Source organism: Actinomadura macra NBRC 14102, from assembly GCF_001552215.1.
In the GTDB taxonomy this organism is placed as follows: domain Bacteria; phylum Actinomycetota; class Actinomycetes; order Streptosporangiales; family Streptosporangiaceae; genus Spirillospora; species Spirillospora macra.
The window spans coordinates 455,031-511,723 of the sequence record NZ_BCQT01000006.1; the positions used below are offsets into that span (position 1 = coordinate 455,031).

General features: G+C 70.6%; 49 protein-coding genes and 1 tRNA gene. 22 read left to right on the forward strand and 28 right to left on the reverse strand.

The window, feature by feature from the left end:
- Positions 1-344: 344 nt before the first annotated feature.
- The 3 genes from phoH2 to abmR form a co-directional block, all read right to left on the reverse strand.
- Positions 345-1,661, reverse strand: a complete 1,317-nt coding sequence (phoH2, locus tag AMA02S_RS11280) for an RNA 5'-3' helicase PhoH2 (protein ID WP_067457040.1) — start codon at positions 1,659-1,661, stop codon at positions 345-347.
- Positions 1,662-1,805: 144 nt separating this feature from the next.
- On the reverse strand, positions 1,806-2,681 hold the full coding sequence (locus AMA02S_RS11285; protein WP_084264989.1) for an isoprenyl transferase: 876 nt from the start codon (positions 2,679-2,681) through the stop codon (positions 1,806-1,808).
- Between the two features lie 124 nt (positions 2,682-2,805).
- Positions 2,806-3,327: an ATP-binding transcription factor AbmR gene (gene abmR / locus AMA02S_RS11290; RefSeq protein WP_067455794.1), complete on the reverse strand. Its 522-nt coding sequence runs from the start codon at positions 3,325-3,327 to the stop codon at positions 2,806-2,808.
- Between the two features lie 115 nt (positions 3,328-3,442).
- Between abmR and AMA02S_RS11295 the strand changes: the two genes are divergently transcribed.
- Entirely contained in the window at positions 3,443-4,981 is a 1,539-nt protein-coding gene (locus AMA02S_RS11295) for a DHA2 family efflux MFS transporter permease subunit (protein ID WP_067455795.1), read from the forward strand.
- Complete coding sequence (locus tag AMA02S_RS11300) at positions 4,962-5,600, forward strand: acyl-CoA-like ligand-binding transcription factor (protein ID WP_084264990.1); 639 nt, start codon at positions 4,962-4,964, stop codon at positions 5,598-5,600. Before AMA02S_RS11295 ends, AMA02S_RS11300 begins: the two co-directional genes overlap by 20 nt.
- Before the next feature lie 9 nt (positions 5,601-5,609).
- On the opposite strand, the gene AMA02S_RS11305 is transcribed toward AMA02S_RS11300, so the two are convergent.
- The 4 genes from AMA02S_RS11305 to AMA02S_RS11320 form a co-directional block, all read right to left on the reverse strand.
- Positions 5,610-6,785: a C40 family peptidase gene (locus tag AMA02S_RS11305; protein WP_067455796.1), complete on the reverse strand. Its 1,176-nt coding sequence runs from the start codon at positions 6,783-6,785 to the stop codon at positions 5,610-5,612.
- Positions 6,786-6,985: 200 nt separating this feature from the next.
- Positions 6,986-8,968, reverse strand: a complete 1,983-nt coding sequence (locus AMA02S_RS11310; RefSeq protein WP_067455799.1) for a thioredoxin domain-containing protein — start codon at positions 8,966-8,968, stop codon at positions 6,986-6,988.
- A gap of 30 nt (positions 8,969-8,998) precedes the next feature.
- Positions 8,999-10,357, reverse strand: coding sequence for a dihydrolipoyl dehydrogenase family protein (locus AMA02S_RS11315; protein WP_067455801.1), 1,359 nt, complete (start codon positions 10,355-10,357; stop codon positions 8,999-9,001).
- A 32-nt stretch (positions 10,358-10,389) separates the two neighbouring features.
- Positions 10,390-11,322, reverse strand: a complete 933-nt coding sequence (locus tag AMA02S_RS11320; RefSeq protein WP_067455803.1) for a ribonuclease Z — start codon at positions 11,320-11,322, stop codon at positions 10,390-10,392.
- A gap of 97 nt (positions 11,323-11,419) precedes the next feature.
- Between AMA02S_RS11320 and AMA02S_RS11325 the strand changes: the two genes are divergently transcribed.
- Positions 11,420-11,896, forward strand: a complete 477-nt coding sequence (locus tag AMA02S_RS11325) for a pyridoxamine 5'-phosphate oxidase family protein (RefSeq protein WP_245667453.1) — start codon at positions 11,420-11,422, stop codon at positions 11,894-11,896.
- An 8-nt stretch (positions 11,897-11,904) separates the two neighbouring features.
- On the opposite strand, the gene AMA02S_RS11330 is transcribed toward AMA02S_RS11325, so the two are convergent.
- From AMA02S_RS11330 to mca, 4 genes are read right to left on the reverse strand one after another with little or no spacing between them, the layout of a single operon-like run.
- On the reverse strand, positions 11,905-12,816 hold the full coding sequence (locus tag AMA02S_RS11330; RefSeq protein ID WP_067455805.1) for a tetratricopeptide repeat protein: 912 nt from the start codon (positions 12,814-12,816) through the stop codon (positions 11,905-11,907).
- Positions 12,813-14,174 carry a low temperature requirement protein A gene (locus AMA02S_RS11335; RefSeq protein ID WP_084265089.1) on the reverse strand — a complete coding sequence of 454 codons (1,362 nt, stop codon included), beginning with the start codon at positions 14,172-14,174 and terminating at the stop codon, positions 12,813-12,815. The genes AMA02S_RS11330 and AMA02S_RS11335 overlap by 4 nt, the downstream gene beginning before the upstream one ends.
- Complete coding sequence (locus tag AMA02S_RS11340; RefSeq protein ID WP_067455812.1) at positions 14,149-14,430, reverse strand: hypothetical protein; 282 nt, start codon at positions 14,428-14,430, stop codon at positions 14,149-14,151. Before AMA02S_RS11340 ends, AMA02S_RS11335 begins: the two co-directional genes overlap by 26 nt.
- Positions 14,430-15,290, reverse strand: coding sequence for a mycothiol conjugate amidase Mca (gene mca / locus AMA02S_RS11345; protein ID WP_067457051.1), 861 nt, complete (start codon positions 15,288-15,290; stop codon positions 14,430-14,432). The genes AMA02S_RS11340 and mca overlap by 1 nt, the downstream gene beginning before the upstream one ends.
- Positions 15,291-15,479: 189 nt before the next feature.
- Here mca and AMA02S_RS11350 point away from each other — a divergent pair, with 189 nt between their 5' ends.
- On the forward strand, positions 15,480-15,866 hold the full coding sequence (locus AMA02S_RS11350) for a DUF4307 domain-containing protein (protein WP_067455814.1): 387 nt from the start codon (positions 15,480-15,482) through the stop codon (positions 15,864-15,866).
- 197 nt (positions 15,867-16,063) lie between these two features.
- Entirely contained in the window at positions 16,064-16,564 is a 501-nt protein-coding gene (gene greA / locus AMA02S_RS11355; protein WP_067455818.1) for a transcription elongation factor GreA, read from the forward strand.
- Positions 16,565-16,850: 286 nt separating this feature from the next.
- Here the strand turns inward: greA and AMA02S_RS11360 are convergent, their stop codons facing one another.
- Positions 16,851-17,354, reverse strand: a complete 504-nt coding sequence (locus AMA02S_RS11360; RefSeq protein WP_067455821.1) for an Lrp/AsnC family transcriptional regulator — start codon at positions 17,352-17,354, stop codon at positions 16,851-16,853.
- 103 nt (positions 17,355-17,457) lie between these two features.
- Between AMA02S_RS11360 and hppD the strand changes: the two genes are divergently transcribed.
- The 6 genes from hppD to AMA02S_RS11390 all read left to right on the forward strand — a co-directional run bounded on the left by hppD (position 17,458) and on the right by AMA02S_RS11390 (position 25,237).
- Complete coding sequence (gene hppD, locus AMA02S_RS11365) at positions 17,458-18,549, forward strand: 4-hydroxyphenylpyruvate dioxygenase (protein WP_067455823.1); 1,092 nt, start codon at positions 17,458-17,460, stop codon at positions 18,547-18,549.
- Positions 18,550-18,709: 160 nt separating this feature from the next.
- Positions 18,710-19,501 carry an RDD family protein gene (locus AMA02S_RS11370; protein WP_067455825.1) on the forward strand — a complete coding sequence of 264 codons (792 nt, stop codon included), beginning with the start codon at positions 18,710-18,712 and terminating at the stop codon, positions 19,499-19,501.
- Between the two features lie 76 nt (positions 19,502-19,577).
- Positions 19,578-20,516 (forward strand): RDD family protein, encoded by a 939-nt coding sequence (locus tag AMA02S_RS42805; RefSeq protein ID WP_084265090.1) that lies wholly within the window; start codon positions 19,578-19,580, stop codon positions 20,514-20,516.
- Between the two features lie 61 nt (positions 20,517-20,577).
- A complete protein-coding gene (locus AMA02S_RS11380; protein WP_067455830.1) occupies positions 20,578-22,167 on the forward strand; it encodes a M1 family metallopeptidase in 1,590 nt (529 codons plus the stop codon).
- A 118-nt stretch (positions 22,168-22,285) separates the two neighbouring features.
- Positions 22,286-23,683 (forward strand): M1 family metallopeptidase, encoded by a 1,398-nt coding sequence (locus AMA02S_RS11385; protein ID WP_245667454.1) that lies wholly within the window; start codon positions 22,286-22,288, stop codon positions 23,681-23,683.
- 117 nt (positions 23,684-23,800) lie between these two features.
- A complete protein-coding gene (locus AMA02S_RS11390) occupies positions 23,801-25,237 on the forward strand; it encodes a M1 family metallopeptidase (RefSeq protein WP_067455848.1) in 1,437 nt (478 codons plus the stop codon).
- A gap of 24 nt (positions 25,238-25,261) precedes the next feature.
- Here AMA02S_RS11390 and ilvA read toward each other — a convergent pair whose 3' ends face one another.
- The 3 genes from ilvA to AMA02S_RS11405 are packed head-to-tail and all read right to left on the reverse strand — an operon-like array spanning position 25,262 to position 28,653.
- Positions 25,262-26,485, reverse strand: coding sequence for a threonine ammonia-lyase (ilvA, locus tag AMA02S_RS11395; RefSeq protein ID WP_067455850.1), 1,224 nt, complete (start codon positions 26,483-26,485; stop codon positions 25,262-25,264).
- Positions 26,486-26,509: 24 nt separating this feature from the next.
- Positions 26,510-27,493 (reverse strand): ROK family protein, encoded by a 984-nt coding sequence (locus AMA02S_RS11400; protein WP_281181862.1) that lies wholly within the window; start codon positions 27,491-27,493, stop codon positions 26,510-26,512.
- Positions 27,490-28,653 carry an FIST signal transduction protein gene (locus tag AMA02S_RS11405; RefSeq protein ID WP_067457056.1) on the reverse strand — a complete coding sequence of 388 codons (1,164 nt, stop codon included), beginning with the start codon at positions 28,651-28,653 and terminating at the stop codon, positions 27,490-27,492. Before AMA02S_RS11405 ends, AMA02S_RS11400 begins: the two co-directional genes overlap by 4 nt.
- Positions 28,654-28,802: 149 nt before the next feature.
- Here AMA02S_RS11405 and AMA02S_RS11410 point away from each other — a divergent pair, with 149 nt between their 5' ends.
- Genes AMA02S_RS11410 through AMA02S_RS11420 form a run of 3 tightly spaced genes read left to right on the forward strand, consistent with a single transcriptional unit; the run spans position 28,803 to position 32,927 of the window.
- Positions 28,803-30,224 carry a sigma 54-interacting transcriptional regulator gene (locus tag AMA02S_RS11410; RefSeq protein WP_067455853.1) on the forward strand — a complete coding sequence of 474 codons (1,422 nt, stop codon included), beginning with the start codon at positions 28,803-28,805 and terminating at the stop codon, positions 30,222-30,224.
- A gap of 24 nt (positions 30,225-30,248) precedes the next feature.
- Complete coding sequence (locus AMA02S_RS11415) at positions 30,249-32,345, forward strand: vWA domain-containing protein (protein ID WP_067455854.1); 2,097 nt, start codon at positions 30,249-30,251, stop codon at positions 32,343-32,345.
- Positions 32,346-32,381: 36 nt separating this feature from the next.
- Positions 32,382-32,927 carry a hypothetical protein gene (locus AMA02S_RS11420; protein ID WP_067455857.1) on the forward strand — a complete coding sequence of 182 codons (546 nt, stop codon included), beginning with the start codon at positions 32,382-32,384 and terminating at the stop codon, positions 32,925-32,927.
- Positions 32,928-32,987: 60 nt separating this feature from the next.
- Here AMA02S_RS11420 and AMA02S_RS11425 read toward each other — a convergent pair whose 3' ends face one another.
- Positions 32,988-34,049: an alpha/beta hydrolase gene (locus tag AMA02S_RS11425; RefSeq protein WP_245667455.1), complete on the reverse strand. Its 1,062-nt coding sequence runs from the start codon at positions 34,047-34,049 to the stop codon at positions 32,988-32,990.
- Between the two features lie 159 nt (positions 34,050-34,208).
- Positions 34,209-35,354, reverse strand: a complete 1,146-nt coding sequence (locus AMA02S_RS11430) for a cystathionine gamma-synthase (protein WP_067455859.1) — start codon at positions 35,352-35,354, stop codon at positions 34,209-34,211.
- A gap of 157 nt (positions 35,355-35,511) precedes the next feature.
- On the opposite strand from AMA02S_RS11430, the gene AMA02S_RS11435 reads away from it, so the two are divergent.
- Entirely contained in the window at positions 35,512-37,677 is a 2,166-nt protein-coding gene (locus AMA02S_RS11435) for an MMPL family transporter (protein ID WP_067455862.1), read from the forward strand.
- A gap of 476 nt (positions 37,678-38,153) precedes the next feature.
- Here the strand turns inward: AMA02S_RS11435 and AMA02S_RS11440 are convergent, their stop codons facing one another.
- Positions 38,154-38,366 (reverse strand): hypothetical protein, encoded by a 213-nt coding sequence (locus AMA02S_RS11440; RefSeq protein WP_157430512.1) that lies wholly within the window; start codon positions 38,364-38,366, stop codon positions 38,154-38,156.
- Positions 38,367-38,543: 177 nt separating this feature from the next.
- The gene (locus AMA02S_RS40115) at positions 38,544-39,662 is read right to left on the reverse strand and encodes an RHS repeat protein (RefSeq protein ID WP_169806809.1); all 1,119 of its coding nucleotides are present in this window, start codon (positions 39,660-39,662) and stop codon (positions 38,544-38,546) included.
- A 69-nt stretch (positions 39,663-39,731) separates the two neighbouring features.
- Here AMA02S_RS40115 and AMA02S_RS42810 point away from each other — a divergent pair, with 69 nt between their 5' ends.
- Positions 39,732-40,121 (forward strand): hypothetical protein, encoded by a 390-nt coding sequence (locus tag AMA02S_RS42810; protein ID WP_067455875.1) that lies wholly within the window; start codon positions 39,732-39,734, stop codon positions 40,119-40,121.
- Between the two features lie 53 nt (positions 40,122-40,174).
- Here AMA02S_RS42810 and AMA02S_RS11455 read toward each other — a convergent pair whose 3' ends face one another.
- Positions 40,175-41,971: a glycoside hydrolase family 9 protein gene (locus AMA02S_RS11455; RefSeq protein WP_067455878.1), complete on the reverse strand. Its 1,797-nt coding sequence runs from the start codon at positions 41,969-41,971 to the stop codon at positions 40,175-40,177.
- Positions 41,972-42,088: 117 nt separating this feature from the next.
- Between AMA02S_RS11455 and AMA02S_RS11460 the strand changes: the two genes are divergently transcribed.
- Positions 42,089-43,261, forward strand: coding sequence for an ROK family transcriptional regulator (locus tag AMA02S_RS11460; protein ID WP_067455883.1), 1,173 nt, complete (start codon positions 42,089-42,091; stop codon positions 43,259-43,261).
- Positions 43,262-43,537: 276 nt separating this feature from the next.
- On the opposite strand, the gene AMA02S_RS11465 is transcribed toward AMA02S_RS11460, so the two are convergent.
- A complete protein-coding gene (locus tag AMA02S_RS11465) occupies positions 43,538-44,911 on the reverse strand; it encodes a cystathionine beta-synthase (protein WP_067455886.1) in 1,374 nt (457 codons plus the stop codon).
- A gap of 176 nt (positions 44,912-45,087) precedes the next feature.
- On the opposite strand from AMA02S_RS11465, the gene AMA02S_RS11470 reads away from it, so the two are divergent.
- The 3 genes from AMA02S_RS11470 (at position 45,088) to AMA02S_RS11480 (ending at position 48,262) form a co-directional block, all read left to right on the forward strand.
- On the forward strand, positions 45,088-46,080 hold the full coding sequence (locus AMA02S_RS11470) for an SGNH/GDSL hydrolase family protein (protein ID WP_067455889.1): 993 nt from the start codon (positions 45,088-45,090) through the stop codon (positions 46,078-46,080).
- 535 nt (positions 46,081-46,615) lie between these two features.
- Positions 46,616-47,836 carry an acetyl-CoA C-acetyltransferase gene (locus AMA02S_RS11475; RefSeq protein ID WP_067455892.1) on the forward strand — a complete coding sequence of 407 codons (1,221 nt, stop codon included), beginning with the start codon at positions 46,616-46,618 and terminating at the stop codon, positions 47,834-47,836.
- A 198-nt stretch (positions 47,837-48,034) separates the two neighbouring features.
- Positions 48,035-48,262 (forward strand): DUF4287 domain-containing protein, encoded by a 228-nt coding sequence (locus AMA02S_RS11480; protein WP_067455898.1) that lies wholly within the window; start codon positions 48,035-48,037, stop codon positions 48,260-48,262.
- A 217-nt stretch (positions 48,263-48,479) separates the two neighbouring features.
- Here AMA02S_RS11480 and AMA02S_RS11485 read toward each other — a convergent pair whose 3' ends face one another.
- From AMA02S_RS11485 to AMA02S_RS11500, 4 genes are all read right to left on the reverse strand, one after another.
- Positions 48,480-49,322 (reverse strand): Bax inhibitor-1/YccA family protein, encoded by an 843-nt coding sequence (locus tag AMA02S_RS11485; RefSeq protein ID WP_067455901.1) that lies wholly within the window; start codon positions 49,320-49,322, stop codon positions 48,480-48,482.
- Positions 49,323-49,443: 121 nt separating this feature from the next.
- Positions 49,444-49,516: transfer RNA gene (locus AMA02S_RS11490), tRNA-Leu, on the reverse strand.
- A 179-nt stretch (positions 49,517-49,695) separates the two neighbouring features.
- Positions 49,696-50,937 carry a class I SAM-dependent methyltransferase gene (locus AMA02S_RS11495; RefSeq protein ID WP_067455908.1) on the reverse strand — a complete coding sequence of 414 codons (1,242 nt, stop codon included), beginning with the start codon at positions 50,935-50,937 and terminating at the stop codon, positions 49,696-49,698.
- 26 nt (positions 50,938-50,963) lie between these two features.
- The gene (locus tag AMA02S_RS11500; RefSeq protein ID WP_067455911.1) at positions 50,964-52,325 is read right to left on the reverse strand and encodes an NAD(P)/FAD-dependent oxidoreductase; all 1,362 of its coding nucleotides are present in this window, start codon (positions 52,323-52,325) and stop codon (positions 50,964-50,966) included.
- Between the two features lie 296 nt (positions 52,326-52,621).
- Here AMA02S_RS11500 and AMA02S_RS11505 point away from each other — a divergent pair, with 296 nt between their 5' ends.
- Positions 52,622-53,314, forward strand: coding sequence for a DUF4232 domain-containing protein (locus AMA02S_RS11505; RefSeq protein ID WP_067455913.1), 693 nt, complete (start codon positions 52,622-52,624; stop codon positions 53,312-53,314).
- Between the two features lie 13 nt (positions 53,315-53,327).
- Here the strand turns inward: AMA02S_RS11505 and AMA02S_RS11510 are convergent, their stop codons facing one another.
- Complete coding sequence (locus AMA02S_RS11510) at positions 53,328-54,143, reverse strand: uracil-DNA glycosylase (protein WP_067455914.1); 816 nt, start codon at positions 54,141-54,143, stop codon at positions 53,328-53,330.
- Between the two features lie 150 nt (positions 54,144-54,293).
- Here AMA02S_RS11510 and AMA02S_RS41600 point away from each other — a divergent pair, with 150 nt between their 5' ends.
- Positions 54,294-55,079, forward strand: coding sequence for a DUF2510 domain-containing protein (locus AMA02S_RS41600; RefSeq protein ID WP_067455918.1), 786 nt, complete (start codon positions 54,294-54,296; stop codon positions 55,077-55,079).
- 12 nt (positions 55,080-55,091) lie between these two features.
- On the opposite strand, the gene AMA02S_RS11520 is transcribed toward AMA02S_RS41600, so the two are convergent.
- Positions 55,092-56,042: a Ppx/GppA phosphatase family protein gene (locus tag AMA02S_RS11520; RefSeq protein ID WP_067455921.1), complete on the reverse strand. Its 951-nt coding sequence runs from the start codon at positions 56,040-56,042 to the stop codon at positions 55,092-55,094.
- A gap of 8 nt (positions 56,043-56,050) precedes the next feature.
- The gene (locus AMA02S_RS11525; protein WP_245667500.1) at positions 56,051-56,503 is read right to left on the reverse strand and encodes a DUF501 domain-containing protein; all 453 of its coding nucleotides are present in this window, start codon (positions 56,501-56,503) and stop codon (positions 56,051-56,053) included.
- Positions 56,504-56,693: the final 190 nt, after the last annotated feature.

Here is a 56,693-nt window from a genome sequence, read left to right on the forward strand (position 1 = left end):
CCGCAACCAGAACGAGACAAGTGCCGCCGCCCACCCCGTTGTCAACCTGGCCTGAACAGCGCCGAAACGGCGAGGAGACCTGGGGTTCTCCGCCCTCGTCCCGGCCTGTGTGATGTTCATCACATATCAACACAATGGAGCGAAATCATCACCCTCTGCATACATACCCGCAGGAACGACGCGCGGGTAACACGGGGTGCGTGACACGAGTACGCAACACGGGCAGGTGAGCCGCCTGAGAAGCCCCGGCGGCCCCTCCTCCAACGTGGCCGCCGAGACCTCCGTCAAGCACGTGCGGCGCGCCTCCCGCGTCGCCGCCGCGCCCCCGCCGCGTCGCCGCCGCGTCAGACGCCGACGTCGCCGAGCATGTCCGTCACCAGCGCGGCGATCGGCGACCGCTCCGACCGGGTCAGCGTCACGTGCGCGAACAGCGGATGGCCCTTGAGCCGCTCCACCACCGCCGCGACGCCGTCATGCCGCCCGACCCGCAGGTTGTCGCGCTGCGCCACGTCATGGGTCAGCACGACCCGCGAGCCCGCCCCGATCCGGGACAGGACGGTCAGCAGCACGCCGCGCTCCAGCGACTGCGCCTCGTCCACGATCACGAACGCGTCGTGCAGCGAGCGGCCACGGATGTGGGTGAGCGGCAGGACCTCCAACATGCCACGGTCCAAAACCTCGTCGATGACGTCCGGCGTGGTCACCGCCGACAGAGTGTCGTAGACGGCCTGCGCCCACGGCGACATCTTCTCGTTCTCCGAGCCCGGCAGGTAGCCGAGTTCCTGCCCGCCGACCGCGTACAGGGGCCGGAACACCACGACCTTGCGGTGCCGGTGCCGCTCCATGACGGCCTCAAGACCGGCGCAGAGCGCGAGTGCGGACTTGCCGGTGCCGGCGCGCCCGCCGAGCGAGACGATCCCGACGTCCTCGTCCATCAGCAGGTCCAGCGCGATCCGCTGCTCCGCCGACCGGCCGCGCAGCCCGAACACCTCGCGGTCGCCCCGGACGAGCTTCACCGACTTGTCCGGAAGGGTGCGCCCGAGGGCCGAGCCGCGCTCGGACAGCAGCCGCAGCCCCGTGTGACACGGCAGTTCGAGGGCCTCCTCCACGTCCGCCCGGCCCGCCTCGTACAGTTCCTCGACCAGGCCGCCGCCGACCTCCAGTTCCCGCATCCCGGTCCAGCCGGACTCGACCACGGCCAGCTCGGCGCGGTACTCCTCGGCCGCGAGCCCGACCGCCGACGCCTTCACCCGCATCGGCAGGTCCTTGGAGACCAGGACGACGTCGCGGCCCCCGTGGGCGAGCCAGCCCGCCACCGACAGGATCCGGGTGTCGTTGTCACCGAGCCGGAAGCCGTCCGGCAGGACGCTCGGGTCGGAGTGGTTGAGCTCGACGCGGAGCGTTCCGCCCTGGTCGCCGAGAGGCAGCGCCTCGTCCAGCCGACCGTGCTCCAGCCGGAGGTCGTCCAGCGTGCGCAGGGCCTGGCGGGCGAAGTAGCCGAGTTCTGGATGGTGGCGCTTGGCCTCAAGCTCGGAGATGACGACGATGGGGAGTACGACCTCGTGCTCGGCGAACCGGGTCATCGCCCCCGGGTCGGCGAGCAGGACGCTGGTGTCGAGGACGTACGTGCGCCGGTCCGGAACGACCGTTCCGGAGGGGATCCCGGAACCGGGACGGCGCGGGGCGGTTGTGGCCACTCGATCTCCCTGACTGTGGGGAACCAACCGGTGGCGCGACAGTCCGCCCCCGTACGGCCCGCGACCCCGCTGGGGGACGGGCCTGGGGCGGTGATCAGGGCATGACCGTCAGGAACCGTAGCGCCGGTGCCGCGCGGCGTACGAGCGCATGGCCCGGAGGAAGTCGACCTTGCGGAAGTCCGGCCAATGGACTTCGCAGAAGTAGAACTCCGAGTGGGCGCTCTGCCAGAGCATGAAGCCGGAGAGACGCTGCTCCCCCGAGGTGCGGATGACCAGGTCCGGATCCGGCTGGCCGCGCGTGTAGAGATGCTCCGCGATGTGCTCCACGTCGAGGATCTCGGCGAGTTCCTCGATGCTGGTGCCCCGACTCGCCTGCTCGACGAGCAGAGAGCGCACCGCATCAGCGATCTCACGTCTACCTCCATACCCAACGGCGACGTTCACAATCAGGCCGGGAGCCCCGGATGTGGCCTCACCCGCGTCTTTCAGGACGCGAGCAGTCTTATCGGGCAGCAGATCGAGGGCACCGACAGGCTTGACATGCCAGCCGTCGGCGGCCAGCCGGGTGACGGTGTTCTCAATGATCTCCAGCAGCGGGTCCAGTTCGGCGGCGGGGCGGCCCAGGTTGTCGGTCGACAGCAGCCACAGCGTGACGTGCTCGACTCCCGCCTCGGTGCTCCACTGCAGCAGCTCGGAGATCTTCTGCGCGCCGCGCTGGTGCCCGGTGTTGACGTCGGCCAGCCCCATCGACCTGGCCCAGCGCCGGTTGCCGTCCAGGATGACGCCCACGTGCCGGGGGGTGATGTCGGTGGGCAGCGACGCCTCGACCCGGCGCTCGTACATCCGGTAGACGGCGTCGCGGATCGTCGCGTACGGGCCGCTACGACGGATCGCGGACGTCAGCGCGGCCCCGTCCAAGGGGTTGCGGCGAACCCCGTCCCGGCGCGCCCCGCCGCGCGACATCCCGCTTCGCCGAACCCCCATGCAGGCATCCCTTCGAGCGACGGTCCCTAGCGACGGTCTCTGATGCGGTCGAGACCGGATAGTCGCTGTGATCGACGCTCAATTATGGCCCGAGGGGGACACTTCTCCCACCGTTCCGGTGATATCAGGCTTGCGGACCTGCGGCGCGGGCCCGCTCGACGTACTCCAGGGCAGTCCTGAGTTCGGACAGCCATTCGTCGGTGTTCTTGCCGACGAGGCGCACGCACCAGGCGAGCGCGTCGCTGCGGCTGCGGGCCACCCCGGCGTCCACCAGCGTGTCCAGGACGCGCCGCTCCGACTGCCGCAGCCGGGTCATGACCGGTACCGACAGGGTCGTGAACATCTCGCGGCGGTCGCCGCAGTCGGCGCCCCAGGAGACCTTGTGGCCGAACCGGTGCTCGGCCTCGCGAGCGATGGCGATGCGCTGGTCACGAGTGTCCTCGCGGAAGCGCTGGATGTGCCCGTCGAACAGGGCGGACCGCTCGGCCTGGGACGCGTCCTGAGCGGACTCCGGCTCGGGCAGGCGGCCGACGACGCTGACCTCTTCGCGGTCGACCACGACCTCCAGGGGCCCTTCGAACCAGCCCTCGGGAAGTCGTCCGGAGAACCAGCCCCGCAGCTGCTCCGCCGATTCACTCGTTGTCATGTAATCAAAATTACAACTCCCTCTCAACCAGCGCCACCCCCGAACCCAATTGACAGTGGGCATCTTTTGAGAGTTACTTTCATTTCAGACATACACTCACTTGGAGGTAACTGTCATGAGAGTCCCGTACGCCCGGCGCTGGCTCGGCCTGGGCGCCCTGGCGCTGGCGATGCTCGCGCTCGGCTTCGACATGACGATCCTCAACGTGGCGCTGACCACGCTCTCGGCGGAACTGGACGCGAGCACCAGCGCCCTCCAGTGGATCGTCGACTCCTACCTGCTGGTCTTCGCCGCGCTCCTGCTCCCGGCGGGCCTGCTCGGCGACCGGTTCGGCCGCAAGTGGCTGCTGCTCACCGGCCTCGGGATCTTCGGCGCGGCCTCGCTCGCCGGGGCGTTCGCGGACGGCTCGGGCGGCGTCATCGTCGCCCGCCTGTTCATGGGACTCGGCGCGGCGATCGTCACACCGCTGTCCATGTCGATGCTGCCCGCGATCTTCCCGCCCGCCGAGCGGACGCGGGCCGTCGCGATCTGGTCGGCGGCGACGGCGCTCGGGCTCCCGCTCGGCCCGCTGCTCGGCGGCTGGCTGCTGGAGCACTTCTGGTGGGGCTCGATCTTCCTGATCAATGTGCCCGTGGTCGTCATCGCCGGCCTCGCCATCGCGCTGCTGCTGCCCGAGACCAAGGACCCCGCGGCGCCCCGCGTGGACGGGATAGGCGCGCTGCTGTCCATGGGCGGGCTGGTCGCGCTCGTGTACGGGGTCATCGAGGCCCCCGTGCGAGGTTGGGGAGATCCGGTCGTGCTCACCTCGTTCGCCGGCGCGGTGCTGCTGCTGACCGGCTTCGTGCTGTGGGAGCGGCGCGCTCCGGAGCCCATGATGGACCTCCGGCTGTTCTGCGAACCCGCGTTCGTCTGGCCGATGCTCGCCGCCGTCGCGGGGACCCTGGTGATGGCGGGTGTCCTGTTCGTCCTGCCGCAGTACCTCCAGGCCGTCCAGGGCAACGGCGTGTTCGGCACCGGCCTGCGGCTGATCCCGATGCTGCTCGGCCTGCTGGCCGGCGGGATCGTCACCGACCGCGTTGCGCCACGCGCGGGGCACAAGCCGATCATCGTGACCGGGCTGCTGGTGATGGCGGCCGGCCTCGGCCGAGGCGCGTTCACCGAGGTCGGCGACTCCTACACGATGATCTGCCTGTGGCTGGTCGTGCTCGGCCTCGGCTGCGGCCTGACACTGATCCCTTCGATGGACGCGCTGATCGCGGCACTCCCCGCCGACCAGGCGGGACGAGGCTCCGGTCTCGTCCAGACACTGCGCCAGACGGCCGGCGCGCTCGGCGTCGCGGGCCTCGGCAGCCTGCTCTCGGCCGTCTACCGCGACCACGTCCGCACCGCCGGGCTCCCCGGCGAGGCGGCCGACACGGCCCGCGACTCGATCGGCGGCGCGGCCGCCGCCGCGGACCGGCTCCACGACGGCGGCCTCCTCGCCTCCGCCCAGGACGCCTACGTCCAGGGGATGGACGCGGTGCTCGGCGCCTGCGCCGTCGGAGCGCTGGCCGTGGGCGCGCTGCTGTGGGCCTTCCAGCCACGCCGCGCACCACAGGATGCGGGTCCCGCCTCCGATGACAGAGAATCGGACCATGAGCACGCCGCTTCCTGAGCATGCGATCGACCGACTCCAGGACCGCCTTGAGCGGCTGCCGCTGAGGGAGCGCAAAAAGCTGAGGACCCGGAGGGCCATCCAAGACCAGGCCCTCCGGCTCTTCGAGGAGCAGGGCTACGACGAGACCACGGTGGAGCAGATCGCGGCGGCCGCGGAGATCTCGCCCAGCACGTTCTTCCGCTACTTCCCGACCAAGGAAGACGTCGTCGTGACCGACGAGTACGACCCGATCATGGCGGAGCTGTTCCGGGAGCAGCCCGCCGACCTGTCCCCCATCGAGGCGCTGCGCGCCACGATGCGCGAGATCCTCCCGCAGATGTACGAGACCGACCTGGACGCGATGACCGCCAGGATGCGGCTCACCGCCTGCGTCCCGGCACTGCGAGCCCGCACGTTCGAGTCGCTGCGCGAGGGCACCCACGCCGTGCTCAAGGAGCTCGTCGCCGAACGGGTCGGTCGCTCCCAAGACGATGCGGACGTGAAGACGTTCACCTGGGCGGTCCTGGGCGTGCTCCAAGCGGCGATGTACGAGTGGCTGGACGGCGCCCCGATCGAGAACCTACCGGCCGTGGTGGACCGCAACCTGGAGTTCCTGTCGCGCGGCTGCCCCCTGTGATGCGGCGCTCTAACCCGCGAGGCGGGCTGCCATCTTTGGACTGACACGAACGGCACCCCGCATGTTGCGGGTGTAGACGTTCTGAATCTGGACGACGGTGCCCGTCCTGGGCGCGGCCAGCATCTTGCCCTTGCCGAGATAGAGGGCGATGTGCGAGATGTAGCCGGGCGCAGTCGGGTCATTGGCCCAGATGAGCATGTCGCCTGGCTCGGCCTTGCTGTAGGGGATGATCCAGCCCGCGCGCGCCTGGTCTGCGGCCACCCGCGGAAGCTTGATCCCAGCGCGGCCGAAGGCGTACAGCATCAGGCCCGAGCAGTCGTAACCGCCCTCGGCCTCGGACTCGCCACCCCACACGTACGACCAACCAAGGCGCGTGTAGGCGGCCTGGATCACGGTGCGGACCTGGCTCGCGGTCATCACCTGCCCACGCGAGGTCGGCGCGTTCCCCCCGGCCTTCGGGTAGTCGATCTCCGGGTTGACCTCGACCGCCTTGGTGCCCTTGGGCAGCGTCTTCTTCAGCTTCTTGATGAAGGAGGCGGGCTTGCTCTTCGGCACGCTGATCAGCATCGCGTTCGCGGTCGGCATGCCGAGGACCTGCGCGGTCGCGTGCGAGACGACCGCGTCCACGTCACCGATCCCCATCGTGGCGTACGCGCCGACGCGCAGGGGCGTCTGGTTCTGCTTGCCGCCCACCGGAACCTGACTGCCAAGTTGTACGCCGCCGTCACTGCCCATCGTGAAGGAGATCGCGACATCGCCGGCTGCCACATTGCGCCACAGCGCGTCCGACTGGGCGGTCGGCTTCGGCGTGTAGTTGCGGAACGTGGACGGCTCGACGCCCATCAGCCCGACCCGCTTGCCCGCGACCATGCCCTGCACCGCGTCCACGACCTCGACGCCCTGGACGCCCTTGGTGGTACGGACCTTCTCCACCACGTCGGCCGGGAGGGTGGACGGCGCGGCCACGAGGACGTGCGGGGTGAGCCGCTTGCCGAGCGGCGCCACGGCCGTCGGCGACAGGCTGGTCGTGCCGGACGCGGCCACGAACCGGGCGTTCTGGTCAGGGCGCGGGGACGGCTCCCGGTCACCGTGGCGCGCGGCGAGGACGGCGCCGTTGACGGCGAGGGTCGTCAGCGTGGTGACACCGATGATCGTCGGTAGGACCCGGCGGTTCGGCTTTCGCACTGCGACGCTCCCTCGTTGGTCGGCGACCCCGGGCTCCACTATGACCCAGCACGACTATGGCTCAGAGGGGCGACCACCGTCCAGGTACCCGGCAGTCCGCCGGCCACCCGCGCGACTCCCGCCCCATCGGGTCAGCCGCACCTCAGCTACCCATAAGTAACATCTCGGAACGATGAGATCAAGGTCACGTTCCCATAAACTCAACCATTATCGCGAAGCTCGCGGATCAGCTCCGCCGGCGCAGTCACGGGCAGCCGGCAGGTGAACCCGCGGCACACATACGCCGCCGGAACGCCGTCCACAAGCCCGCGCCCCTCCAGCAGCGGCACGCCACCCGCATCCGGCGGCCCCACACTCACCACCGCGCCCGGCGCAACCGCCATCAGCGCCGTCCTGTGCAGAGCCCGGGTGCGCTCGTCGTCCCGCTCCCCGACCACGGCGATCTCGACGGGCCCCGCCACGTTCGCCTCGGCCACCGCCAGTCCCCAGCCCGCGAACCGCGCGTGCTTCTCCGCGAGCGGCCCCGCCGGAGCCAGCGCGGCCGCCGCCGACTCCCGGTGCCAGTCCGAACCCGTCAACGCCGCGAACGACAGCAGCGCTCCGGCCACCGCGAACTGCCCCGACGGTGTGGCGTTGTCCGTCGGGTCCTGCGGCCGCCGGAACAGCCGCTCCGCGTCGTCGGCGGTGTCGTAGAACCCGCCGGACCCATCGGCGAACCGCTCCAGGACCGTGTTCAGCAACTCACCCGCGAGCCGCACGTGCGCGGGCTCGCCGGTGACCGCGTGCAGGGCCAGCAGCCCCTCTGCCACATCGGCGTAATCCTCCAGGACACCGGCATTCGCCCCCGCCGTCCCGTCCCGCGACGTCCGCACCAGACGCCCGTCATGCACATGCACGTCGATGAGCAGCCGCGCCACGTCCTCTGCAGCCTGCACGAGGTCCGGCCGATCGAACAAGGCGCCGCACTCGGCCAGCGCCGCCATCGCCAGCCCGTTCCACGCGGCGACCACCTTGTCGTCCCTCGCAGGAGGCACCCGGTGCGCGCGCGCCGACAGCAGGGTCGTCCGAACGCGCTCATACCGGTCGAGATCCCCCGGGTCACCAGGAAGCTGTAGGACGGACGTCCCGTGCTCGAACGTCCCGGTCACCTCGAACAGGGCCTCCGCGAACGCGCCGTCCTCCTCACCGAGGACCTCCCGCAACTGCGCCGGAGTCCAGACGTAGTACCGGCCCTCCTCGCCCTCGCTGTCGGCGTCCAGCGCCGAGGACAGCCCGCCCTCGTCGGTCCGGAGGTCGCGCAGCATCCAGTCACACGTCTCCAGCGCCACCCGACGCGCGAACGGCGTCCCCGTCAGCCGCCACCAGTGCGCGTACACCCGCGCCAACAGCGCGTTGTCGTACAGCATCTTCTCGAAATGCGGGACGACCCACTCCGCGTCCACCGAGTACCGCGAGAACCCCCCGCCGAGCTGGTCGTAGATCCCACCCCTGGCCATCGCCTCCAGGGTGTGACCGGCCATCGCGAGCGCCTCGGGGTCCCCGGTCCGCGCGTGGTGCCGCAGCAGGAACTCCAGCGCCATCGACGGCGGGAACTTCGGCGCCCCGCCGAACCCGCCGCGCGCCACGTCGTACGAGCCCGCGAGCACCCGCACCGCGTGCGCGAGCTGGTCCTCATCGGGCGCGCCGTCCCCGGCCAGCCCCGACCCCCGCGAGGTGAGCGCCGCGACGACCTGCTGTCCCTGCCCCACCACGTCGTCGCGCTGCTCCGTCCACGCCTTGTCGACGGCCTGGAGCAGCGCACGGAACTGGGGCCGCGGGAAATACGTCCCGCAATAGAACGGATGCCCCTCCGGAGTCATGAACACCGTCATCGGCCAGCCGCCCTGCCCGGTCATGGCCTGGGTGGCCTCCATGTACACGGCGTCGATGTCGGGCCGTTCCTCCCGGTCCACCTTGATGTTCACGAACAGTTCGTTCATGACCCGCGCTGTCTCACCGTCCTCAAAGGACTGATGAGCCATGACGTGACACCAGTGGCAAGCGGCGTAACCGACCGACAGGAGGACCGGCACCTCCCGCCGTCGAGCCTCGGTGAACGCCTCGTCGCTCCATTCCCACCAGTCCACCGGGTTGTCGGCGTGCTGGATCAGGTAGGGGCTGGTGGCGTCCTTGAGCCGGTTCATGCATCGATCCTGCCCGATCCAGCCGCCGCCTCACGTCGCGAGGTTGGTGAGGGCGGTTTCTATGGTGCGGTGGAAGGTGGGGTAGGCGTAGATCATTTCGCGGAGGGCGGCGGTGGTGGCCTCGGTGTGGACGGCGACGGCCAGGGCGCCGAGGATCTCGCCACCGGACGGGCCCGCGGCGGTGGCGCCGACCAGGGTGCCCCACTCGGGGTTCTCGACGAGCTTGATGAAGCCGTCGTTGCCCACCTTGTGGATCCAGCCGCGGGTCGATTCGGGGATCTGGGCGATGCCCGTGCGGACGGGCAGGTTCTGCTCGCGGGCCTGCGCCTCGGTGAGGCCGACGGAGCCGATCTCCGGGTCGGTGAAGGTGACGCGGGGGACGGCGCGGTAGGCGGCGGGTGGGCCCTCCTCGCCGAGGATGTCGCGGACGGCGATGGACGCCTGGTACATCGAGACGTGGGTGAAGGCGCCCTTGCCGGTGATGTCGCCGATCGCCCAGACGCCGTCGGCGGCGCGCATGTGACCGTCCACCGTGATCTGGCGGGCGCGCTCGTCGAGGCCGACCGCGTCCAGGCCGAGGCCCTTGAGGTTGGGGCGGCGACCGGTGGCGACCAGGAGGCGGTCGGCGGCCAGCCGCTCGTCACCGAGATGGAGGCCGAACTCGCCGTTGTCGTGGGAGGCGCCGGTGACCTTCACGCCGGTGCGGACGCCGATGCCCTCGCGCTCGAAGACCATCTTCAGCAGGGCGCTGGACTCGGGTTCCTCGTTGAGCAGGAGCCGGTCGGCGGCCTCGACGACCGTGACGCGGGTGTCGAAGCGGGAGAAGACCTGCGCCATCTCGGCGCCGACGACGCCGCCGCCGAGGACGAGAAGCGAGCCAGGGGCCTCGGTGGCCTGGACGGCCTCGCGGTTCGTCCAGTAGGGGATGTCGGCGAGCCCGTCGATGGGCGGGGCGGTGGGAGAGGTGCCGGTGTTGAGCAGGATGCCGCGGCGAGCCCGCAGCACCCGGTCGTCCACGGTGACCTCGCGGGGTGCGGTGATGCGGCCGTGGCCACGGACGAGGGTGACGCCCTTGGCGGTGAGCCGGTCGGCGGCGGCGGTGTCGTCCCAGTCGTCGGTGGCCTCCTCGCGGATCCGCTTGGCGACCGGTGTCCACCTAGAGGTCACGGCGGCGTCCCCGGCCATGCCCGGGATGCGGCCGCCCTCGGTGAGGAGCCCGGCGGCGCGCACCATCATCTTGGTCGGAACGCAGGCGTAGTACGGGCATTCACCGCCGACCAGGCGGGACTCCACGGCGGCCACCGACAGCCCGGCCTCGGCGAGCCTGCCCGCAGCGTCCTCTCCCCCGGGTCCGAGTCCGATCACGACGACATCGACATCTTCAGCCATGCCCGGACTCCTGCCCAGGAACGGCCCCGCTGTCACGCGCGCATCGTCCTGCGCTGTGGCATCGGGACGCGCTCCAGATCGTGGACGAGGGTGACCTCACCGTCGAAGACGGCGGCGGCCTCGTCCTGGAAGCGGTGCTCGTCGTCGGACTTGTAGCGCTCGGAGAAATGGGTCAGGACGAGATGCCGCACGCCGGCGTCGGCCGCGACCTGGGCCGCCTGCGCGGAGGTGAGGTGGCCGTACTCGGCGGCGAGGGCGGTGTCCTCGTTGAGGAAGGTGGATTCGATGACGAGCATGTCGACGCCCGCTGCCAGTTCCTGGACGCCGTCGCAGAGCCGGGTGTCCATGACGAACGCGACCTTCTGGCCCGGACGGCGGGTGCTGCACTCCTCCAGGGTGACCGTCCGACCGTCCACGGCGACCTGGCCGTCGCGCTGGAGCCGGCGGACGAGGGGGCCGTGGACGCCGCGTGCGGCCAGTTCGGCTGGCAGCATCGTCACGCCGTCCGGCTCCTCGAGCCGGTACCCGTACGCCTCGACCGGGTGGGACAGGCGGCGGGCGCGCAAGGTGAACGGCTCCTCGGTCAGCAGTGCCCGGTCGCCGGACACCGGCCGCTCGCGGATCACCTCGGTGTCGTGGAAGGCCGACGCGCGCCGCAGCCGCTCCCAGTAGTGCGCTCCGCTCGCCGGGAAGGCGGCGTGGACCGGATGCTCGACTCCGTCTCGGGCGATCCGCTGGACGATGCCGGGCACGCCGAGGCAGTGGTCGCCGTGGAAGTGCGTCACGCAGATCCAGGTGATGTCGCTCGCGGAGACCCCGGCGAGCGACATCTGCCGCTGCGTGCCCTCGCCCGGGTCGAACAGCAGGCCCTGGCCGTCCCAGCGCAGCAGGTAGCCGTTGTGGTTGCGGGACTTGGTGGGCACCGCGCTGGCGGAACCGAGGACGATCAGATCGCGAGCCGACATCCCCCCATGGTGCCGGGTGGGGACCCGAGCAAGCGCCCGGTTATCCTGACGTCCCGGCGCTGCGCCGTCGGGCCGATGCGAGTGCGAGGGAGGCTCCGTGGCGGGTGGCGGGCGCGAGAAGATCAGGATGACGCCGGACGAGGCGCGGGCCTATCTGGCCGCGCACTTCAAGGTCCAGGTCGCCACGGTCGGCAAGGACGGTGAGCCGCATCTGGTGACGATGTTCTACGCGCTGCTGGACGGCAAGATCGCCTTCACCACGTACACGGCGTCGCAGAAGGTGCTGAACCTACGCCGGAACCCCACGATGACGTGCCTGGTCGAGGACGGGGTGGAGTACGCCGAGCTACGCGGGGTCGCCCTGTACGGGCGCGGCGTCGTCGTCGAGGAGCCGGGGCCGAGGATGAAGGTCGGCGCGGTCGTCGGCTCGCGGATGGCGGGGCTGCCCGTCCCGGAGATGGGGGCGCCGATCGACCCGGCGATCGCCGCGGGGTTGGAGCAGGCGCTGGCCAAGCGCATGCTGATCGTCATGGAACCCGACCGGATCGTGAGCTGGGACCACGGCAAGGCGTGAGCGGCCGTTCAGGGGGAGAGCGCCGCGCGGCGCCCGGCCGCGGCGTCGGCCTTCGGGCTCGGGACGGAGGCGTACAGTTCCACCGCCCGGTCGAGCGCCGCGCCCTCGGCGGCGGAGTCGCCGCGCAGCCGGGCGGCATCGGCGATGTGCACGAACGCGTCGCCCTGCTGCTCGACGGCCTCCTCCGCCCGCATGATCTCCAGCGACTGGCCGAAGAAGTTGATCGCGGTGACGGGGCGCCGTAGCTGGAGGTAGGCCTGTCCGAGGCTGGTCAGCGCCCTGCCCCGGTTGTAGCGGTCGGGTTCGGGCAGCGCCGCGAACCCGTCCGGCAGGGGGCTGAGCAGTTCCAGGGCCCGGTCGAGCGCACCCGTCTCGATCAGCGCCCGGCCGAGGTGGTGACGGGCCAGCAGGACGTCGCGGGGATCGCCGTCCCGCTCGGCGAGGCGCAGCCCGTCCTCCAGGGCGTCGGCGGCCTCCGTCCAGCGCTCGCGTTCCAGCAGTGCGAGGCCCTCCGCCTCGACGCCCTCCGCTGCGGCGGCGCCGGCGAGGTAGTGGTCGAGGACGCGGCGGAGCGCGACCTCCCGGACGTCCTCGGGATCCTCGCGCTCGGTGCGCTCGCGGGCGTAGTCGCGTAGCGGGCCTGGCAGCGCGAACCGCCCGCCGTCCGTCTCGGTCAGGAGGCCGCGCCGGGCGAGCGTCTCCAGCAGCCTTTCGGCCTCGTCCTCGGGCAGGTCCGCCAGCACGGCGGCCGCCCGGGGGCCGACGTTCTCCCCCGGGTGCAGGCCGAGCAGCCGCCACAGCCGGGCGGCCTCCGGCCGCAGGTCCCGGTAGGCGTCCTCGAAGTTCGCGCGCACGTCGAGGGTCCTCCCCGGCGGGACGCGCATCCAACCCGGCCGGACGGGACCGGCGGCGGACGTCACCGGTCCGTCGTGGGCTCCCGCCCGAACGGGTCGGTGAACATCTCCGCGGGCGGCGACTCGAACGGCCCGGCCTGCGCCGGGACCGGCGACGGGGCCTGGCCGGAGACCTGGCCCGGCAGGGGGATCTGGGCGCTCTCGCGGCGGGACAGCCGGTAGGCGCGGACGTCCCACAACGCCAGCGCCACCACAACCGTCGCCGCGCTGATGTGCAGGGCCAGCGGGGTGAGCGCGGGTGCGACGGCGGCGAGGGCCGCCAGGACGACCAGCGCCGTGAGCCGGGCCCCGGTGAAGGCGCCGAACACCGCCCGCTTGAACAGCGCGTGCCCGGCGATGAACAGCGCCGGGCCGCCGAGCGCGACGGCGGTGAAGCCGTGGGACACGTGCCCGCCGGGGTGCGCCATCACCATCTCGTCCGCGACCGCGCCGACGATGATCCCCGCGACCATGACGATGTGGATGAAGGTGTAGGCGGAGCGGCCGAGCCGGCCGGGGTCGGCGGACGAGGCGATCTTCTCCGCCGCCGCCTCCGCGGTGTGGTCGAAGTAGATCCACCAGAGCGCGACGGTGCCGACGAACGCCGCGATGAAACCGGCCGCGACCTGCCCGGACGGGGCGTGCGCGGCAAGCGTGCCGCCGGTGATCAGCACGGACTCGCCCAGCGCGATGATGATGAACAGCTGGCACCGCTCGGCCATGTGGCCGCCGTCGATCGTCCATTCGGCGGTGCTGGATCGGCCGAGCAGCGGCGTCGCGAACCCGTGCCACGGCGCCAGGTACTCCAGCGCGACGGCCAGCAGCCACAGCCCGGCGCGGGCCTCGTGGTCGTCGACGAGCGCGCCGCCGATCCACAGTGCGGCCGAGACCGCCTGCCAGAACAGGATGCGCTGGAAGTTGCGCCCGAGCTCATGGGTCCAGGTGCAGATCACGACGAACGCGGTCCGGCCGACCTGGATCGCGGTGTAGGCGGCGGCGAACCACAGGGCCTTGTCGTCCAGCGCGCCGGGGAGCATCGCCGCCATGAACAATCCGGCGATCATCACTCCGACGAGCATCAGCCGGATGACGGGATGGTTCGGGTCGAACCAGTTGGTCGTCCAGCACGTGTACATCCACGCCCACCAGACGGCGAGCAGGAGCAGCAGCGTCTCGGCGGCCCCGCGGACCGTCAGGTGCTCCAGCAGCCGGTGCGAGAGCTGGGTGATCGCGAAGACGAAGACCAGGTCGAAGAACAGCTCGAAGAACGTGACGCGGGCGCCATCCTGCCCGCGCGGGCGCAACAGCGCGGACGGCCGGCCCGGTACGCCGGAGCCCGCCGCGCCGGAGGCCGGCGGGTCAGGCGTCGCCGGCGGGCCGGTCACCACGGGCCTCGGGCTCCGCCTTGGCCGTCGCGGCCTTGGTCTTGGTGACCGTCCGGCCCTCGGCCCGGGCGGCCTGGGCGCGTTCCCATTCCTGCTGCTTGAGGTCGGCCTCCCGCGGCGCCTGGATCTTCTTCATCTGCTTGTTCATGGAGCGGATGAGGAACACCGTGGCGACCACGAGCGCCAGGAAGACCCCGAAGCCGAGGAGGCCGGGGCTGACCGTGTCGTCGTTGAGAGGAGCGGCTAGTGGAAGCACTACAGAGACACCTTCTCCCGGATACCGGTGAACAGGTCGTCCTCCGGCAGCTCGGTGTCGACCAGGGACCTGGCCAAATGGTAGTCCTCCGTGGGCCATGCCTCCCGCTGGACGTCCATCGGGACGACGAACCAGAAACCGTTGGGGTCGATCTGGGTGGCGTGGGCGAGCAGCGCCTGGTCGCGGGTCTCGAAATGGTCGGCGCACGGCACCTTGGTCGTCACGGTCCAGCGCGGTGGCCCTTCCTCCTCCTCGAACCGTTCCAGCCAGTCGGCGTAGGGCGACTCCAGGCCCGCCTTCAGCATGGCCGCGTGCAGCGCGAGGATCCGCTCCTTGCTGAACGTCATGTGGTAGTAGAGCTTCAGCGGCTGCCAGGGCTCGCCCGCGTCCGGGTAGCGCTCCGGGTCACCCGCGGCCTCGAACGCCTCCACCGACACCTCGTGGCACTTCACGTGGTCGGGGTGGGGGTAGCCGCCCTTCTCGTCATAGGTCAGGATCACGTGCGGGCGGAAGTCACGGACGGCGCGCACCAGCGGCGCCGACGCGGTCTCCAGCGGCTCCAGCGCGAAACACCCCTCCGGCAGCGGCGGTAGCGGATCGCCCTCGGGGAAGCCGGAGTCGACGAAACCGAGCCAGCGCTGCTGGACGCCGAGGATCTCCCGGGCCCGCGCCATCTCCGCCTCGCGGACCTTGCCGATGTCGGCCTTGACCTCGGGACGGTCCATCGCCGGGTTCAGGATGTCGCCGCGCTCGCCGCCGGTGCACGTCACCACGAGCACCTCCACGCCGTCCGCGACGTACCTGGCCATCGTGGCCGCGCCCTTGCTCGACTCGTCATCCGGGTGGGCGTGCACCGCCATGAGGCGCAGGGGCTCCGCGCCCCCGCCCGGCCGTTCGAGCGTCGTACCGTCGATGACCTCGGACACCTGGGGATCTCCCTCTCCGCGAACTGGACAGACCGCGCCGGGCGGACCCCGGTTCTGGGCACGCGCCACGACAGACGAGAATTGTCCCTGACAACGTCCGCATCCCGCACGGAGATTCCCGCCATGACGATCAGTGTGTCCGGAGCAGAGGCGCCCGCCGAGCCGAAGCGCGGCAGGCTCGGTCTGGTGGTCATCGGGATCGTGACGGCGGTGGCGGCGGGCGGTTTCGGCATCCTCGCCGGTCATGCCGGGCAGACCCCGGGCATCGTCCCGCAGACGATCACCTATGACGTGCGGAGCGATTCCACCGTGGAGATCAACTATTCGGTGGCCAAGTCGAAGGGGGACGAGGTGCGCTGCAAGGTCGACGCCTACGACGAGAACTTCGCGGTCCTCGTGGAGAAAGAGGTCGTCGTGCCGTCCGGAACGTCCAGTGTGACGAGGGCGGAGACGCTCCAGACGCCGCGGCGGGCCACCGGTGCGCGTGTGAAGGACTGCCGCAAGGTCTGAAACGGTCCATCGCGGCGGGTGCGGACACCCCAAAACGCCCAAGTGTGTTTGGCCGGTTGCAGACGCCGAGTTCAGGGAACCTTTACCCGCACACACCGGATAGGCTAGAGGTTTCACCCGGCCGCACTTCATGTCGATGTGGCGCTCTCCCCCGTCCGGGGTGGGCGAGGATCGCAACATGTGGATGAGGAGTACCCGTGACCGAGACCCGCGCTGACAACGTCACCTGGCTGACCCAGGAGGCGTACGACCGGCTCAAGGCTGAGCTGGACCACCTGTCGGGCCCGGGCCGCATCGAGATCGCTCAGAAGATCGAGGCGGCGCGGGAGGAGGGCGACCTGCGCGAGAACGGCGGCTACCACGCGGCCAAGGAGGAGCAGGGCAAGATCGAGGGCCGCATCCTCCAGCTCCAGGGCATCCTGGAGAACGCCCGCGTCGGGGAGGCGCCCCGCACCGAGGGCGTCGTCGGGCCGGGAATGACCGTCACCATCGCCTTCCAGGGAGACGACGAGGAGGTCACCTTCCTGCTCGCCTCCCGTGAGGAGAGCGGCGCCCCGATCGACGTCTACTCGCCGAAATCCCCGCTGGGTGCGGCGATCAACGGCAAGAAGGTCGGCGACAAGGCCACCTACGCCCTCCCCAACGGCCGCAGCATGAGCGTCGAGATCCTGGACGCGACCCCCTACGCCGGTTCTTGATGCGTTGTATTTCTGCCGCGCCCTCGGCGTCGGGCCTGGAGGCCCTCCTTCCACGGACACCGCGGTGATCGCTGTGTTGATCGCAGCGCCCTCGGCGTCGGGCCTGGAGGCCCTCCTTCCACGGACACCGCGGTGATCGCTGCATCGCTCCGGCTCGCCTAGGGGCTCGCTGCGCGATCAGGTTCTTGCTTCGCTCGAACCTGGCTTCGCACGCGATCACGGCGGTGTTCCCCTTCTTCTCCTCCGGCCTTGGCCAGGCCGGTACGGCCCGCGGTCGGTCCAGCGGTTATCCGCTGGGCTGGCCGCGGGCCACTGCTCTGACCAGGGGGAGGGTGCGGTACGGGACCTGTTCCGCCAGGGAGATCACCGAGGACGCGCGTTCCACGCCCGCCACGTCCACTATCACGTCGATGACGCGTTGCAGGTCGGTGTTGCTGCGGGCGACGATGCGGCAGAGCATGTCCCCCGGGCCGGTGATCGTGTGCAGTTCGATCACCTCGGGCACCTGCGCCAGCCGGGAGGCGACCGGGTCGTGCCCGCCCCCCTGCCGCAGCTGCAGGGTCACGAACGCCGTCACGCCGTAGCCGAGCGCCGCCGGGTCGATGTCCGGGCCGAAGCCGCGGGTGACACCGTCGCGGGCCAGCCGGTCCAGCCGTGCCTGGACGGTCCCGCGGGCCACCTTGAGCCTGCGGGACGCTTCCAGCACCCCGACCCGGGGCTCCGCGGCGAAGAGCTCGATCAGCCGTCCGTCCAGTTCGTCGATCGACACCGCGCCTCCAACTGTGGTCATCCTGTACAGAGCCGCCGGTCAGCGCCCATGCCTACTGCACAGGTTGTGCAGCGTTTCGATCCACTGTTGCGCACCTTGTAGGCGCTTGTCGAGATTGGGTGGCATGGATGAGTTCCCGGTCAAGGGTATGGACGCCGTCGTCTTCGCTGTCGGCAACGCCTATCAAGCAGCGCACTACTACTCGACTGCCTTCGGCATGCGCAGGGTCGCCTACAGCGGGCCGGAGACCGGCCTCCGCGAGGAGGCCGTGCACGTACTCGAGTCCGGCGGGGCACGGTTCGTCTTCCGCGGGCCCACTCAGGCGGGTACCGAGATCGGCCGGCACGTCGCTTCGCACGGCGACGGCGTGGTGGACCTCGCGATCGAGGTTCCCGATGTCGAGGCCGCCTACCGGCACGCCCTCGCCAACGGCGCGACGGGCCTGGAGGAGCCGAACGTTCTGGAGGACGAGCACGGCAAGGTGACGATCGCCGCGATCGCCACCTATGGCGAGACGCGGCACTCGCTGGTCGACCGCTCGCTGTACTCGGGCCCCTACCTGCCCGGGTTCGAGGCCGCCGACCCGATCGTGGAGCCGCCGGAGAAGCGGTTCTTCCAGGCGATCGACCACTGCGTCGGCAACGTCGAGCGCATGGACGAGTGGGCCGACTACTACCACCGGGTCATGAATTTCACGGACATGGCCGAGTTCGTCGGGGCGGACATCGCCACCGAGTACTCCGCGCTGATGTCCAAGGTCGTCGCGGACGGCACCCGCAAGGTGAAGTTCCCGTTGAACGAGCCGGCCGAGGGCAAGCGCAAGTCGCAGATCGACGAGTATCTGGAGTTCTACGGCGGTCCCGGCGTGCAGCACATCGCGCTCGCGACCAACGACATCCTGACGTCGGTCGACCGGATGCGCGCCGCGGGCGTGGAGTTCCTCCAGTGTCCCGACTCCTACTACGAGGACCCGGCGCTGCGCGCGCGCATCGGCGAGGTGCGGGTGCCGATCGAGGAGTTGCAGAAGCGTCGCATCCAGGTCGACCGTGACGAGGACGGTTACCTGCTGCAGATTTTCACCAAGCCCGTCCAGGACAGGCCGACGGTGTTCTTCGAGCTGATCGAGCGGCACGGGTCGCTCGGTTTCGGCAAGGGCAACTTCAAGGCGCTGTTCGAGGCGATCGAGCGGGAGCAGGAGCGTCGCGGGAACCTGTGACAGTCCGGCCCCTGATCGGGGGCTCGGCTCCGGACGCGCCGCGCCGCGTCCGGAGCCGGGACCGGATGGTTCTCCGGCGACCGCTTCATCCCCGTACCTCTCCCTTCATGCCGACTTCCGGGTGACATTGCACCCCCCGGAGCAGGCACACTGTGTGGCCATGACCGAACCGCCCGAGAAGCCGCAAGACTGGCAACCCCCTGACACAACGCCGCAACGGGACGAGCCCTCCGATCGGCCGCCGCCCTACCAGGGCTCGTACGGCAGCGGACCCGGCGCGGCCCAGCCGCTGCCCGCCTACCCTCAGCAGGCCGGCCCGCAGCAGTACCCCCAAGGCCAGCCGCCCTACGGGCAGCCCGCGTACGGTCCGCCGGGGCACGGCGGCCCGGCCGATCACCTGGCGGGACGCTGGGCCCGGCTCGGCGCCGGGCTGCTGGACGGTCTGATCATCGGAGCCGTGTCGCTGCCCTTTCTCCTCCAGGCGATCCGCTGGGACCGGCTGGAGGAGATCTCCGAGTCCGGCGAGACCGCCAGCGCGTCCGATATGTACGACATCCCGCGGCTTCTCGTCGGCTATGCCATCGCGTTCGTCCTGGGATTCACCTACTACACGGTCCTGCACGCCAGGTGGGGGCAGACGGTCGGCAAGCGGGCCGCGGGGATCCGGCTGGTCCGTGCGTCCGACCAGGCGGCGGTGAGCTGGGGCCAGTCCGCGGCGCGGCAGGGGTTCGTGTACCTGATCACGATCGGCACGGCCTTCCTCAACCTGCTCGGGCCGGCGGGGGGCCTGGTGGGCATCGTCGGGCTGCTCGACAACGCCTGGATCCTGTGGGACCCGCGGCGCCAGGCCCTGCACGACAAGGTGGCCGGGACGATCGTGGTGAAGGCCCCGGCGTGGGCGCCCAATCCCTACGCCAAGCGCCCGGTTCAGGGTGATCCCGGCAATCTTTAATCATCCACGGGTAAACATTCCGGTGATCCGGGCGCGGCGACGTTTGCGCGGGGTCGGCTCGGCCCACCTTGACGGCATGACGCAACCGCCGAACGACCCCGCGCCCGGAGAAGAGCCGGAGCACCGTCCCCACGCTCAGCAGCCGCCCCACGGCGGCGGCCAGGAGGAGCCCGGCCCGTACGAGGGTCCTCCCTATGGTGGCCAGCAGCAGCCGGGGTGGGGGCAGCAGCAGCCTGGCCAGGGCGGACAGCCGGGGGGTGGGCAGCAGCCCGGATACCGTCAGCAACCCGGGTACGGCGAGCAACCTGGCTACGGGCAGCAGCCCGGATACGGCGGCCAGCCGGGTTACGGCGAGCAACCCGGGCAAGGCGGGCAGCCCGGATACGGGCAGCAGCCCGGATACGGCGAGCAACCTGGCCACGGGCAGCAGCCTGGGTATGGGCAGCAGCCTGGGTATGGGCAGCAGCCGTATCCAGGGACGCCGGGGTACGGGGGGCTGCCCGGGTACGGCGGGGGCGGCGGGGAGTACGTCGATCCGTCGGCGGGCCTGGCGAGCCGGTGGGCGCGTCTGGGGGCGGCCATCGTGGACGCGATCCTGCTCGGCATCGTGACCGGGCTGGTGTCGCTGCCGTTCATCGACTGGGACCGCGTCTTCGATCCGGACGAGGGCGACTCGTTCTACAACGGCGGGCAGGCGGCGTCGAACGCGTTCGGCATCGTGCTGGGGTTCCTGTACTTCTGGCTCTTGCACGCCAAGTGGGGGCAGACGCTCGGGAAGAGGCTGCTGCGTATCCGGGTCGTCCGGGAAGAGGACGGCGGGCCGATCGGGTACGGGCGGTCGGCCGGACGGTCGGCGTTCTACACCGTGCTCGGCGGGATCTGCGGGTGCATCGCGCTGATCGACGTCGCGTGGATCTTGTGGGACCGGCGCAAACAGGCGCTGCACTGCAAGGTGGCGCACACCCTGGTGATGAAGGCCGATCCGCACGCGCCCGACCCGTACGCTCACCGGTGAGGCGCTTGGTCGTTTACCTCCGAGTTGCCCAGCGTGCCCTGTCACGGGCAGGCTGGGCAGTGTGCATAAGGCCGGAAACACCCCCAGCCCCCGTCGTCACGGCTCGCGCACCGCGTTCCGGGCCGCGGCCGGGTTGGCCGCGCTCGCTGTCGCGGGGTCGCTGACCGCCTGCCAGACCCCGTTCGAGGACGACGACACGGGGGCGCCGGGCGCGTCCGAGGCGCCCCCTCCCGAGGGGCCGGCCGTCTACGGCCCGGCGGGGCCCACCAGCGCGGGCGACAAGTACGTGCCCGGCGACGGCAACGGCGGCTACGACGTCCAGCACTACGGGCTGAAGCTGGCGATCACGCCGGGCGGCGCGAAGGAGCTGGACGGCACCGCCACGATCACCGCGACGGCGACCGAACGGCTCGCGCGCTTCAACCTCGACCTGACCGCGCTGGACGTCGCGTCCGTCACGGTGGACGGGGCACCCGCGCGGCAGCAGCGCGGCGGGAGCGAGCTGGAGGTCGCGCCGGCCAAGGCCTTGGAGAAGGGCGCGAAGTTCACCACGGTGGTGAAGTACTCGGGGACGCCGCGTCCGGTGTCGGATCCGATCCTCGGCAAGTACGGGTGGGTGCGCACGCCCGACGGGGTGTTCGTGGCGTGCCAGCCGAGCGGCGCGCACACCTGGTTCCCGAGCAACGATCATCCGAGCGACAAGGCGACGTTCGACTTCGAGATCACGGTGCCGCCGGGGCTGACGGCCATCGCCAACGGCGAGCCCGAGTCGCCGCTGCCGGGCACCTCCGGCGGGGGCGCGTCCAGTCCCGGTCCCGGCGGCGAGAGCCCACCGCCCGGGGGCTCGCAGGACCCGACGGTCGTCCCGGCCGCCGCGCACCGCCAGGCGACGACGACCAAGTGGCACGCCAAGGACCCGATGGCCACGTACCTGGCGACGGTCAACGTCGGCAGGTTCGACGTCCGGACGAGCCGCACCGCGAGCGGCGTCCCGGTCATCACGGCGATCGACCCGACGCTGCCCACGGTGAACCTGGACACCTTCCACAAGCTGAACGCCCAGATCACCGAGGAGTGGGCGAAGCTGTTCGGGCCCTACCCGTTCACCTCCACCGGCGGGCTGATCGACAACGCGGGCGTCGGCTTCGCGCTGGAGGCGCAGACCCGGCCGGTGTACGGGGCGTTCGGCCTCCAGCCGACGATCGTCGCGCACGAGCTGGCGCACCAGTGGTTCGGCGACAGCGTAAGCCTGACGCGCTGGCAGGACATCTGGCTGAACGAGGGGTTCGCCACCTACGCCGAGTGGATGTGGGACGAGAGGACCGGCGGCCAGTCGGTGCAGGAGCACTTCGACGAGTTGTACGGCGACCCGGGGAACCGGGAGCTGTGGGACGTTCCGACCGGGAACCCGGGGCGCGGCCAGATGTTCGGCCGGTCGGTCTACGACCGGGGCGGGCTGACGCTGCACGCGCTCCGCAAGAAGGTCGGGGACGGCACCTTCTTCAAGATCCTTCAGACGTGGACAAAGGAGCGGCGGCACGCCAACGCGACGACGCCGCAGTTCATCGCGGTGGCGAACCGGGTCTCGGGGCAGAAGCTCGACTCGTTCTTCGACGCGTGGTTGTACCAGCGGGGCCGTCCGCCCCGCTGAGGGACGAACCAGACTTCCAGGACGGCCGCGTCTGGCCTCGGTGAAGAACGGGTAAGGACCTGGTCAAGCATGGCCTGGCGGCGCGCCGTCCGGTCCGTGGCCGTCCCACGATCTGCTGGTGAGCGGGCCACCTCGACGGATGACCGCGGCGCTGGCCGCCGCGACCCTGCTGGTGTCGGCGCACGGCGCGACCGCCTCGACGGCCCGGGATCCCGGCACCCCGGGCTCCGCCGGTGTGGGCGACCCCTACTTCCCGAACGCGGGAAACGGCGGCTACGACGTCACCCACTACGACGTCGCGCTGGCCTACGCCGGGCCGCAGACCGGCGAGGTGGACGCCACGGTGTCGATCACCGCGAAGGCGACCCAGGAGCTGTCGGCGTTCAACCTCGACTACCGCGGCCCCAAGATCGTGGAAGTGGCGGTGGACGGACGGTCCGTCCCGTACGGGCGCGCGGGCCAGGAACTCACCGTCACGCCCGCCGCCGCCATCCCTGAGGGCCGGGCGTTCACGACCACCGTCCGGTACGCGGGGAAGCCGGAGCCCGTCCGGAACGAGACGTCCGGCACCTACGGCTGGATTCCGTCCAAGGACGGGGCGCTCGTCGTGGCCGAGCCGGACGGAGCACCCGCCTGGCTGCCGGTGAACGACCATCCGCGCGACAAGGCGACCTGGGCGTTCCACGTCACCGTCCCGAAGGGCCTGCGGGTCCTCGCCAACGGCAGGCCGGGCCCCACCGTCCAGGACGCCGCCACCACCACCTACGCGTGGGCCGAGGAGTCGCCCATGGCGAGCTACCTGGCCATGATCGCGATCGGCGTGTTCCACGTGCGCGAGACCACGGCCGGCCGCATTCCGGTGATCACCGCCGTGGACCCGAGGTTCAAGGCGTCCGCCAAGGAGCTGGAGACTCGCACGGTCAAGGCGTTGACCTGGGCCTCCACCGTCTTCGGCCCGTACCCGTTCGCGACCGCCGGCGGCGTCGTGGACGACCCCAAGCTCGACTACGCGCTGGAGACGCAGGAGCGGCCCGTCTACGGCGGCTTCGTCCCGGACGCGGAGTTCGTCGTCCACGAGCTGGCGCACCAGTGGTTCGGCAACAGCGTCAGCCTCCACGAGTGGCGCGACATCTGGCTCAACGAGGGCTTCGCCACCTACGCCGAGTGGCTGTGGCGCGAGCGGGGCAAGAAGGACTCCGCCAAGAAGATCTTCAAGCGGTACTACGCGCAGCCCGCGGACTCGCCGATCTTCGTCCCGCCACCGGGCGACCCGGGCGCGGACCGTCTGTTCGGCTTTTCGGTCTACATCCGCGGCGCCATGTGTCTCCAGGCGCTGCGCGATCGCGTCGGCGACGACACCTTCTTCTCGATTCTGCGGACGTGGGCGGACGCGCGGCGCGGCTCGTCCGGCACGACGACCCAGTTCATCGCGCATGCCGAGAAGGTCTCGGGCAAGAAGCTCGGAACCCTGTTCAAGGCGTGGCTCTTCACCCCAAGGAAACCGGAGAAGTGGTGATCTGTGATCGAACCAATCCGCCAATTCCGCGCCAGGCCATGTGATCCAGGGGCAGATCGCTCTTGCGAACCTGCAGCTCACCAGAAATTCTATGGCTTCATGACGAGGACGAGGTCCATGACCAGAACCCCCAGAGCGTTGTCCGTCGTGGCGTTGAGCGTCACCGCGGGCCTCCTGGTGCCGGCCACGCCCGCCGACGCCACCGCACGGTTCACCCCCGGCGCCCCCGGCGCTGGTGATCCGTACTTTCCCGACATGGGCAATGGCGGTTACGACGTCGCCCATTACGACATCGGCCTGAGGTACGACCCGAAGACGAAGGGTATTACGGCCGTGACCCGGGTCACCGCGCGGGCGACCCAGAATCTGTCCCGGTTCGACCTGGACTTTCTCGGCCCCCTGACCATTTCGTCGCTGAGGGTGAACGGCCACAAGGCCGCCTACGCGCGTACGGGCGCGCAGGAGCTGGTCATCACACCGCGCAGGGGGCTGCGCAAGAACCACCGCTTCACCGTGACCGTCGCCTACTCGGGCGTGCCGCGGACCGTCGACGATCCCGCTCTCGGCACGTCCGGGTGGGTGCCGACGCCCGACGGCGCCGTGATGCTGAACCAGCCGACGGGCGCCGCCACCGTCTTTCCGGTGAACGACCATCCGACCGACAAGGCGACCTACACCTTCACCCTGACCACGCCGAAGGGCATCACCGCCCTCGCCAACGGCGACCTGAAGGGCACGCGGACCTCGGGCGCCTGGACGACGGCGCGTTGGCAGGTCCGCGACCCGATGGCCAGCGAGCTGTCCATGCTGGCGATCGGGAAGTTCGATGTCCTCACCGGACGTACCCGCACCGGCATCCCGAACCTGACCGCCACCGACCAGGTCCTCGGCATCAAGCCGGACCTCGCGAAGAAGTTCCTCGACCAAACCGCCGATATCACCGACTTCCAGGCGTCCCTGTACGGGCGCTACCCGTTCACCTCCACCGGCGGGATCGCCGTCAAGGCGGGCATCGACTACGCGCTGGAGACGCAGAGCCGTCCGGTGTACGACATGCGCCGCGGCGGCGCCATCCCGAGCGGGACCCTGCTCGCGCACGAGCTGGGGCACCAGTGGTTCGGTGACACGGTCTCCCCCAAGCGCTGGGCCGACATCTGGCTGAACGAGGGGTTCGCGACCTACTCCGAGTGGCTGTACTCGGAGAAGTTCGCCGGCACGCCCGTCCAGCAGAGCTTCGACGAGGCGTTCGCGGCGCCGCCGACCAGCCTGCTGTGGAAGGGCAAGGTCTCCGACCCGGGCCGCGACGGCATCTTCGACGGACTCGTCTACGACCGCGGCGCCATGGCCATCCACATCCTGCGGCGCACCATCGGGGACAAGGCGTTCTACCGGCTGCTCAAGGCGTGGCCGGCCGCCTACCGGCACGGCAACGCCTCCACCGAGGACTTCGTCCGCTTCGCGGAGAGGATCTCGCACAAGAACCTGCGGGCGTGGGCCACGACGTGGCTGTACTCCGAGGGCAAACCCCCGCTCGGCCCCCGGACGGGCAGCTAGCGGTGGGCGGCTCACCCCCCTCGGTCAACTCAGCGTGAGGGTGTAGCCCTTCTCCCGCAGCCGCCCGATGACGTCCTCGGAGTGGTCGGAGCCGCGCGTCTCCAGGTGCATCAGCACCTCGGCCTCCTCGACATGCAGGCGCGCGGCGACCCGCTCGTGCACCACGTCCAGGACGTTGACGCCGAGTTCGGCCAGTTCGCTGAGCAGCGTGACGAGGGCACCCGGACGGTCCTTCAGGCGGCACCGGACGACGAGGTAACGTCCGGTGCCCGCCAGGCCGTGCCGCAGCACCTTCGACAGCAGCAGCGGATCGATGTTGCCGCCCGACAGCAGCACCACCACCGGCGTCCGGACGGCGTAGGAGTGCTCCAGCAGCGCCGCGACCCCGGCCGCGCCGGCCGGCTCGACGACCTGTTTGGCGCGTTCGAGGCACAGCAGCAGCGCCTGCGAGATCGACTCCTCGGTGACCGTGACGACCGCGTCGACGAGTTCGGTGAACAGCCTGAAGGTGAGGTCACCGGGCCGGCCGACGGCGATGCCGTCGGCCATCGTGGCCTCGATCTCGACGCGGGTCGGCCGGCCCGCCGCGAGCGAGGCCGGGAACGCCGCCGCCCGTTTGGCCTGCGCGCCGACCACCTTGACGTCGTGGCCGCCGGTCTCCTTCGCGACGCCCTTGAGCGCGACGGCGATCCCCGACATGAGCCCGCCGCCGCCGACCGCGCCCACGACGGTCCGCACGTCGGGGCACTGGTCGAGGATCTCCAGCCCGATGGTGGCCTGCCCGGCGACCACGTCCGGATGGTCGAAGGGGTGGATCAGGATGGCGCCGCGCTCGTCGGCGTACTCCTGCGCCGCGACGAGGCAGTCGTCGACGGTCGGCCCGGGGAAGATCACATCGGCGCCGTAGCCGCGGGTCGCGGCGACCTTCGGCAGCGGCGCGCCCGCCGGCATGAACACCGTCGACTTGCAGCCGAGCATGGACGCCGCCAACGCGACGCCCTGCGCGTGGTTGCCCGCGCTCGCCGCGACGACGCCGCGGGCCCGCTCGGCGTCGCTGAGCCGGGCGATCCGCACATACGCGCCGCGGATCTTGAACGAGCCGGTGCGCTGGACGTTCTCACACTTCAGCAGGACGGGGCCGCCGACGGCCTCCGACAGGACCCGGGAGCGGATCAGGGGGGTGGTGACGACCACGTCGCGGAGCAGCTCACGAGCGGCCCGGACGTCGTCGACACTGACGAGGGTCATGTCCCGATCTTCCCACGGTCCAGCTCAACCGGCGTTCCAGTAACGATCACCCGCGAAGATCAGGGCGGCGGCGCCGATGAGGCCCGCGGTCTGACCGAGGGCGGCGGGGACGATCCGGACCTTGCGCGCGAAGTCCATCCGCGCGTGCGCCCGGAACGCCTCCTCCAGCGGGTCGAACAGCAGCGCGCCCGCCTGCGAGACACCACCGCCGATCGCCGTCACCTCCAGATCGCACAGGTGGGTGGCGGAGGCGACGGCGACGCCGATGGCGTGGCCGGCGCGGCGCATCGCGGCGACGGCGACCGGATGGCCCCGCCGGGCGTCGGCGGCCAGCTCGATGCCGGTGACGTCCGGGCTGCCCGGGCGCCAGCCCTCCTCCTGCGCCCAGGCCACGAGGCCGGGGCCGCGTGCGATGGCCTCCAGGCATCCCCGGCCGCCACACTCGCAGGGCGGTCCGTCCGGATCGACAATGACATGTCCGATGTGTCCGGCATTGCCGCTGGCACCGTCGACGAGCCGCCCCCCGAGGACGAGCCCGCCGCCGACGCCCGTCGAGACGACCATCCCAAGCACGTTGCCGCGCCCGCGGCCAGCGCCGCGCCAGTGCTCGCCGATCGCGACGCAGACGGCGTCGTTGTGGACGCGGACGGGCAGGCCCCCGTACCGGGCGTGCAGCCGCGCCCGCAGCGGGAACCCCCGCCAGGCGGGGATGTTGAGCGGGGACACCTCGGCGCCGGGCCAGGTCATCGGTCCGCCGCAGCCGACGCCGATGCCGCCGAGCGGCGGATCCCCGGCGTCGGCGGTGAGCTTGTCCAGCAGCGCCTCCAGGGTCCGCCACAGGCCCTCGGCGTCCAACGCCGTCCCGTCCGGCGCGGGGCCGTCGGGGGTGGCGACACGGTCGTAGGCGGCGACGCGGCCGCCGGGCTCGACCAGGGCCGCGGCCATCTTCGTCCCGCCGATGTCGACGGCGAGGACGGGTGCCTGGACGGGCGCGGCCGCGTCGGTCACGCGGGCTCCTCAGGCCGCCCGAACGCCAGGATGGACGCGGTGAACCCGTGCACGTGGTTGCGTCCCGCGACGGGACCGATCTCGCCCGAGGCGAAGAACCCGCCGATTCCCGCGGGTCCGAACGCGCGGTCGAGCACCTTCGCGTCGTGGTCGGAGTCGGGGAACATCGCCTGACCGCGCCCGTTGCAGGAGAACAGCAGTGCGCCCTCGACCGGCGCGAGGTCGAACCGTTCGAGCAGCGCGGCGAGGTCCTCCTCGGCGGCGCCCGCGTCACGGACCTGGAACCGGACGGTCCGTCCGACCTCCACGACGTCGCCGATCGCGATGGCGCCGCTGTCGGTGTCGGCGCCCACCACCCCGCGGACCAGGAAGTCGCCGTGCTCGTGCTCGTCGGCGTACTCGTCCATCGCCACGCCGATGAGCAGCCCCTGCCCGGCGAGCTCCTGATCCTCATCGGGCAGCCCGACGACGATCTGCTCCAGCTTCTCCAGCGCCGGGACGCCCGCCAGCTCATAGAGGACGTTCTCGTCGGCCCGCGTCACCACCATGTCGGGGCCGATCGGCCGGGCGCCCTGGCTGACGACCGTGGCGGCGGCGACGTCGCCGCCGATCACCACGCCGACCGCGCCGTCCTCGTAGACGTCACCGCCGACGAACAGCCGTGTCTCGCCGCGTTCCTCGCCGCCCGCGAGGCCGCCGACCAGCGGCAGGCCGGGCAGCGCGTCGTCCGAGCGCTCCACGAAGGCGTCGACCGGGAAGCTGAACGGGTCGGCGAGGAGCACCCCCACCACGTCGTCGGGCTGCCCCTCCGGCATCCCGACGACGATCAGCCGGTCCTCGGCCTTGAGCGTCTCCAGCCGGTACGGTTCGAGCCGCGCGCCGGGCAGCACCGCCGCCCAGGCGCTGACCGCGCCGGTCTCCTCCACCCCGCGCCCGGCGCCGATGACCCCGGACGCGCTGCACCCGAGGACGAGCGCGGGCGCCACCAGATCGGCCGCGCGCCGCGCCGCCGCCTCCATCTCGTCCGGGTCGTCCCCGCGGACGAACACGCACACCAGGTCGGGTGCCGCGCTCAGCGGCGCCAGTGCCTGCTCGACCGCCGACCCGGCCGCGCTGGTCAGGTCGGGGCCGACGGCCAGGCCATCACCGAATCGCGCCATCGACGCCGCCTCCCTCTCCGCGTTCACCCGCTCGCTTCACACATCCAGTCTCCCCCGCTGCGCGCCCCACACCCAACACGTCGCCGCGCGTAGGACGAATACCGGCACGAGGGTGCGATTCCCCTTACCGGCGACGTAATGTCGATCGCGTGCGTTCATCCACACCTCGCGAGACCACATTGGGCGATCTGCGCACCAGCGGTCACGTCCAGCGATCGGTGAAGGCCGAGATCCGCCACAACCTGCTCGCCCGGCTCAAGGCCGGCGAGCCCCGGTTTCCGGGGATCCTCGGATTCGACGACACCGTCCTGCCCCATCTGGAACGCGCCCTGCTCGCCGGGCACGACCTGGTGCTGCTGGGCGAGCGCGGCCAGGGCAAGACGCGGCTGATCCGCACCCTGGGCGGGCTGCTGGACGAGTGGACCCCGGTAGTGGCCGGATGCGAGATCAACGACCATCCGTACGAACCGGTGTGCGTGCGCTGCCGCCGGCTGGCCGCCGCCAAGGGCGATGACCTGCCGGTCGAATGGAAGCACCGCGACGAGCGCTACGGCGAGAAGCTCGCCACGCCCGACACCAGCGTCGGCGACCTCATCGGCGACGTCGACCCGATCAAGGTGGCCGAGGGCCGCACGCTCGGCGACCCGGAGACCGTCCATTTCGGTCTCGTCCCGCGCACCAATCGCGGGATCTTCTCCATCAACGAGCTGCCCGACCTCGCCGAGCGCATCCAGGTCGCGCTGCTGAACGTGCTGGAGGAGCGGGACGTGCAGGTCCGCGGCTACGCGCTGCGGCTGCCGCTGGACGTGCTGCTCGTCGCGTCCGCCAACCCCGAGGACTACACCAACCGGGGCCGGATCATCACGCCGCTGAAGGACCGCTTCGGCGCCGAGATCCGCACCCACTATCCCCTCGCGCTGGACGCCGAGCTGGAGCTGATCCGGCAGGAGGCCGACTTCGCCGACCTCGCGGGTCTGCCCGCCGAGGTCCCCGACCACCTGGTCGAGATCATCGGACGGTTCACCCGGCTCGTCCGGGAGTCGACCGCGGTGGACGCGCGCTCGGGCGTGTCCGCACGGTTCGCGCTCGCGGGCGCCGAGACCGTGGCGGCGGGTGCGGTGCGGCGCGCGGCGCTCACCGGCGAGGAGCGCGCGGTCGCGCGGGTCTGTGACCTGCCGGCGATCGTGCCGTCGCTGATGGGCAAGGTGGAGTTCGAGGTCAGCGAGGAGGGCCGCGAGCAGGAGGTGCTGGAGCATCTGCTGCGCCGGGCGGTCGCCGAGACCTACCGGCGGACGCTGGGCGCCGCCGACCTGACCGGGCTGCTGGACAAGTTCGACTCGGGAGAGCGGGTGGAGTCGGGCGAGCTGATCGCGGCGGCGGAGCTGCTGCGCCGGATCGGCCAGGTCGCCGGGCTCGCCAAGATCATGGAGAGGCTTGGCCTGAGCGGGGAGTCCCCCGGTCAGGCCGCTGCCGCGCTGGAGTTCGCCCTGGAGGGGCTGTTCCTCACCCGGCGCCTGTCCAAGGACGTCTCCGAAGGACGAGCCGACGGGACCGCCACCTATCGCACCTGAGGTCTCCACGGGCAAGGAGAGTCGATGAGCCGTTACCGCTACGGCGCGTACGAGGACGGGCCCGATCCGCTGGCCCCGCCGTACGACGTCCGCGACGCCCTGGACGCCATGGGCGACGCGGTGCTGGACGGCACCCGCCCCGACGACGCGCTGCGGGAGCTGCTGCGGCGGGGCCTGCCGGGCGCGCAGGGCCGCCGAGGGCTCGACGATCTGCTCAAGGAGGTCCGGAACCGGCGCCGCGCGCTCCGCGACCGGGGCCGCCTGGACGGCACTCTGGAGCAGGCGCGCGCGCTACTCGACACTGCCATCGGCCAAGAGCGCGCGGAGCTGTTCCCCGATCCGGGCGACGAGGCGCGCCTGCGCGAGGCGGAGCTCGACGCGCTGCCCGACGACACCTCCCAGGCGATCCGAAGGCTCTCGGACTACGAGTGGCGTTCCGACGCGGCCCGCGCGACCTTCGAGCAGCTGAAGGACCTGCTGCGGCGCGAGGTGCTCGACGCGCAGTTCCAGGGCATGAAGCAGGCCCTGGAGAACCAGGATCCGGCCGCGATGCAGCGCGTGAAGGACATGATGGCCGCGCTGAACGCGATGCTGGAACGTGACGCGCGCGGCGAGCACACCCAGCAGGACTTCGAGCGGTTCATGGAGCAGTACGGGGACATGTTCCCCGACGACCCGCAGAACCTGGAGGAGCTGGTCGACACGCTCGCGCGCCGCGCCGCCGCGATGGACCGGCTGCTGGCCTCGCTCAGCCCCGAGCAGCGCGCCGAGCTGGCCGGCCTCATGGACCAGGCCATGCAGGACGCGGGCCTCGCCATGGAGATGACCCGGCTCGGTGACGCGCTGCGGGCCCGGCGTCCCGATCTCGGCTGGGGCGAGCCCGAGCAGATGACCGGGCGGGACCCGCTCGGGATGGGCGACGCGACGACCGCGCTGGCCGAGTTGGCCGACCTCGCCGAACTGGAGTCGGCGCTCGGCCAGGAGTATCCCGGCGCAAGGTTGGACGACATCGACGAGGAGGCGATCCGGCGGGCCCTCGGCCGGCAGGCCGTGGACGACCTGGACGCACTGCGCCGCATCGAGAAGGAGCTGGAACGGCAGGGCTTCCTCCAGCGCCGCAAGGGCAAGCTGGAGCTGACGCCGAAGGCGGTGCGGCGGCTCGGCGAGACGGCGCTGCGCCGGGTGTTCTCCCAGCTCACGTCCGGACGGCAGGGCGACCACGACCAGCGGGACGCCGGCCAGGCGGGCGAGCTGACCGGAGCGAGCCGGGAGTGGCGGTTCGGCGACGAGCAGCCCCTGGACGTCGTCCGGACGGTCGGCAACGCGATCCGCCGCAGCGCCATGGACGGCGGGCGCGGCGCCACGGGCCACGGGCGCGGCACCGCGGGCGGCGGCCTCGTCGCGAGCGTCCCGGCGTCCACGACCAAACCGGCAGAGCCGAACACATCGGGCGTATCGGATCTGGTGCGTCCGAACGGCGTCCGGCGTCCCGGCGGCGTCAAGCTCGGCGTGGACGACTTCGAGGTGCACGAGACCGAGCGGCGCACCGGCGCGGCCGTCTGCCTGCTGGTGGATTTGTCCTATTCAATGGTGTTGCGCGGCACCTGGGCGGCGGCCAAGCAGACCACGCTGGCGCTCCACACCCTGGTGACGAGCAAGTTCCCGCAGGACGCGATCCAGATCATCGGGTTCTCCAACTACGCGCGGGTGCTGCACCCGACGGAGATGGCGGGCCTCGACTGGGACATGGTCCAGGGCACCAACCTGCACCACGCGCTGATGATCGCGGGCCGGCACCTGGACCGGCACCCCGACTTCGAGCCGATCGTGCTGGTCGTCACCGACGGCGAGCCCACCGCGCACCTGCGTCCGGACGGGCGCTCGCTGTTCGACTACCCGCCGTCCACCGACACGCTGGTACTCACGCTCTCCGAGGTCGACAAGATGACGCGGCGGGGGGCCTGCATGAACTTCTTCATGCTCGCCGAAGATCGCCGTCTCGTGTCGTTCGTGGAGGAGGTCGCGCGCCGCAACGGCGGCCGGGTGTTCGCCCCGGACGCCGAACGGCTGGGCGAGTACGTCGTCAGCGACTACCTGAGGGTGCGGCGCGCCCGTCGCTGACGGCCCGCCGCGGGCGAACGGACTAAGGTCGGCATCATGTCGACTTCCGACCGCCTGTTGCTGTTCCTGCACATCGGGTTCGCGATCTTCACGCTGGGGCCGCTGACCGCCGCGACCATGTCCACCCCGCGCTACATCCGCAAGCGGAACGTGGTCGTGGTGCGGTACCTGCACCGCACCACCCAGATCTACGGCGTCGCGACCCTGGGGATCTTCCTATTCGGACTGGCCCTCGCCAAGGGCGACCTGGCGGAGGTGTGGCTGTCGGTGTCGATGACGCTGTTTGTCGTGGCGCTCGTCTTGCTGCTGATCGTGGAGCGCGACCAGCGGAAGGCCGCGCACCTGCTGGAGGTCGCCGCGGCCGAGGCGGCGCCCGCCCCGGTGACGCCGCGTCCTGACGACGAGGCAGAGCAGGCATCGGAGAAGACGGAGCAGGACGCCCCGGCCGCGGGCCCGGCGGCAGGCCCTTCGGCCGCGCGGGGCGACATCGCGCAGGTGCAGCGCGGACGGATCGCCGCGATGTCCGGCGTGGTCGCGCTGGTGTGGCTGGTGATCCTCGTCCTGATGGTGTGGAACGGCTGACCAGCGCGCCTTACCCGGCCACAGGCGGCGCACCGGGGCCGGTCACTCCACGTGCGGGTGTCACTTCACGTGCGCGTTGAGCCAGTTCACGATCTGCGGGTAGGTGTGCTCGTCCTCCAGCAGGCCGGACGCGTGCATCTCGCCCTGCACGACCTTCACCGTCGCCGGGACGCCCGCGGCGCGCAGCGCGCTCGCGAGGCCCGTGCTCTGGGTGACCGGGACGAAGTCGCCGCTGGCGTGCATAAGCAGCATCGGCGCGTCGCCGGCCGAGACGTGGTTGGTGGAGTTGGCGTCGTCCAGCCGCTTCCAGCACGACGCTTTCGCCGTCGCGCCGGGCACGCACCGGACGAGGTCGACCACGGCCTTGCGCAGCATCCGCTTCGCGGGGACGGCGCCGGGCTCGCCACCGTTCTGATAGGCCAGGAACGGGTTGTTCGGCGGGGACAGCGCGATCACGCCGCGCACCCGCTGCCCGCCGGTCCCGTAGGTGCCGAGCTGGGTCGCCAGCATCCCGCCCGAGGACGAGCCGATCACGGCGACGCGGTTCGGGTCGAGGTTCCAGACCTTCGCGTGCTTCTTCATGAAGTCCAGCGCGGACATCGCGTCGTTGCGCTGGGCGGGCCACACCGCCTTCGGCGCGAGCCGGTAGTTCGCGGCGAGGACGACATATCCCTCGGCGGTCAGGCGGCGCGCGAGGTACTTCCAGCTGCTCTTGTCGCCGCCCAGCCAGTAGCCGCCGTGGATCACCAGGACGGCGGGGCGGGGCGCGGCCCCAGGCGCGGACTGCCGCCAGTAGGCGTCGATCCGCTGCCGCGACGCCTTGCCATAGGCGTAGGTCTTGAACTTCGGAAGGCGCGGCGTGACCATGACGGCGCTGCCGGAGACGATGCCGTCCGTCGTCCCGGCGCCGTCCGCGGAAGGCGCCGACGGGGACGGCGTGGTGCCGCCGGTCTCCGGGCTGCCGGACGGCGCGCCGGTGCCCGTCTCCTCGGACGGCACGACCGTCGGCGCGGACTCCGTGGGGCTCGGGTCGGGCACGGTGGCCTCGGCCCCCATCGGAACGGCCAGCGCGGCCAGACATGTCGCGGCGAACGCCGCACCACAGACCAGTACCTTGCGCACCCCGAGCCCTTTCTCGATGGAACCTGGCGGGCACATCATAGATGTTTGATCAAGAGCGGCGCGGGAAGGATGGGCAGTTTGTCCGGTGACGCCACCGGGTGGCCGGACATCCGGCACCGGCCACCCAGGGCATTCTCCCAGCTCAGGAGCGTTCCAGCGTCAGTCCAGCGCCTGCCGGAGATCACGGAGAAGATCGGCAGCGTCCTCGATTCCGACCGACAGCCGGACGAGGTCGCCGGGCACCTCCAGCGGCGACCCGGCCGCCGACGCGTGCGTCATCCGGCCCGGGTGCTCGATCAGCGACTCGACACCGCCGAGGGACTCGCCCAGCGTGAACAGCTTCGTCCGCTCGCAGACGCGGACGGCCTCGTCCTCTGACTCCATCCGGAACGACACCATCCCCCCGAACGCCTTCATCTGCTTGGCCGCGACGTCGTGGCCGGGGTGCTCGGGCAGCCCCGGGTACAGCACCGTCCGGACGGCCGGGTGGCGGGTGAGCATCTCCACGATCCGCTCCGCGTTGGCGGAGTGCCGGTCCATCCGTATGCCGAGAGTCTTGATCCCCCGCAGGGTCAACCACGCGTCGAACGGCCCCGCGACACCCCCCATGGCGTTCTGGTGGAACGCCAGCTGCTCCCCCAGCGCCTCGTCCGCGGCGATCAGCGCGCCGCCGATGACGTCGGAGTGCCCGCCCATGTACTTGGTGGTGGAGTGCACGACCACGTCCGCGCCGAGATCCAGCGGCCGCTGGAGGTACGGCGACGCGAAGGTGTTGTCGACGACCAGCAGCGCGCCCGCGTCGTGTGCGATGACGGCAAGTGCCCGGATGTCGGCGATGTTGAGGAGCGGGTTGGTCGGCGTCTCCACCCAGATGATCTTCGTCTCCGGACGGACCGCCGCCCGGACGGCCTCGACGTCGCTGAGCGGCGCCGGGTCGTAGGCCACCCCCCACGGCGCGGCCACCTTCGCGAAGAGCCGGTACGTCCCCCCGTAGGCGTCGTCCGGGATGATCACATGGTCGCCCGGCCGGCACACCGCCCGCACCAGCGCGTCCTCCGCCGCCAGCCCCGACGCGAACGCCAGCCCCCGCGCGCCCCCCTCGATCTCGGCCAGGCATACCTCCAGCGCTGTACGCGTGGGATTCGCCGACCGCGAGTACTCGTAGCCGCCCCGTAGCCCCCCGATGCCGTCCTGCTTATATGTCGAGACCTGGTAGATCGGCGGCACGACCGCCCCCGTCGCCGGGTCGGCCGCCTGCCCCGCGTGGATCGCCAGGGTCTCGAACCCCTGAACCTCGTTGTCCATGGGAACGAGGCTATCCACCTGCGAGCCCTCCTGGAGGATGAGGATCTCCCCCGTAGGTATCACGCTCCAATTCGGCTCGCGGGTTGACCACAACGGCGTTTCCGATCTCTACCGTTTGACAGGTACCTCTGACCCACCCTTGATTTAAGGAAGACGCATGTTTGCTCGGCTCGCGCGCTTCGTCGTGAGACACCCATGGTGGACGATCGTTTCCTGGCTCGTGGTGGCCGCCGTCGTCATCGTGTTCTCCCCTAAGCTGACCACCGAGTCCGACCAGGGCGACTTCCTGCCCTCGAAGTACGAGTCGGTCCAGGCGATGAAGGTCGCCGAGAAGGCGTTCCCGCAGCAGGAGGACACCTCCTCGCTGATCGTCGTGAAGCGGTCGGACGGCCAGGCCATGACCCCGGCCGACAATGCCCGGGTCAACCAGGCGGCCACGTCGCTGAACGCCAAGAAGCCTCCGACCGTCCAGACCTTCGCCACGGGCGCGGACGCCGTAGCTCCCAACAAGGCCGTCCAGGTGATCATGGTCCCGATGAAGGGCACCTCCACCGCGGACAGCGAGAAGCAGGGCGATGCGGTCAAACAGATCCGCAAGGATCTGCCACCGCTTCTGAAGGGCAGCGGGCTGGAGGCCAAGGTCGGCGGTGACGTCGCCGGCTTCGTCGACAACGAGGACTCCTTCAACAAGTCCTTCGAGATCGTCGGCATCGCCACCCTCGTCCTGATCATCGGGCTGATCCTGCTGATCTTCCGGGCGCCGATCGCGGCGATCCTGCCGATCGTCGTGATCATGCTGACGATGCAGGTCTCGATGGGCCTGATCGGAGCCGCGTCGAAGGTGTTCGGCTTCTCCGGCGACGACAGCCTCAACACCATCATCCTGATCGTCCTGTTCGGCATCGGCGCCGACTACTACCTGTTCCTGATGTTCCGCTTCCGTGAACGGCTGCGGGCCGGGGACGACAAGAAGACCGCGATGATCACCGCGGTGGAGCGCGTCGGCGAGGTCATCTCCTCGGCCGCCGCCGCCATCGCCGTGACGTTCCTGGTCCTCCTGCTCGCGACCTTCGGCGTGTTCAGCGCCTGGGGCCCGTCCCTCGCCATCGCGGTCGTCGTGATGGGCATCACCTCCCTCACCCTCTTCCCGGCGATCGTCTCGCTGCTCGGAACGGCCGTGTTCTGGCCGTCCAAGGCGTGGAAGAAGCAGCCCAAGGGCACCATCTCCGCGGCGATCGGCCGCGGCGTGGGCCGCCGTCCCGCCGTCGCCGCGCTGCTCGCCGGCATCGTGATGGTCGCACTGGCCGCCGGCACCTTCGGTTTCAAGGCCGACTACGACTTCGCCGCGGGCTTCCCGCAGGACACCGAGTCGGCCCAGGCCACCAAGGACATGGAGAAGGGCTTCCCGCCCGGACTCACCACCCCCGTCCAGGTCTTCATCAAGAGCAACGACGGGAAGCCGGTCACCCAGCGGCAGCTCGCCGCCTTCAGCCAGGCCGCCAAGACCGCGCCCGGCGTCGGGAGGGTGCAGGAGCCCGTCCAGAACGCGGACAAGTCCGTCGCCCGCGTCGACCTGGTGCTCAAGACGAACCCGGTCTCCAACAAGTCGATCAGCCTGGTCAAGAACGACCTGACCCCGGCGGTGCACAAGATCGTGCCGGACGGCACCCGCGCCTACGTCGGCGGCCAGACGGCGATCTTCGCCGACATCAACACCGTCAACAACCGCGACCTGTCGGTCATCCTGCCGGTGGCCGCGGTGCTGATCGCGCTGATCCTGGCCCTGCTGCTCCGGTCGGTGGTCGCACCGATCTACCTGGTCATCTCGGTCCTGCTCGGCTTCGCGGCCACGCTCGGCTCCGCGGTGTACGTCTTCCAGGGCGCGCAGGGAGAGGCCGGCGTCACCTTCCAACTGCCGATCGTCCTCTACCTGTTCGTCCTGGCCATCGGAACCGACTACAACATCCTGATGACCGCCCGCCTCCGGGAAGAGGCGAAGGAGGGCAACGAGCCACGCCAGGCCGCCGCCCTCGCCGTCCAGCACGGCGGCCCCACGGTCGCCGCGGCGGGCCTCATCCTCGCGGGCACCTTCTCGGTCATGATGCTGGCCCCGGTCTCGATGCTCAAGCAGATGGGCTTCTCGGTCGCGATCGGCATCGCCCTGTCGGCCTTCGTGATGTCGGCCTTCCTCGTCCCGGGCATCACCGCCCTGCTGGGTCACAAGGCCTGGTGGCCGGGCCACGGCGACGAGCCGAAGAAGAAGCTCCAGGGCCCGCAGGACCCGATCCAGAACCAGTACGCCCCTTCGGGATACCACCAGTAGGAAACCCACAGACGTCGGGTTGTGGGGCCCCGGTCAGAAATGCCGCCCACAGACCAGGACCCCACAACCCGACACCCTCCGAAACACGAAACCCCCGGCGAAAGCCGGGGGTCTCCTCGTTCCCGGACTCCAGCACGGCCGCCCCCGCGACCGACCACCAGTGCCCGATCCTCATACGGAATTGGGTCGCGGTAGGCCGCGACGCGGAAGTTCTCACACAGCCCGGCCGGAAGACCTCGACGCGTCCGACGCCACCTTCGCGGACCCTGATCTTGGCGCGCTCTGCCGTCTCGACGAGCTTGGCTTGAGGTGGTGGGTCAGCGGCTCGAACTCGATTGTGCGGTCCTGCCCTGTGGGGTCGAGCCGGGTGGCCGATTGTTGGCGGAGGCGGTCCTGAGCCAGGCCGTTCTTTCTACTCCCAAAGAAAGCGCAGATCCTCACTCTCGACCACGATGACCCCGCCCGTGAACACGACTTCATGACTGCACCCACCTGGTGAGGGTGGTGCTGGCCTCCAGGAGTTCGGTCCTGTACTCCTGGATGAGGTGCTTCCGCTCGGTGACGTCCATCACAAGCCGACGAACCCGCGAATAGGTGACGACAAGCCCGACGTCGCGATCCCATGCGACCGACTTGAGCCTGATTTCAAGGTCCGCCCCCCTCTTCCTTCCCATCGAGAAGCCGACCAACTCCAAATCCTTGATGCACGTCGGGCTTCCCAAGTCATAGTGCCCGGCATCGAGAACAGCATCCCGGGCACCCGTAGGCAATTCCACTGCCAGCTTCGGCCGTTGGTGTCCGGGCCGGTGTAGGGGCTCGTTCCCGTCTGGTCGACTTTACCGAGCATATGGCCGACGACACTGCCGTCAACGCCGGGGTCCCCTTGATACAGGTAGGCGCGGCTGGAGACGACGGCACCTACGGAGTTGTAGATGTCCTCCTTCTGTCGGCTGCCGTCGGGCTTGTAGGCATAGTGCACCCGATAGGGCGCCGGACCGGCCGATGTCGATGGTGTCTGCGGACAATCCGCCGCGGCCACCGACCACATCATAGGTATGGGTAAGGGTTTCGGCGGGGAGCCCGCCCGCGGCTGGCAGATTCTCAGTTTTTAGAGTGCCGTCAAGGTTATAGCTCTGAGAGAAGCTGTAACTGCCTGCCAGCGGACCTTCGGAAGAAGGAATGGTGGTCGTGGTCGATTCTGGTCGCCCCAGGACGTCATAGCCGGTGATGCGATTGATGTAGTCACCGTTCTGGCCGTTCCTGATCGAGGAGGCCAGATATCCCTTGCCTCGTGGCGCGGTGTCGTAGAGCCACGAGGTCAGGCGCGGTCCGTCGGCGGATCCTTCCCGGACATCGAGCTTGCGGCCAAGTCCGTCATAGGAACGGAACAGGGTCTTGCCGCGCGCATCCGTCGTGGACCGCAGCCGGTCGAGGTCGTCGTAGCTGGAGGTCGTCGTACCGGTGTCGGGATCTTCAGTTCTGATCTTGCGACCGCGCAGATCGTAGATGTTCTGCCACGTGCGGCCGGCCGAGTCCTTGAGCTCTGTGAGATGGCCGGCGGGATCGTAGGAGTAGGAGGTGGCGTCATAGGCGCCGGTGGGGCTGTCACCGTTGTACAGGCGACGCTCGACGACCTGGCCGCGGGCGTCGGTGATCTGGGTGGCGGGTGTGGCCCCGGTCGGCGGGTCGACCGCCGTCCAGTTCCCTCCGTAGGCGGTCACGGTGCGCCACTTCTCCTGGGACGAGCCGGCCAGGAGGCGTTCCAATGTCTGGCGCCCCAGGCCGTCGTAGGAGTAGTGGGTCTGAGTCTCCACAGAATCGGGGGTGTCGACTCCGAAGAGCCTGGGTTCGGGGGCACCGGCGACCGAGTACATGCCGTACTCCTTGGCAAGTTTGCCCCGGCTGTCGTAGAAGGTGTCGCTGACCAGGCGGCCTTCCGGACCCAAAGCCTGAACCTGCCGAGGGCGCAACCAGCCGTCGTACAATTCGATGGCTGAAATTCTCTGCCCGTACCAAGGCCCCGTGCTCTGGACAACAACGGGAAATACCTCTGGGTGGGCGGCGACTTCACCAACGTCAACGGGCAGAAACAGCAAGGACTGACCCGGTTCCCGAGCCTCGGCATCGCCGGTGACGTCAACCCGCCAGAACTCGTCCGCAAGCCCGCCGTCGCCAAACCCGATGGCACCACCGGACAGCTTCGCGTCACCTGGATTCAAACCTGGGACCGCGACAACAAGAAGCTCACGTACGAAGTGATCCGTGACGGGACCACCGTCGTGCACACCACCGATTCCGAATCGAAGTTCTGGGATCTGAAGAATCTCAGCTACACCGACACGGGGCTCACACCGGGCAGCTCGCATACGTACTCGGTCCGCGCCATCGACCCGTTCAACAACCGGATCCGCTCTTCCGCCAGCGATCCCGTCCAAGCGGGCTGAAAACGATCCGGCGGACGTGCCGGGCGGGCGGATCGCCCGCCCGGACCACCTGGTCAGCCTAGAGAGATGGCGTTCAGGTACCAGCTGGTGTGGGGTAGCCATTGCTCGCCCCAGCGCCAGTCGTCGTCCTTGCCGGTCTGCGCGTAACCCTGGTCCCACAGGATGCCGCTGCCGTCCTCGTTCTTGCCGGTGATGCCGTTGACGATGCCTCCGGCGGTCTGGAGGAACTGCCAGGACGCGAGCCACAGGTACTGCGGGTTGTTGCGCCCGGAGCCGTCGAGCATACAGACGTCGTAAGGATTGGCCCCGAGAATCCAGTTGAGCTGGTCCGCGGCATACGAGCGCAGTTTCGCCGCGAATGACTGGTCATCGGAGAATTGTCGCGCGGCCAGCCGCGCGGCCGTGGCCAGCGAGGCGATGCGCGCGTTCTCGCCTTGCCACCACTGGTCTCTGGTCCGCGGCGTCACATTGTGCGGGAAGAAGAACTGGCTGGCCCGCTTGCCGTCCTTGTCCTGGACGAGCTGGCGGGCGTACCCGAACGGATTGCGGACCTCCTGGGTGACCTCCAGCTCGAACCGCAGCGAGCGGCGGACGGCGTCGAGCGCCTGGTCCTTGGCGCGGCCGTCGGCGATGTCGGCGTAGGTGAGCAGGGCGACGACGGGGAGCCCGGCGTCGGACGGGTGGAAGTACGGCCGGTCCTTGTCGTCGGCTCGCCAGTAGTCGCGATAGCGGTTCCAGGACACCAGCCGGGACGCCAGCGCGGAAGCGCGCTTGTCGGCGGCCTGCTTGTAGGAGCCATCCTTGGTGGCGCGATACAGCTCAACCGCCGCGAGAAGGGCGTTGTAGTCGTCCTGGATATTCTCTTTACCGTCGTTGGTGAGGCGGACGTTGTTGGCCTCCAGATAGGCGAAGACGTCCTTGGCGGACGACAGGTAGTCGGCGCTCTCATAGTCGCCGGAGACGTCCTGTGTGCTCGCGATGGCCAGCGCGGCGATCGCCACGCCACCGCCCTCCCGGTAGTTGACCTGCGCGGTGCCGAGGGTGCGCTTGACCGGGTCCTTCGGCGGGCCGGGCTGGCCGACGGAGCTGTAGAAGGACTGACCGGGAACGTGGACGCGCCGGATGTAGTCGGCGCCGTAGAGCCCCTCGTCCTGGAGCCAGGTGCGCAGCTGGGTGAAGTTCTCGTCCTTGCGCGCGGTGAGTTCCCGGTAGGAGACCAGCAGCGACCAGGCGGTGAGCGGAATCTGCAGCGTATTGAAATAGGATAGGTTCGACAATTGCGTGAAGTGTTTCCCGAAATCGCCGGTCGCGTCGTACCATCCGCCGTGCGCGTCGTACTTCTTGCCGGTGGTCCCGAGCGGTAGATGGTGGTCGAACTTGTCGTACTGGCCGGAGCACCGCCAGCCCTTGAAGTGGCGGACGACGTGCGCGAGCGTATAGCGCTCCAGCACGGTGGCCTCGATCTTGAACTGGGCCGACCGGGCCGATCCGACCGCGATGTAGTAGTCGCCCGGCCGTTTCAGCTGCGAGAAGTCGGCGATCCAGTAGCGGCGTTCGTCCCAGTCCGCGACCGTGCCGGCGTCGTCGAGCCGTCCGCTGTGGACGGTCTGGCCGCTGCCGGCATCGACGATCTCGAACCCTTCCGGCGATCCGCTCGCGGTGACGACCGCACGCTTGGGGGCGCCGGGGTCGTACCCCACGTTGTTGACGAAGATCCGCGCCGTCGTGTCGTCGTGCCGTGGCGCGCCCGCCGCCTCGGCCGGGGCCGCCGCCACTGCGGCGGCCGTGTACCCGGCTCCGACGGCGGCCGCGCCGATCAGAAAGCGTCGGCGATCGTGCCCTGCGTTCATACTCCACCACCTGGTGTCGTTGGAGCCCCCGTCGTGTCTCCCCTGTCGACGTAATTCGGTTAAGAACATTGCAATATTCTGTGATCTTGCGGTGAGGGTCAAGAGGGGGACGACGGGATGATCGCGGGAGGCGGGCAGCCCGCGCTGCTCCGCCGCATCAACGAGACCACCGTGCTGGCCAGGCTGCACGAGGCCGGACCGCTCCGGCTGGGCGATCTGAGCGACCGGACCGAGTTGTCCCGGCAGACGGTCGCGCAGGTCGTGGCCTCCCTCGCCGCGGACGGTCTGGTCGAGTACGTCGAGGCCGACCCGGCCGGCCGGCGTGCGCCCGGACGCCCGGCCCGCCTGGTGCGGCTGCGTCCGGACGCCGCCCATGTCGTCGGCATCGACATCGGACCGCATCGCACGCTCGTCATGGTCGCGGATCTGACCGGCCGCATCGTGGCCGAGGACCGCGGCGACAGCAGCCGCCTGCACAGCCGCGAGGAGATGCTCGCCCATGTGCACGCGCAGGTCCGCGAGGCGCTGGACCGCGGCGGGGTCGCCCGGGAGACGGTGCGCGCGGTCGTGGCCGGCACGCCCGGAATCGTCGAGGCCGAGCACGGCGTCGTCGTCAAGGCGCCCGACATGCCCGGCTGGACGTCGATCGACCTGGCCGACCGGCTCCGTCCCGCGTTCGGCTGCCCGGTCGTCGTGGAGAACGACGTCAACCTCGCGGTCCTCGCCGAGCGCTGGCAGGGGCACGGGCGCGACGCCGGGATCGTGGTCGCGGTGCAGTGGGGCAGCCGCGTCGGCGCCGGCATCCTGGTCGGCGACCGGCTCCTGCGCGGGGCGCACGGCGCCGCCGGCGAGGTGGGCTTCCTGCCCGCGGACCAGGGGCCGCCGATCGGCACGGCGAGCCTCGGCCCGTTCGAGCAGAAGGTGGGAACGAGCGCCCTCGCCGAGTTGGCCGGGGACGACGCCTCGCCGCAGGACCCGGGAATCGCGACCCTCACGGCCGCCCGCGCCGGAGACCCGGCCGCACTGAAGATCATCGACAGGATCGCCGCCCGGTTCGTTCAGGGTCTGGCCCCGCTGATCCTCATCCTCGACCCCGACCTCGTCGTCATCGGCGGCGGCATCGTGCGTGCCGGACCTCCGCTCCTGGACGCTCTCGAACGCCATCTGAGCGGCCGGACCCTCGTCCGTCCGGCGCTGGCCCTGTCCGGCCTCGGCGACCGAGCGGTGGCCTTAGGCGCCGCCCGCCTGGCCCTGGACGACGTCGAGCGCCGGTTGTTCACGGTCCGCTGACGGGCGTGGCGTCGCAGCGGACGGGAGGGCGGCCCGCCGGGGGCAGTGTTTGTGCCCGGCGTGCTTGATGCGGGTGTAGTCCTCCAGCCCGTACTGCACGTGGTTAGGCGCAGGGCCCGTCCGTGGTCGGAGGCCCACACGCTTCAAGCGAGCAGGTCGTGGGTCACGTCCGCGGGCGCAATGCCGGTGATCTTGGCGTCGTCGTACCCGGGGGCGCCCTCGACCACGTCCGCCCCGACCAGGTCGAGGCGTCGTCCACCGGCGTTGACGGGGCCCTCAGTACGTCCCGGCGAGGAAGGCCAGCAGGTCTTGGCGGGTCACCAGGCCCTTGGGCTTGCCGTCCACGAGGACCACGGCGGCGCCGGACTTCTCCAGGACGCCCACGGCCTTGCTGACCGGCTCGCCGGAGCCGAGCGTCGGTAGCGGGGCCGACATGTGGAGCTCCACCGCTTCGGTCAGCTTGGCGTGCTCCTTGACCAAGATGTCGAGAAGGTCGCTCTCCACGACGGAGCCGACGACTTCCGCGGCCATGACCGGAGGCTCCTCCTTCATCACGGGAAGCTGGGAGACCTCGTACTCGCGCATGATGGAGATGGCGGTCTGGACGCTCTCGTGGGGGTGGACGTGGACGAACTCCGGCAACGTCCCGCCCTTGCGGGTGAGGACCTCGCCGACGCGGGCCTCCTCGGTGGACGGGGTGAGGAAGCCGTAGTCCGCCATCCATTCGTCGTTGAAGATCTTGCTGAGGTATCCGCGCCCCCCGTCGGGGAGCAGGACGACGATGACCGCGTCCGGGCCGGCCTCGGCGGCGACGCGGAGGGCGGCGACGACCGCCATCCCGCAGGAGCCGCCGACCAGCAAGGCCTCCTCGCGGGCGAGACGGCGGGTCATCGTGAAGGAGTCCTTGTCGGAGACCGCGATCACCTGGTCGCAGATGTCGCGGTCGTAGGTCTCGGGCCAGATGTCCTCGCCGACGCCCTCGGTGAGGTACGGGCGGCCGCTGCCGCCGGAGTAGACCGAGCCCTCCGGGTCGGCGCCGATGATCTGGACGCGGCCGCCGGAGACCTCCTTGAGGTACTTGCCGGTTCCGCTGATCGTGCCGCCGGTGCCGATGCCGGCGACGAAGTGCGTGATGCGGCCCTCGGTCTGCTCCCAGAGTTCGGGGCCGGTCGTCTCATAATGCGAGATGGGGTTCTGCGGGTTGGTGTACTGGTTCGGCTTCCAGGCGCCGGGGATCTCGGCGGCGAGCCGGTCGGACACCGAGTAGTAGGAGTCGGGGTGGTCGGGCGAGACGGCCGTGGGGCACACGACGACCTCGGCGCCGTACGCGCGCAGGACGTCCACCTTGTCCTTGGCGACCTTGTCGGGGCAGATGAAGACGCAACGGTAGCCGCGCTCCTGGGCCACGATGGCGAGCCCGACTCCGGTGTTGCCGGACGTCGGCTCGACGATCGTCCCACCGGGCTTCAGTGCCCCCGACCGCTCGGCGGCATCGATCATGCGGACCGCGATGCGGTCCTTCACCGAACCCCCGGGGTTGAAGTACTCCACCTTGGCGAGCACCTGCGGCCCCCGGCCGCCGGTCACCTTGCGCAGCCGGACGAGAGGGGTGTTTCCCATCAGCTCGACGAGCGAGTCGTAAACGTGCACCGCGACGTCCTTGTCGGTTCGATGTGTCGGTCGTGTCCCTGCTCAGCCTCGCATCGGCCGCGAGGAAGCAGGATGGAAACCTGGTGGGCTCCCCATTCCGACGGTAGCCGAGAACGGGCATCGCAGCATCAACGCCCTCAGGCGGGGGTAAGACCACAATTACGGAGGGTCAACGCATGTGGAGAGCGTTCACGGCACGCCGGATCGCGGCGGCCGCGGCTTACGGGGGCGGGGGCATCACGGCCCTCGGCGGCATCACGTTCGGGCTCGTGGTCATGGAGGCCAGGCTCGCACGCAAGATCATCCAGGCGACGCCCAACGCCGACCCGCCGGTCGCGGACGGCCTCTACGGCGAATCGCTGGACGGGTCCCCGCTGTCCCTGGTCATGATCGGGGATTCCACGGCCGCCGGGCTCGGCGTCCACGACCCGGAGGAGACGCCCGCGGCGCTGCTGGCGTCCGGGCTGTCCGCCATCGCGGACCGGCCCGTCCGGCTGACGAACGTCGCCCGGCCCGGTTCGCGCTCGCACGCGCTCCCCGAGCAGGTCGGGCAGGCTCTCCAGGTGCGCCCCGACATGGCCGTCATCATGATCGGCGCGAACGATGTGACCGGACGGGTGCCCGCCGCCGAGTCCGTCCGGCACCTCGCGGACGCGGTCGGGCGGCTCCGGGCGTCCGGCTGCCACGTCGTCGTGGGCACCTGCCCCGACCTCGGGTCGGTGAAGCCGCTCATGCAGCCGCTGAAATGGATCGCCCGGCGCGCCAGCCGCCAGCTCGCCGCCGCCCAGACGATCGCCGTCGTCGAACACGGCGGACGCTCGGTCTCCCTGGGCGACCTGCTCGGACACGAGTTCGCCGCCGACCCGCGCTCGATGTTCAGCGAGGACCGCTACCACCCGTCCGCCCGCGGCTACGCCGCCGCGTCCGCCGCCGTCCTGCCGTCGATGGCGCACGCGCTCGGCCTGGAACCCGACATGCCCGATCCGCTCCTCGGCGAGGGCGTCCTCCCGGTCTACCTCGCCGCGGCCGAGGCCGCCGAGGTCTCGGGCACCGAGGTCTCCGGCGCGTCGGTCGCCGGGCGCGACCGCGGCCCCCGCGGCCGCTGGGCCACCCTCCTGCGCCGCCGCTCCGTCCCCGACATCACGCCCGCAGCCCCCGACGTGGCCTGATCCCTCTTCCTCGTCGTCCGGGACAGTCGCAAGACATCTTCAGCGGGTCCGACGGCGATTAGGCGGAGGCGGCGCGGGTTGATCCGGCGAGGGGCCGTTCGGGGACGTTAAGAATCCCGATGGGCCGAAGCCGGCCCTCGACGCCGGCGAGTGGCGCGCGTTCCTCTCCGAGATCAGACGAGCCCCGTGATCCCGTGGGGACCGGGGCCCGTCCGGTCACCAATGACGAGCCCCGGTCGTTTTCCGCGACCTGCCCCGCCGCCGTCCGCGCAGAGGCGGCCCGGCCGGGCGCGTGCTTACAGCCTGTGCCCTCCCGGTCCCGCTCGCATGGGGCGCGTGTCACAGTGGGGCCGGGATTTGCGGGAGAAGCGAGCGGACGCGTCTATTGGACGTCTTGCCAGCCCTCAGTGGGACCCGACATGTACGGGCGACGAGGCCGGGGGCTAGATTGCTGGTGACCGGCGGGTAACACTGTCCCCTCTGGGAGCCCGCCCAGGTCTTGGCAGACAGGCCCGCTGAGACAGGAGACCCGCACATGCCCGAGGCAGTCATCGTCGCCACCGCGCGCTCACCGATCGGCCGCGCCTTCAAGGGGTCCCTCAAGGACATCCGGCCCGACGACCTCACCGCCCAGATGATCACCGCCGCGATGGCCAAGGTGCCGCGACTCGACCCCGCGCAGATCGATGACCTGCTGCTCGGGTGCGGTCTGCCCGGTGGGGAGCAGGGCTACAACATGGCGCGCGTGGTGTCGGTCCTGCTGGGCTGGGACGATGTGCCCGGCGCGACCGTCACGCGGTACTGCTCGTCGTCGCTCCAGACGACCCGGATGGCGCTGCACGCGATCAGGGCCGGTGAGGCCGATGTCATCGTCTCGGCCGGGGTCGAGACCGTCAGCCGCTTCGCCAAGGGCAGCAGCGACGGGCTGCCCGACACGAAGAACCCGGTATTCGCCGGGGCCGAGGGCCGGACCGCCAAGTCCGCCGAGGGCGGCGCGCCGGTGTGGCACGACCCCCGGGAGGATGGCGCCGTCCCCGACATCTACATCGCGATGGGGCAGACCGCCGAGAACGTGGCCTCGATGCGCGGGGTGACCCGGCAGGCGCAGGACGAGTTCGGCGTCCGCTCGCAGAACCTCGCCGAAAAGGCCCTCGCCAACGGGTTCTGGGAAACCGACATCACTCCGGTCACGCTGCCGGACGGGACGGTCGTCGCCAAGGACGACGGTCCCCGGGCCGGCACGACCTACGAGAAGGTCTCCCAGCTTCAGCCGGTGTTCCGGCCGGACGGGACGGTCACGGCGGGCAACTGCTGCCCGCTGAACGACGGTGCCGCCGCGGTCGTCATCATGAGCGACGCCAAGGCCGCCGAGTTGGGCATCACCCCGCTGGCGCGGATCGTCTCGACCGGAGTCACCGGCCTGTCCCCCGAGATCATGGGCCTCGGTCCGGTCGACGCGTCCCGCAAGGCGCTCGCGCGGGCGGGCATGACCATCGACGACATCGATCTGGTGGAGATCAACGAGGCGTTCGCGGCCCAGGTGCTGCCGTCCGCCGAGGACCTCGGCATCGATCTCGACAAGCTGAACGTCAACGGCGGCGCCATCGCGGTGGGGCACCCGTTCGGGATGACCGGCGCGCGGATCACCTCGACGCTGTTGAACGGCCTTCGGTTTCACGACAAGCAGTTCGGTCTGGAGACGATGTGCGTCGGTGGCGGGCAGGGCATGGCGATGGTGCTGGAGCGGCTGTCCTGACGCCCTTCCGGGCGTCCGCATCGTGGAACGCGCGAACGCGCAGGTGACCCCCACGCGGGTCACCTGCGGGTTTCCGGAGGATATCCCCGTTACGAATGATCTACGTAACGTAAAAGATAGGTCCCCGTTAGGGGGTTGTCACATCCCGGTCGCTGTTGCAGAGTCGGCAGGAAGAGCCCCGCGACCTGGAGGTGCCAATTGTCACTGAACCACTCGCCGGAGACGCACAGCAAGCTGATAGCCCGCATTCCGCAAGTCACAGGACGTGACATCCCCGAGTGGTTCACCGCCATCGAGAACGGACCGTCGTTCTCCCGCTGCGAGGAACGCTGCACCTGGCTGGCCGACGAGCACAACCTCTCCCACGGCTACGCCGCGGCGCTGGTGCGCGAGCACGAGCGCGCGCGCCGCGCCCGACACTACTGAACAACGCTCACACAAACTTGGTGGGATCCCGCCAACGGATGTCCTCCGCCGTCGTGCCGGACCGCCGCCACGACTCTGGCGCAGAGATCCCACAACGATCAGCCCCTCCGCCTGTGCAGGCGGAGGGGCTGATCGTTGTTCTGGGGCACGCCAGGGCCCATCTCGACGACTTCACCCCGTCACGCGAGCTGGTCGCGAAGCGATGACGCGCGTAGGTTCAGTCTCTCCCGGAGAAGTAGGACAGCAGGCGGAGCATCTCCAGGTAGATCCACACGAGGCTGAGGACCAGGCCGAACGCGCAGTACCAGGCGAACTTCTCCGGTGCTCCCGAGCGGACGCCCTGCTCGATGGCGTCGAAGTCCAGCAGCAGGAAGAAGCAGCCGACGAGGATCGCGGCGACGCTGAAGACGTAGGCGAGGGGGTTGCCGGGGTCGCGGATGCCGATCCCGTCGTCGCCGCCGAAGACCTGCACGAGCAGGTTGACGAGCATCAGCCCGATCAGCGCGAAGCCCGCCGCGATGACGAACCGTCCGAACTTCGGCGTGACGCGAACGATCCGCAGCGCGTACACGGCGAGCGTCGCCGCGAACGCCAGGGCCGTGCCCACCACGGCTTGGAAGGCCACCCCGTGGTAGATGTCGTTGTAGGAGTGGCTGATGATGCCGACCGCGACGCCGTAGACGGCGGCGAACGCCAGCACCAGCGGCGCGTTGGCCTTGCGGCCGAAGGTGATGAACGCCCAGATCCCGATCTCCGCGATGAGCGCGACGATCAGGACGGGCGCCGCGAGGCTCGTGGGCACCAGCGCCCACGCCAGCGCCGCGGTGATCATCAGTGTGGCCAGAGTCATGAATCCGCGGACGACGACGTCGTCCATGGTCATGGGGCGTGTGTCCGGGGGCGCGTAGCCGGGCGGTGCACCACCCGGTGCGCCGCTGTAGGGCTGCGTGCCGTACTGGCCGCCGTAGGGCTGTGCCCCGTAACCCGCGGTGCCGTATCCCGGGCCTGCGGCCCGCCGACCGAAGGCATCACCCCGGAATGCCGGGTTTCTGCTCTCCATTAAAGCCTCCATGTTGGGCGACCTGGTGACCAGTCTAAGCGGCGGACGCGCACCGTCCGCGGACCGACGTCCGGAAGGCGTCCGGCCGGTGCCCCAGGCAGGGCGCCGGCCGGTCGTCGGGTGCCCCTGGTCGGGCTCGAACCGACACATAGGCTCTTTTAGGGAACCTGCCTCTGCCATTGGGCTACAGGGGCGGCGTCATCATACCGGGATGCCATCGGATGTCCGGTGAAGTGATATTCGACTGAGACCACATATGTCCCAGGACACGCCACCGTCTCCCTTCGCGGCTCCCCTTGGACAACAAAATCCCAGGTCAGCTGCCTGATGTGATTTTCCGAACGAGATAGGACACTCCGGAAAAAGGCGCGCCTTAACGGCTTATTACGGCGCGCCCTTCCACCAGGGTGGTACCGGCACGACCATCTCGGTCACGGCGAATTGCACAGATTTCATTCATACCGATGCGGCCGCTCTCGCACGCCAGCGCGGACGCCGCGAGGTATAGCAGCCACACCCGGGCACGACCTGTCCCGGCGAGTTCCGCGCACTCGGCCCAATGACGTTGCAGGTTGGCCGCCCACGCTCGCAACGTCCGCGCGTGGTGCTCGCGCAGGGCACCGACGGCCCGGACCTCAAGGCCCGCGTCCTCCAACTCGCCGACGATCGCGCCGAGCGGCCGGAGCTCACCGTCCTCGGGGAACATGTAACTGGTCGTGAACGTGCGGCGGATCTGGTGCGGGCCGGGGCGGCGCGCCGGCTGCTGGAGGACGAGACGCCCGCCGGGCGCCAGCAGCTCGTACAGCCGGGACGTGGAGCGGTCGATGGACTCGATGCCCGCCAGCCCGACGATCGCGTCGTACGGCCCGTCCCCCGCCTCAGCCAGATCCCAGCCCCGGGCCTGCACGTCGGTATCGGTCTCGGCCGCCACGGCGCGGACGTGGTCGGCCTGTTCGGAAGTGCGGGCCAGCCCCACCACGCGGGCGCCGCACTCGGTGGCGGCATAGCGGGCGAACGCGCCCCAGCCGCAGCTCAGGTCGAGGAGCCGGGCGCCGGGGAAGAGCCCGAGCCGTTCGGCCACGGCGCGGTGCGCGGCGTCCTGCGCTTCATCCAGGTCGACGGCTTGGTCCCACAATCCGGTGCTGTGCGCCAGCCCGTCCCCGAACACCCGGACGAAGAACTCCGCCGACTCCGCCATCGGCTCGGCGGCACGACCGGGCGCGAACTCCTCCGGCGGCGCTTTCGGCTCGGGCCCGACGGCGCCGAGCATCACCGCCGTCCGGACGATGTCGCGCTTGTCGTCGCCGCTCAGCCGGATCGGCCGGTCCCCGCTGCGCATCACCTGCTGGACGGCGTCCAACGCGGCGAAGACGTCGCCCTCGATGTCCAGCTCACCGGCCACGTAGGCGCGGACGAGCCCCATCTCGCCCGGTTTCCACAGCAGCCGGCGCAGCGCCCGCCGGTTCCGGATCACGAACGCGGGCGCGCCGTCCGGGCCGGCGGAGCTGCCGTCCCACGCCCGTACCTGGATCGGCAGCTCGTTCTCGGCCTCCCGCCCCTCACCAAGCATGATCTTGGTGAGCAGGGGAGCCAGCCTGGAGGCGACTCCTGTCATGGGGCGCGCCTCCTCGGGGGCCGGTGTCAGGTGTCCTGACGCCTCCCGGCCGCCAGCTCGAACTCCTGGCGGGGCCACTCCAGCTCGCCGAGCGAGACGATCTCACGCCGGAAGAACAGGGCGAGCGTCCAGTCAGCGGTAATCCGGAACTTGCGGTTCACGGTCGGCATCCGAGACAGATGGTATGTGCGGTGCATGAGCCAGGCGAGAACGCCCCGGAGTTTCAGCCCGTAGACGTTCGCCACGCCCTTGTGCAGCCCGAGACTCGCCACCGAACCGACATAGGCGTGCTTGTAGGGCTTGCGGGTCTTGCCGCGCAGGTCCGCGACGATGTTGTCGCCGAGCACCTTCGCCTGCCGGACCGCGTGCTGGGCGTTCGGCGCGGTGAAGTCGCCGGTGTCGGTCAGGTCCGGGACGGCGGCGTTGTCGCCCGCGGCGTAGACGTGCTCCAGCCCCTCGACGGTCAGCTCCACCGTCGCCTTGATCCGGCCCTTGGCGTCGAGGGGGAGGTCGCTGTCGCCGACGACCGGATGCGGTTTCACCCCGGCCGTCCACACGAGCGTGCCCGCCTCGAACTCCTCGCCGTCGCTCAGCACGATTTGCCGTTTCTCGGCGGACTTCAGCAGCGTCTCCAGCTTGACCTCGATGCCGCGGCGGCGCAGCGCCTCCTCCGTCCAGCGGCCCATCTCGGGTCCGACCTCGGGCAGGATCCGGCCGGTCGCCTCGACCATCATCCAGCGCATCTCGTCGGCGTCGATGTTCGGGTACCACCGGCAGGCGTCCCGCGCCATGTCCTCCAGCTCGGCCAGCGCCTCGATCCCCGCGAACCCGGCACCGACGAACACGAACGTCAACGCCCGCCGTCTGATCTTCTCGTCGCCGGGGTTGGACGCGGCGATGTCGAGCTGGTGCAGGACGTGGTTGCGCAGGAAGATGGCCTCCTCGACGGTCTTGAACCCGATCCCGCATTCGGCGAGGCCCGGGATCGGCAGCGTGCGCGAGACCGAACCGAGCGCCACCACCAGCAGGTCATAGCCGATCCGCCGGTCCGCGGCGCCGGTCGAGTCCGCGCCGGCGGGGCGGACGGTGACCGTCCGCGAGGCGTCCTCGATGCGCGTCACGAAGCCGTTCATGATCCGGCAGCGGCCGAGCACCCGCCGCAGCGGCGCCACGACGTGCCTCGGCTCCAGGTTCCCGGCTGCCGCCTCGGGCAGGAACGGCTGGTAGGTCATGTAGGACTGCGGATCGATGACGGTCACCACCACCTCCCCGCGCCGCAGCTCGGATCTGAGCTTCTTCTGCAGGCGCAGGGCCGTGTACATGCCGACGTACCCACCGCCGACGATCACGATGTGCTGGGCGGAGCCCGTGGTGCGCTCGGATGGCATAACAGGAGCGATACCCGCATAGGCGGCCACCTCACCTTGATCGCAAATCGGGCAGTCACGATGATCGATCATCCGGCGACCAAGATCCAGATGATCAAACCCGTCGCGGCACCGAACTTCTCTCGCCGCACCGGCATCACACAGGTGTACCGCCAGAAAGTAGACGGCGGGGACAGGGCCAGACGGGGGCGTCAAGCGGCCGGAACCGGCGGGCCGCAACAGGGGTCGGCTCCTCACCGGCCGGCCGCTTGGCCTAGGCCCTGCCCCGTCGTCGCCCATTTCTAGGGGGATCCCACATGCCACGCATCATCTTGGGAACGCTCGCCGCCGCAGCCGTCGCCGCGTCCTTGACGGCCTGCGGCTCCACCACCAACGCGGGCCGGACCTCGGCGGGCGGTGATCTGTCGAGCGCGCCCAGCGCTCCGGCCGCCGGTACCCCGTCGCCCGAGGGCCCGACGTCGGGCGGCCCGACGCAAGGCGCGCCGTCCGCGGGCGCCCCGACCACCGGGTCGCCGACCAACGGAACGCCTGGCGCTTCGCAGGGCGGGGCCGGCACCGGCCCGGCAACGAACCCGCGAGCGCTCCGCTGTACCACCCCGATGCTCAAGGCGTCGCTGACCGACTACGACGCGGGAGCGGGCCAGCGCTACCTGACGCTCGTCCTCACCAACACGTCCTCGCGGTCCTGCACCACCGGCGGCTGGTCCGGGCTCGCCCAGGCCGGAGCGAACGGGGCCATCCGGACCCAGGTCGTCCGCGAGGGGACGGCGCACACGATCACCCTGTCGCCCGGCGGCAGCGCCTACGAGAAGCTGCACTGGACCGTGGTCCCGGCCGACGACGAGACCGGCGCGACGTGCCAGCCCGTCCCGTCCAGCCTGCGGGTGATCCCGCCGAACGAGGCGACACGGCTGACCGCGCCGTGGAGCTACGGCCCGGTGTGCCAGCACGGCCGTATCAGCCTGACACCGCTCTCCCTCACTCCCTAGCGTCTCCCTGGCGTCAGGCGTAGTCGCGGGCGCGGGTGAAGAGGTCGTCGAGCATGCTCTCGGTGACCCGTCCGGTGAACGTGTTCTGCTGGCTCGGGTGGTAGCAGCCCAGCATCAGGACCGGGTCGCGGCGGGTCACCGAGGACGGCGGCGCCACCTCGACCTCCGCTCCGTGCCCGAACGCCGGACGGGGACGCGGCAGCCCGTAACCGGCCTGCCGCAGTGCCGGCCACACGCCCTGCCACGCGAACCCGCCGAGGCACACGACGCACCGCACGCTGCGCGCGACGTACTCGACCTCGCGGGCCAGCCACGGCAGGCAGGTCGTGCGCTCCAGCGGGGTGGGCTTGTTGTCGGGCGGCGCGCAGCGGACGGTCGCCACCATCCGCGCGCCGAGCAGCCGCTGCCCGTCCCCGGAGTGGACGCTCGTCGGCTGCGCCGCCAGACCCACCCGGTGCAGCGACGCGAACAGCCAGTCGCCCGACCGGTCGCCGGTGAAGATCCGTCCGGTGCGGTTGCCGCCGTGCGCGGCGGGCGCGAGGCCCACGATCAGGATCCGCGGCTCCGCCTCACCCCACCCGGCGATGGGCCGGCCCCAGTACTCCTCGTCGGCGAACGCCTTGCGCCGCCGCACCGCGACCTCCTCCCGCCACTCGACGAGACGGTCGCACGCGCGGCACACCGACTGCCGGGCGCACAGCTCGTCCAGATCGGGCGCCTTCGCCGCCAACTCGACCACCTCGCCGGCGTCGTGCGCGACGGGGGTGTCGGGCCGGGCGGGGTCGTCCAGCCACCCCGACCCGGGCGGCACGAACGGAGCGTTGCCCATAACCCAATTCTCCCACGCACCCAACATGGTGGCGGGGAGTGGCCGACTGTGCGCGTGACCGATCAGTAGCAGGGTTCATCTCGATACGATGCGTTAGCCGGTCGGGGAGGTGGGTGTCCGGCGCGCGCCATTGCGAAGCGGAGGCATGCCTTGTCGCAACCGGGCTGGTATCCCGACCCCTATGGAACCGGCAGCCTGCGCTGGTGGGACGGTCAGGTCTGGACGGAGCGCCTCAACCCCGAACCCGCCGGTCCGCCCCGGCTGCGGGCACCGGAGCCGCCACGTCAGGAGCCGGTTCAGGAGCGGAATCCGTACTACGCGGCACCCCTGGGGCAGCAGAACGACTGGGGGCGCCAGCACGCGGTCCAGTCGGTCGAGGTGAACGTGCGCGGGCTGCGCCTGCACGCCGACGATCAGGTCGTGTCCTACGGGACCTCGGCGTTCTCCTGGCCCCGGGTGGAATGGGTCGCCTACTGGGCGGCGCAGGTCCCGGCCGATACCGGTCAGCGGACCTCCACCAGGTGGATCTTCCAGGCGGGGCGGTTCCCGTTCCACGGCGGTCCCCGCGTGGAGGTCGTCATCGAACCGGACGCGATGCCCGGTCGTCCCCTCGGCCCGGAGGGCGAGCCGGAGCGCATCTGGGGCCGTCTGATCGAGCTGTGCCGGACCTATGCCGAGCAGCGGCTGGTCGCCGAGCTCGCCGGCCGGGTCAGGGCCGGGGAGTCCATCGACGTGGCACAGGGACTGACCGTCCATCCGGGCGGTGTCCGCGGGAACCGGGTGTCGCTGAGCTGGTCCGCGATCTCCAGCGCCACCGTGGACGGCGGACGCGTCTGGATCCAGCAGTCCGGCAACGCCCAGCCCGTGCTCTACGTGCCGCAGCAGAACCCGAACGCCGTGCTGATCCCGGCGCTGCTAGCCCAGTTCAAGTACTGACCGCCGGGAGCCTCAGACGAGCGACCAGGCGAGACCGTCCAGGATGTCGTGCTCGCTGACGACGACCGCGCCGAACCCGTACTCCCGCATGATGCGGTCGAGGATGAGCGCGCCCGCGCCGATCACGTCCACCCGGCCGGGATGCATGACGCCGAACTCGGCGCGCTCGGCGCGGGTGGCGTGCAGCAGCCGCCGCGTCACCTCGTGCACCTGCGTGCCGGTGATCCGGGACAGGTGGATCCGGGACGAGTCGTACTCGGGCAGGCCGAGGACGATCCCCGCGACGGTGGTGACCGAGCCCGCGAGGCCGACCAGGGTGCGCGCCTCGTCCACCGGGACCGTCTCGCGGACCTGGGCGAGGGCGGTGTCGATGTCGCCGACCGCGTCGGCGATCTGTTCCGGCGACGGCGGGTCGCCGTCCTTGAAGTGCCGCTCGGTCATCCGCACGCAGCCGATGTCGACCGACCGTGCGGCGTCGGCGGAGGTGCTGCCGAGCACGAACTCCGTGGAGCCGCCGCCGATGTCCACGACGAGGTAGGGCCGGGCAGGACGCAGCCGCGCCAGATCGCCGGTCGCGCCGGTGAACGACAGCGCGGCCTCCTCGTCCCCGGTGATCACCTCAGGCACCACGCCGAAGATCTCGACCACGCCGTCGACGAAGTCGGACCGGTTGGCGGCGTCGCGGGTGGCGCTGGTCGCCACCACCCGGGTCTTGACCGGCCCGCCGCCTGCCTCGGCGCCGTGCCGCTCGATCAGCCGGGCGTACCCGCGCATCGCCGTGAACGTCCGGTCCAGCGCGGCGGGCGAGAGCCGCCCGGTCCGGTCGACGCCCTCGCCGAGCCGGACGATCTCCATCCGGCGCTCCACATCGGTGAGGGTGCCGCCGTCCTCGCCGGTGGCGATGTCGGCGATCAGGAGCCGGACCGAGTTGGTCCCGCAGTCGATGGCGGCGACGCGAGTCACAGATCCTCTCACAGGGCCTCCTCGGTGGTGCGGACGCAGGAACCGGAGCACCACCAGTCCGGCAGCGCGTCCAGCGCCTCCTGGCCGAACGGGTTCGAGCCGGGCACGGCGAGTTCGTGGGCGATGAGGGCGTGCAGGCATTTCACGCGTTCGGGCATACCGCCCGCGCTCTGCATGCCGGGGGGCAGCGGCTCGACGCCGTCCTCGCGGGCGGCCTCGCCGCGGCGGCGCAGGTAGTCCTCGTGGGCGGCGGTGTAGCGGGCCTTCAGGGACGGGTCGCCGGCGAGCCGGTCCTGCATCTCGCGCATCAGCCCGCCGCCCTCCAGCGTCCCGATCGCCGAGGCGGCCTTCGGGCAGGTGAGGTAGAACAGGGTGGGGAACGGGGTGCCGTCGGGCAGCCGCGGCGCCGTCTCGACCACGGCGGGCCGGCCGCACGGGCAACGGTAGGCGACCCGCCGCATCCCGCGCGGTTCCCTCCCGAGCTGCGTCGCGACCGCCGCCACATCGCCGGCATCGATCTTGGCGGTCTTCTCAGAGACCGTTCCAGCCTCCTTGGCCGGCGTCCCTCCCGGGACCGCCGCCCCATGCTGGGGGGACGACCCCCCAGGCCTCCCACCACCTGCTCCGTGAGAGCGATCCTCGATCATCTGT

What these genes read in the sequence shown, in the direction of transcription:
- AMA02S_RS11430 (WP_067455859.1), bottom strand. Translation starts at nt 35,354, where the DNA reads ATGGACAACGAGGTTCAGGGGTTCGAGACCCTGGCGATCCACGCGGGG.
- AMA02S_RS11455 (WP_067455878.1), bottom strand. Translation starts at nt 41,971, where the DNA reads ATGAACGCAGGGCACGATCGCCGACGCTTTCTGATCGGCGCGGCCGCC.
- AMA02S_RS11470 (WP_067455889.1), top strand. Translation starts at nt 45,088, where the DNA reads ATGTGGAGAGCGTTCACGGCACGCCGGATCGCGGCGGCCGCGGCTTAC.
- AMA02S_RS11350 (WP_067455814.1), top strand. Translation starts at nt 15,480, where the DNA reads ATGACGATCAGTGTGTCCGGAGCAGAGGCGCCCGCCGAGCCGAAGCGC.
- AMA02S_RS11420 (WP_067455857.1), top strand. Translation starts at nt 32,382, where the DNA reads ATGTCGACTTCCGACCGCCTGTTGCTGTTCCTGCACATCGGGTTCGCG.
- mca (WP_067457051.1), bottom strand. Translation starts at nt 15,290, where the DNA reads ATGGCGGTGCACGCCCACCCGGATGACGAGTCGAGCAAGGGCGCGGCC.
- AMA02S_RS11525 (WP_245667500.1), bottom strand. Translation starts at nt 56,503, where the DNA reads ATGCGGCGGGTCGCCTACCGTTGCCCGTGCGGCCGGCCCGCCGTGGTC.
- AMA02S_RS11435 (WP_067455862.1), top strand. Translation starts at nt 35,512, where the DNA reads ATGTTTGCTCGGCTCGCGCGCTTCGTCGTGAGACACCCATGGTGGACG.
- AMA02S_RS11310 (WP_067455799.1), bottom strand. Translation starts at nt 8,968, where the DNA reads ATGAACCGGCTCAAGGACGCCACCAGCCCCTACCTGATCCAGCACGCC.
- AMA02S_RS11485 (WP_067455901.1), bottom strand. Translation starts at nt 49,322, where the DNA reads ATGGAGAGCAGAAACCCGGCATTCCGGGGTGATGCCTTCGGTCGGCGG.
- AMA02S_RS11360 (WP_067455821.1), bottom strand. Translation starts at nt 17,354, where the DNA reads ATGACCACAGTTGGAGGCGCGGTGTCGATCGACGAACTGGACGGACGG.
- AMA02S_RS11460 (WP_067455883.1), top strand. Translation starts at nt 42,089, where the DNA reads ATGATCGCGGGAGGCGGGCAGCCCGCGCTGCTCCGCCGCATCAACGAG.
- AMA02S_RS42805 (WP_084265090.1), top strand. Translation starts at nt 19,578, where the DNA reads ATGACGCAACCGCCGAACGACCCCGCGCCCGGAGAAGAGCCGGAGCAC.
- AMA02S_RS11390 (WP_067455848.1), top strand. Translation starts at nt 23,801, where the DNA reads ATGACCAGAACCCCCAGAGCGTTGTCCGTCGTGGCGTTGAGCGTCACC.
- AMA02S_RS11475 (WP_067455892.1), top strand. Translation starts at nt 46,616, where the DNA reads ATGCCCGAGGCAGTCATCGTCGCCACCGCGCGCTCACCGATCGGCCGC.
- AMA02S_RS11285 (WP_084264989.1), bottom strand. Translation starts at nt 2,681, where the DNA reads ATGGGGGTTCGGCGAAGCGGGATGTCGCGCGGCGGGGCGCGCCGGGAC.
- AMA02S_RS11500 (WP_067455911.1), bottom strand. Translation starts at nt 52,325, where the DNA reads ATGCCATCCGAGCGCACCACGGGCTCCGCCCAGCACATCGTGATCGTC.
- AMA02S_RS11505 (WP_067455913.1), top strand. Translation starts at nt 52,622, where the DNA reads ATGCCACGCATCATCTTGGGAACGCTCGCCGCCGCAGCCGTCGCCGCG.
- hppD (WP_067455823.1), top strand. Translation starts at nt 17,458, where the DNA reads ATGGATGAGTTCCCGGTCAAGGGTATGGACGCCGTCGTCTTCGCTGTC.
- AMA02S_RS11415 (WP_067455854.1), top strand. Translation starts at nt 30,249, where the DNA reads ATGAGCCGTTACCGCTACGGCGCGTACGAGGACGGGCCCGATCCGCTG.
- abmR (WP_067455794.1), bottom strand. Translation starts at nt 3,327, where the DNA reads ATGACAACGAGTGAATCGGCGGAGCAGCTGCGGGGCTGGTTCTCCGGA.
- AMA02S_RS11510 (WP_067455914.1), bottom strand. Translation starts at nt 54,143, where the DNA reads ATGGGCAACGCTCCGTTCGTGCCGCCCGGGTCGGGGTGGCTGGACGAC.
- AMA02S_RS11295 (WP_067455795.1), top strand. Translation starts at nt 3,443, where the DNA reads ATGAGAGTCCCGTACGCCCGGCGCTGGCTCGGCCTGGGCGCCCTGGCG.
- AMA02S_RS11320 (WP_067455803.1), bottom strand. Translation starts at nt 11,322, where the DNA reads ATGTCGGCTCGCGATCTGATCGTCCTCGGTTCCGCCAGCGCGGTGCCC.
- AMA02S_RS11370 (WP_067455825.1), top strand. Translation starts at nt 18,710, where the DNA reads ATGACCGAACCGCCCGAGAAGCCGCAAGACTGGCAACCCCCTGACACA.
- ilvA (WP_067455850.1), bottom strand. Translation starts at nt 26,485, where the DNA reads ATGACCCTCGTCAGTGTCGACGACGTCCGGGCCGCTCGTGAGCTGCTC.
- AMA02S_RS11315 (WP_067455801.1), bottom strand. Translation starts at nt 10,357, where the DNA reads ATGGCTGAAGATGTCGATGTCGTCGTGATCGGACTCGGACCCGGGGGA.
- AMA02S_RS11495 (WP_067455908.1), bottom strand. Translation starts at nt 50,937, where the DNA reads ATGACAGGAGTCGCCTCCAGGCTGGCTCCCCTGCTCACCAAGATCATG.
- AMA02S_RS11300 (WP_084264990.1), top strand. Translation starts at nt 4,962, where the DNA reads ATGAGCACGCCGCTTCCTGAGCATGCGATCGACCGACTCCAGGACCGC.
- AMA02S_RS11405 (WP_067457056.1), bottom strand. Translation starts at nt 28,653, where the DNA reads ATGGCGCGATTCGGTGATGGCCTGGCCGTCGGCCCCGACCTGACCAGC.